Source organism: Bradyrhizobium sp. CB3481 (genome assembly GCF_029714305.1).
GTDB lineage: Bacteria > Pseudomonadota > Alphaproteobacteria > Rhizobiales > Xanthobacteraceae > Bradyrhizobium.
On the sequence record NZ_CP121647.1, the window covers coordinates 6,685,439 to 6,740,893 of the forward strand.

Genomic DNA, 55,455 nt, shown 5'->3' on the forward strand with positions numbered 1-55,455 from the left:
GCCATGAAGAAGACATTGATGGCGCTTGGCGCTGCTGCCGTTTTGACCCTGTCGGCTGTGGCTGTTCCCGCGCCCGCCCAGGCGCAGCGCGGTGTCGCCGCAGGCGTCGCTGCCGGATTGATCGGCGGCGCCATCGTCGGCGGCGCGATTGCGTCCCAGAACGGCTATTATTACGGTCACCCTGGCTACTACGCACCTGGCTATTACGGCGGCGGTCCGGCCTATGTCGTCGATCCCGGCTATGGCGAATCCTGCATCTGGCAGCGGCAGCGGTTCTGGGACGGCTACGGCTGGCGCGTGCGTAACGTCAGGGTTTGCGACTAGCAGACGTCGCTGGAAGCAATTTATCCAGCATTCATCTTCATTAAATTTGCCGTTCAACATCCCGGAAAAGCACTGCTTTTCCGGGATGAATGCTGTTTTGGCCCGAAAAAACCGTTTTCTTCGATCACAGTTTTGGGACGTTTACTTTCGATTGACCCATGTACGCTTTTTTAGCGAAACGGCAGTTCGAAACAGCGTGTGAGTCACCCCTAAACCCGGCGCCTGAAGGCGCCACTCCAGGAGAGCCCAGGACATGAAGAAGACATTTGCTGCCTTCGTCGCGGTCGCAACGATTGCCGGTTCGCTTGCCTCGACACCCGCAAGCGCCCAGCGTGGCGTTGCCGCAGGCGTGGCGGCCGGCCTGCTCGGCGGCGCGATCATAGGCGGTGCGATCGCCTCCAGCCGCCCGGCCTATGGCGGTCCGGTTTATGTGGAAGAAGCGCCCTACCCGGCGTGCCGCATGGTCCGCGAGCGCTATTGGGATGGCTACGACTGGCGCTACCGCCGCGTCGAGGTCTGCAACTGATCTGACCAGCGCGCTTACCGCGCGTTGATCAAGAGCCCGGCCGATATCTCGGCCGGGCTTTTTGTTTGTATCTCCTCATCCCGAGGAAATGCCCGCGGCGGCGCGAATGCGCTCTCACGCAGGCGGCGCGGACAACCGCGAGCCGCCGAGGCGGTTGTACTCGGCGAGAAATTGGTCATTCGGCAGGTGGCCGCGCGCATATTCCTTCTTCAAGCCATTGAGAAAGAACATTTCGTGCGCGCGTTGGTGCTTGGCCTCGACAAGGCCGCGTGGCTCCAATTCGAACAGCGCCTGGACATGCCCGGCGACAGTTCCCGAGATGTTGATCCGCCCCGCGACCCCGAATGCTTCCATGAACCACGCCGTGTTGACCGCATCGCCCCAAATATCGAAGGTCATCCGGCGGTTACCGACGACACCGGAAATGACCGGTCCGGTATGGATGCCGATGCGCAATTGCATGGCGTTCTCACCGATACTTTCGCGTCGTGTCCTGAGGTGGTCGAGGCGCGTTCGCATCTCCAGCGCCGCCAGGCAAACATCGATCGAATGTTGTCGGTCGGACGAAAACACGCCCGCTACCGCCATATAGGCGTCACCCACAGTCTTGACCTTCTCGAGGCCGTACCGGACGCCGATTTCATCGAGCGCCGAGAAATACGCGTCGAGGAGACCAATGAGACTAGCCGGCTCGATCCGCTCGGCCAGCAGCGTAGATTCCTTGACATCCGCGAACAGAATGGTTGCCGATCTCGTGTACCTGGGCTTCACCTTGCCGTTTCGCGTCAGTTCGTCGGCGACCGGCGCCGGCAATACGTTGCGGAGCAATCGCTCCGCGCGCGCTTTCTCGGCAGCCGCCTCAAGCCGCGCTTGATCCAGCTCCCTGATGATTTGGCCGTACTCCATCAGCTTCCGGCGGAGCTCCAGTTGCGCCAGCACCTGATGCGACAACCGTCTGAGCGCTTCGGCCTGCTCGAACGAAAGCTCGCGGGGCACGAAATCTATCACGCACAGCGTTCCGAGCGCATAGCCCTCGTCGGTAATGAGCGGCATGCCGCAATAGAAGCGGCAGGGCGGCTCCATCGTCGCCATCGCGCAATTTTCAAAACGGGGATCTCGCTTCAAGTCAGGAATGACGAGCAGATCAGCACCGCAAATCGTCGTCGCACAAATACTACTTTCACGCGGTGCATCGGTTACTTCAGCGGGCAGCCCATACCTTGCCTTGAGCCATCGTCGGTCGTCATCGATGAAACTGATGTAAGAGACCGGGCAACGACAGATCTGCGCGGCAAGCTCGGTGATTTCATCGTAAGCGCTTTCCGGCGCACTATCGACGATATCGAGCGCGTGCAGGGCAGCTAGCCGTTCAGGTTCGTTTACAGGTGCCGCTGACGGCATCGCTGATCTCCGCTCCCCTCCGCACAAGGCCGAGCCGCCGCTTAGCAGCGCAACTGGTTCACCTTTTGGGAAGCGCCCCGATTGTGACAAGGTGGCACTTCGTAAGGGAACATTGCCGGTTCCAGGACCGAATGGCCTCGCTCCGTTGTGCAAGGAACGTCGCAGCCTCGGGCAAGTTCATTCCGGCTGGGCGACAACGCATCACAAAGCCGATTCGCGCCGAGGGAACTGCCGTGCCAGCGATGGAGGGCGCGATTTGACACTATTGGTCGGCAATTCTCGGTGCGGAATCGATCATCCCGCGTGCCGGTGCACGCGCATAAATGCGAGGACGAGGCCTTTATGCGCCGAGCGGACGCGTCTCAACGCGCTCCGCTCATCGAACGCAAAACCGCTTCGCTCGGCCAGCAATTGACCTTCAGCCCTGCCGACTTCTGATACGCACCCAATGCCGCGCGGGTCTGCATGCCGGCCTTGCCGTCGAGCTTGTCCTTGTAGAGACCGATCCGCGTCAGATGGCGCTGCATGGCCTCGACATCGGCCGTGCGCAACTGCGTCGACGCCGACCATGGCGTGGCGAATGGCTGCGGGCTCACCATGCGGTCGGCGAGATGGCCGACGAACAGCACGTACAGATCAGAAAAATTGTATTCCTTGATGACGAAGTAGTTCTTCGTCGTCAGAAATGCCGGCCCGTAGATCCCCTCCACCTGCAGCAGCGAGGCCGGCTGCGCCTGCTCGGCGGCGCTGAGCCGCTGTCCGCGCACCGGCACGAAGCCGGCGCGCAGCCATTCGGCGATCGGCTTCGTCACCTCGGGCACGCCCATGGTGCAGTCGACATTGGCGGGCGCCTTCACCTCATAGGCCCAGCGCACGCCGCGCTGCCAGCCCTTGTTGAGGAGCTGCTGCGCGGCAGATGCCAGCGCATCCGGCACCGAGTGCCAGATGTCGACGCGGCCATCGCCATCGAGGTCGATGCCGTGCTTGTAATACTCCGACGGCAGGAACTGGGTAAGACCGGTGGCGCCCGCCCAGGACGAGCGAAATTCGTTGCGTGCCACCACACCCTCGCCGAGCAGCTTCAGCGCTAGAATGAATTCGCCGCGGTACTGCTCCTTGCGGCGGCCGACATAGGCCTGCGTCGCGACGACGCGCAGTGTGTCATACGGCAGGCGGTAGCGGCCGTAATCGGTCTCGCGGCCCCAGATTGCCAGCACGATGCTGGCGGGCACGCCGAAGCGGCTTTCGATTTCGTTCAGCGCCGCGCGATGCTTCGCCATCAGCTTCTGCCCTTCGGCCGCCAGCCGTGCGATGGAAGCTTCCTTCACATAGTCGGCAGGGACCTGCACGAACTCTGCTTGCGCCGGCGCGCCGGTCGGGGGGCGACCGGGCAGCAGGAGATCGGGCAATTTGTAATCCGGCTCGAGGCCGTTCGTCTCCCGATCGAACGTCGTGCGCGACACGCCGGCCGCCTGTGCCTCCGGCCACAGCGAGGCGATGAACTGGGTAAAGGCGGCGTCGGCGGACAATGCCGGCGACGACATTCCAAGCGCCGTCGCGGTCGTTATCAGAATTGCGGCGATCGCTCTCCTTCGCAAAACTGTAACTCCAGTTGACCATACCGCCCATCAATGCGAGGCAGCGTGTTTGGTTTGTTCGGTGGAAGCATTCGACAATTTATCGACATAGGCAATGCCGATCGCCGACATAATGAAGACTGTATGGATGATGGTCTGCCACATCACGCCGACCTCGGTATAGGCGCTCTTGCCGGACGCCAGGCCCCCGGCCTCGATGAAGGTGCGCAGCAGGTGGATCGACGAGATGCCGATGATGGCCATCGCCAGCTTGATCTTGAGCACGCTGGCGTTGACGTGGCTGAGCCATTCCGGCTGATCGGGATGTCCTTCCAGATTGAGGCGGGAGACGAATGTCTCGTAGCCGCCGACGATCACCATCACCAGAAGGTTGGAGATCATCACTACGTCGATCAGGCCCAGCACCAGCAGCATGATCTGCTGCTCGCTGAAATCGAAGGCGTGCGCGAACAGATGCCACAGCTCCTTCAGGAACAGCACCACGTAGACACCCTGCGCAACGATCAGGCCGATATAGAGCGGCAATTGCAGCCAGCGCGAGCTGAAGATCAAAAGCGGAATCGGACGCAATTCCTTGCGCTGAGCTTCCGGCGGCATGGGTGTTTCAGGCGTAAGAGACATCAGAGATCGCTCGCTGGGGGATTCGAATTGCGGAAGGAGGCCTATATCTACGCAATCTGACCGCGCTGTGAAGCGACAACTGGCCGCAGCGCAGGTTACGGGATCGTCACGTTAAGCGGACCTCTAAGGCAAAACAGCGATCTTGTACGATCGAGCGTGCAAATTTCCCAAGCTTGATCGTACGGCCGCGGGCCGCGCGGCCATCGCACGATGAACACAAGGGAACGCCTGCCCTCCAGCCTCCGAAATGCGATAGTCTCGCCAAATTACCGACTCAGCAACGTGGCGCGATGTTCTTTCCGAAGATCAACGTCAAAACCGACCCGGTGCGGCGATGGCACCGGCCCGATCGCCATTTCTTCGCGAATGGTGCCTGCCAGGTGCTCGCCTTCGCATTTCTCGAAAGATATTCCGACCTCGGCTTCCATGCCCGCTGGATCAAACCGGCTACCGGCTACATCGGCAACCACATCTTTGTCACCGACGGCAGAAACGCGTTCGACTACCACGGCTTGACGACGGAAGCCTACTTGCTGTCGTTTGCTTTTCGGCGTGCCCGGAGGTTCTTTCCGGGTTGGGACGCGACGCTCGTCGATCTGCCGACAGAGGTCCTGATCTCAGAACAACGCTCGCGGCAGATCGAAGGGCTATGGTTACGTGAGCCGAAGCAATTCCTTCATGACGCGCTGCCACGCGCGCGCAGCTTTCTCGACCGGTTCGACGATATCAGGCTGAGGCTCACCGCGTCAGCTTCTTGTACTTGACGCGGTGCGGAATGATGCTGTCCTGGCCGAGCCGGCGCATCTTGTCCTTCTCGTAATCCTGGAAATTGCCTTCGAACCATTCGACATGGCTGTCGCCTTCGAAGGACAAGATGTGGGTGGCGATGCGGTCGAGGAACCAGCGATCGTGGCTGATGATGACGGCGCAGCCGGCAAAATCCTCCAGCGCCTCTTCCAGCGCGCGCAGCGTATCGACGTCGAGGTCGTTGGTCGGTTCGTCGAGCAACAGCACGTTGGCGCCGGATTTCAGCATCTTGGCCAGATGCACGCGGTTGCGCTCACCGCCGGACAGCGCGCCGACCTTCTTCTGCTGGTCGGCGCCCTTGAAGTTGAACGACGAGCAATAGCCGCGTGAATTGACTTCCTTCTTGCCGAGCAGGATCAGTTCGTTGCCGCCGGAAATCTCTTCCCAAACCGTCTTCTTGCCGTCGAGATCGTCGCGCGACTGGTCGACGTAACCGAGGTGCACGCTTTCACCGACGGTGATCGTGCCCTTGTCCGGCTTTTCCTGCCCGGTGATCATCCGGAACAGCGTGGTCTTGCCGGCGCCGTTCGGGCCGATCACGCCGACGATGCCGCCCGGCGGCAGCTTGAAGGTCAGATCCTCGATCAGCATGCGGTCGCCGAAGCTCTTGTGGAGCCCTTCGAAGTCGACGACGTTCTGGCCGAGCCGTTCGGCCACCGGAATCGTGATCTGCGCGGTCGTGGTCTGCTTCTCGCTCGCCTGCTTGAGCAGCTCTTCATAGCGCTGGTAACGCGCCTTGGACTTGGCCTGGCGCGCCTTCGGCGAGGATGCGATCCATTCCTGCTCGCGGGCCAGAGTCTTCTGGTGCGCGGCCTCCTCGCGGCCTTCCTGCTCCAGCCGCTTCTGCTTCTGCACCAGCCAGGACGAGTAATTGCCCTCATAGGGAATGCCGCGGCCGCGGTCGAGCTCGAGGATCCAGCCCGTGACGTTGTCGAGGAAGTAGCGGTCGTGGGTCACGATCAGGATCGCGCCGGGATATTGCCGCAGGTGACCTTCGAGCCACGACACCGATTCGGCGTCGAGATGGTTGGTCGGCTCGTCCAGCAGCAGCAGTTCCGGCTGGTCCAGCAAGAGGCGGCACAGCGCGACGCGGCGGCGCTCACCGCCGGAAAGCTTGGTGACGTCGGCATCATCGGGCGGGCAGCGCAGCGCATCCATCGCCTGGTCGACCTTGCTGTCGAGATCCCAAAGCCCAGCGGCCTCAATCTCGTCCTGCAGCTTGGTCATCTCCTCGGCGGTCTCGTCCGAATAGTTCATCGCCAGCTCGTTGTAGCGATCAAGGATCGCCTTCTGCTTGGCGACGCCCTGCATGACGTTTTCGCGGACGGTGAGCGCGGGGTCGAGATGCGGTTCCTGCTCGAGGTAGCCGACCCGGGCGCCCTCGGCGACCCAGGCCTCGCCGGTATATTCCTTGTCGAGGCCGGCCATGATCTTGAGCAGGGTCGACTTGCCCGAGCCGTTGACGCCGAGCACGCCGATCTTGGCGTCCGGGTAGAAGCTGAGGTGGATGTTGTCGAGCACCTTTCGGGTCGGGTAGCTCTTGGTCAGACCCTGCATGAAATAGACGAACTGGCGAGCCATCGCGCTTCCTTGAAACCGGAGGATTTAGGGAAATTTGCTGCCGCTGATGTAGCGGCGTGGCCCCCAAAGGGCAACCGCACCTGGGGGTGTTTTCCATCCGTTCACCACGGGTGAATACGGGATGGTCACCATGTCGGGCAAGATCCAGACAATTGAAACTATCTTTTAATAAATCGGGCGAAAACTCGTTTTCAGCGCCGGAAAAGGCGTCTGAAAACAAGGGCCCGCGTCATGGCTACGATCAGTTCGGCATCCCTGTCCACCCCGGCCCACACCGACGCCGGATTGGCAAACCCCCTGGCAGAGCTCCGCGCCTTCTGGCGGAAGTTCATCGCCATGGCGTTCAACCCGTACCGCCCGGAACTGCACTATATGCGCGGCCCGGGCCCGGCCTGGCGCGCCAAGCATCCCGGCGATCAGAACTGAGCTTTTCCGGTTATTTGAGCCTGCCCTGCGTTTAGTCCGGCTTGCGCGCCCTGCGATTGCGCGCAACCATGGCGACCTCCCCGACGGCTTTTCCCGCCGTCACCCTCGCCACCAACGGACCTTCTCAATGACGCGGCTGCGCTGTGCAATCCTCGACGACTATCTCAATGTGGCGCTCAAGGTCGCCGACTGGTCCAAGGTCGGGGATCGCGTCGACATCACCGTGTTCAACCAGCCGTTTGCGACCGCGGAAGCCGCGGCGAGCGCGCTGAAAGATTTTGAGATCATCTGCGCGATGCGCGAACGCACCCCGTTCCCGCGCACCATGTTTGCGGCGCTGCCCAATCTGAAGCTCCTGATTACTTCCGGCCTGCGCAATGCGGCGATCGATATGGAAGCGGCCAAGGACCACAAGGTCACGCTATGCGGCACGCAATGGGGCCGCGATCCGACCGCGCCGCTGACCATGGGCCTGATCCTGGAGCTGACGCGCAATATCGGCCGCGAGAACGCCCGCATGCACGCCGGCGAGCCGCTACAGGCGCATGTAGGCATGGAGATCGAGGGCCGCACGCTCGGCGTCATAGGCCTCGGCAAGCTCGGCACCAAGGTGTCGAAGCTGGCGCAGGCTTTTGGCATGAACGTGATCGCCTGGAGCCAGAACCTGACGCCGGAGAAGTGCAAGGAGGTCGGCGTCACCTATGTCAGCAAGGAAGAGCTGTTCTCGACCGCCGACATCATCACCATCCATGTCGTGCTGAGCCAGCGCACGCGCGGGCTGGTCGGCGCCGCCGACCTCGCGCGGATGAAGCCGACCGCCTACCTTGTCAACACCGCGCGCGGGCCGATCGTCGACGAAGGCGCGCTGCTGGAAGCGCTAACCCAGAAGAAGATCGCCGGCGCCGGCGTCGACGTGTTCTCGGTCGAGCCGCTGCCGGTCGACCATCCCTTCCGCAAGCTCGACAACATGGTGATCACGCCGCATCTCGGCTACGTCACCGAGGACAGCTTTCGCAACCACTATCGGCAGATGGTCGAGGGCATCGACGCCTGGTTCAAGGGCGAGCCGAAGCAGCGGCTGGCGTAGCGCCGATCTCGCTCCCAACCAAAACATCGAAAACAACCCCATGCACAGTAGCCGGCAGCTGCCGGCGCTCGCCGTCTTAAGCCGCGCGCTGCGCGGTGGCGCCGCTGGCGACTTCGGCAAATCCCTGGCGCCATGACGGATGCGTGGGCTGCCAGCCGAGCTCACGCTTCGCCTTGGCGTTCGATCCTGCCCGCACCTCGGTCATCATCGAAACCAGGTGCTCGCCGGCGAAGAGCCGGCCAAGCCAGGCCGGCACGCGTATCGGCGGCCTCGCTCCGACCAGCGTGGCAAGCGCAGGCAGCCACTCGCTGACCTCAGCCGGTTCATCGTCGACGATGTTGTAGATCTCGCCGGGCTTGCCGCGTTCGATGGCCGCGAGGGTCGCGGACGCCGCATCCTCGACATGGATAAACGACCACCGTCCGCCACCGCCGCCGATCAGCGGCACGCGGCGGCGCCGTACCTGATCGATCATCGGGCGCGACAGCATGCCGGTGCCGGGGCCGTAGAACGAGCCATAGCGCAGCACGATTCCTTCGACACTCGTCGAACCCGCGACGGCGCTCTCCAGATATTGGATCGCTTCCAGCGTGGGGCGCAGTTCTTCCGGCGGATCGACATCGAGCGCATCGGTCTCGGTTTTGACCGCCGCGCCGCTGCGGCCATAGGTCCAGCCGCAGAAGCTCTGGGCAATGAAGCGCTTCACGCCGGCCTCGCGCGCCGCGGCCAGCAGGAAATCGGTTCCCTGGGTGCGGAGCTGGTTGGTCGTTGAAAAGGCGCGGTCGAAATGGCGAAGATCGGTGACGGCGGCGAGATCGGTCATCTGGTCGACGATGACATCCGGCCCGGCTGCAAGCACCGTGCTGCGAATCGCCGCCGCGTCGAGCCCATCGACAACAGCGGGTTCCGCGCCCATTCGTCGGATCAGCTCCGTCTTCGCCGCCGTCCGCGTCGTGCCGACGACGGAGTGACCGGCCGCGATCAGCTGCGGAACGAGGTTGAGGCCGATGGCGCCGGTGGCGCCCGCAACAAGAATTCTCATGGCGTGATCCTCACATGCGTTGCGACCTGCGGCAGGTAGTCGGAGCGAATGTGAAATCAAGCGGCGAATGTGGCGGCGGCGGAAATCTGGCGGGCGGAACCGGATCACGCCGTGTCCGCCAATAAACCAGGACGTCGTCGCAATGAATGAAAAAGGCGCGCCACATGGCGCGCCTTTCCAAACGTCGTTCGAAAATTGGGCTTAGCGGACCGTGACCGGCGCCGGCAGCGGAGGCACGACGGTCGGCTGGGTGCCACCCGGCGCGGGCGACAGTTGCGCCTGTGCGGGTCCGGGCGCCGGTGCGGCGGCGGGAGCCGGGCCACCGGGCGCCGGCGCCGCGTTTGCGGTGTTGGCGGGCGGCGGGCTGCCGGGCATCACCACGACGCGGGTGCCGACCTTGGCGCGCTCGAACAGGTCGGAGACATCCTCGTTCAGCATGCCGATGCAGCCCGAGGAGACGAACTTGCCGATCGTCGATGGCTGGTTGGTGCCATGGATGCGGTAAACGGTCGAGCCCAGATACATCGCGCGGGCGCCGAGCGGATTGCCCGGACCGCCGGCCATGAAGCGCGGCAGATAGGGCTGGCGCTCGATCATCTCGGTCGGCGGGTGCCAATCCGGCCATTCGGCCTTGCGAGAGATCTTCTGCACGCCGTTCCAGGTAAAACCGTCGCGGCCGACACGGACGCCGTAGCGGATCGCACGGCCGCCGCCGAGCACGTAGTAGAGATGGGTGTTGGCAGTATCGACGACGATGGTGCCGGCGGGCTCCTTGGTCGCGAAGGACACTTCCTGGCGGCGCAGGTGCGGCGGAAGCTGCGCGGGGCCGACTTCCGGCTGCTCTTCCGGCGGTAGCGCGGCGACCTGCATCGGCTTGCCGTCGGCACCGACGGCGGGTTGTTGCGACTGCGGCGGCATAGCAGCGGCGCCGGGCACAGCGCCGATCGCTCCGGGCGGCCGCAGGCCGGCGCGGTCGTCGTTCGGATAGACGATGCCGGCGCCGGGAACGCGGCTGTCGCCGCGATCCGAATAGACCTGCGGCTGCGATCCAGGCGGACGGTCGGCATAGATGACCGGGGGCGGACCGGCCGGGCGGCCGTAACGCGGATCGTCCGGCGACATGACCGGACCGGTTGGCGCTGCGGCGGTGGCCGGGCGGCCATAGCGCGGGTCATCGGGCGAAAGAATCGGGCCCGTCGGCGCCGGGGCGCCGCGGTCCGAATAAGCCGGTGCGGGCGCGGGGCGGCCATAGCGGGGATCGTTGGGGGACAGCACCGGGCCGGGTGGCGGCAACGCAGCCGTAGCAGGCGCGTTCGGCGTGTCGTCATCATCAAGGGCGTCGAAATCGGGTTCACCGGGGCGGCGATCCTCGGCCGCGGCATAACCACCCTGGACATACGTCCCCGGTGCTGTCGAGTAGGCCGGGCCGGCAGGATAGCCCTGTTGCGCATGGGCCAGCGAAGTTCCTGCCATGGCAGCGGCAATGGCGGCACAAATCGTCAGAATGCGGTTGTTCATCATCGCCTTATATTAGACCCCAAGCCCCACCGGACGGTTAACGGCAGATGACGGAAGATCGCGGCGCATTCAAGACAAATCCTCGAAATTCGGTCCACGCCGGCCATTTGTGATCACGCCAGGGCTGCGGCAAAGATGCCTCAGCACGCCGAAAATCGCCATTTGCGGACGATACGCGACTTCGAGCCGCAGATTTTGCAACAAAAACGACCAAGCGCTGAGATACTCTCAAAGCGGCCTGATTCGCGCCCGACGAATCCGCCTTCCAGTGGTCACCGCGTTCCCTTGGCATCAATGACCCTCCAGAAATCAACGGAGGGCGGAACTCGAGTCCATGCTTCCCGGCTTTCGTTTCCTGTTCACTGCAATCGTCCTCTCGATGTCGGTCCTGGTGTTTGGGCTTGGCGCTGCCGCCCTGCTGCGCGCCGCGCATGAGGAATTCGCCAACCTCCCCGCGCGGCGGACGGCGCCGGAACCGATGTTTGCCCGCCGCACGGACGACCAGCCGCCGACGCTGGCGCTGTTGCGCATCGAGACGCTTGATGACGACAAGCCGGCCGAGAACGCTCCGGTCGCCGTTCCGGAAACCGTCCCCGCCGCTTCAGCGCCGGTTGCGCCAACCGCTGATATAGCCGCGATCGAGCCAGAGAAGCTGGTAGCGGTGAAGACGCCAGAGCCGATGCAGGCCGAGGCTGCTAACCCCGACACACCCGCCAAGGAAACAACCGTTGAGACGCCGCCCACGCCGTCTGCGCCAACGGTCGTCGAAGCGCCCGCTCCGTCTCAAGCGCCGGCTGCCGACGTGAAGGTCGCCGTCCTCGTTGAAACACCGCAACCTGCCGTCGCGCCAGCCCCGCCTCCACCCGCCCCCGATATCTATTCCTTCGAAGGCAACCCCGCCGCGACGAGGATCGCCACGCTCGGCGGCCCAGCCGTGATCGTCGATGAAGAGGCCGCGGCCAAAGCATCGGGAAAGACCGAGGCCACCCCACCGGAAACCAAGGCGACAGAAGCGAAGGCGACGGAAGCCAAGCCCGACCGCAGCGCCGCCAAGAAGCGGGCCGCGGAGCAGGCCCAGGAACGGCGGCGGATTGCGGCGCGGCGGGCACGCCTGGCGCGGGAAGCGGCGCTGGCACAGCAGCAGGCCAACCCGTTCATCCAAACCCCGTTCGCGCAAGGCCCGGTCGCCCGCGCGACGCGGTAACGGCCTGATCAGGCCGGGCCGGTTGCGACCGGCGGGCCGTCGGCGGCGCCCCACTCAGTCCACGAGCCGTCATAGAGCGCCGGGTTCTCCACGCCGAGGCGATAGAGCGCGAGCGTCAGCACCGCGGCGCTGACGCCGGAGCCGCAACTCGTCACGATCGGCGCGTCGAACTTGACGCCGGCACCGGCGAACGCTGCCCGTAAGTCTTCGAGAGGCTTCATCGTGCCGGTCGCGGCATCGAACAGATTGTTGTAGGGCAAGCTGAGGCTGCCGGGGATATGGCCGGAGCGCAGGCCCGGCCGCGGCTCGGCCACCTTGCCTTGATACCGCTCGTTGGCGCGCGCATCGATCACCTGCTCGGCACGGCTCGAGAGATTGGCAACGAGCTGCTGCATGCTGCGCACGCGCCGCGCATCGAACGCCGCCTTGAACGTCGCGGGCTTTGGCGTCACCTCGCCCTTCTCGACCTTGCGGCCTTCCGCGACCCACTTCTTCAGACCGCCATTGAGGATGCGCACCTCCTTGCCGAACGACAGGAACATCCACCACACCCGCGGCGCGGCAACCCAGCCGCCGGAATCATACAGCACCACGGTGTCGTCATTGCCGATCCCGAGCGCGCCGACATCGCGGCCGAACTGCTCGGCGTTGGGAAACATGTGCGGCAGCGGGTTGGAATGATCGGACACCGCATCGACGTCGAAGAACACCGCCCCCGGAATGTGCGCGGCGAGATAGTCGTCCTTCGGCAGCGGCAGCACGCCCGGCATCTTGAACGAGGCGTCGATGATGCGGACGTTGGGATCGCTTAGGTGGGCGGCGAGCCATTCGGTGGAGACGAGCGGGTCGGTGGTGGGCATAGGACAATCCTTTCACGCGGTCGTCATGGCCGGGCTTGTCCCGGCCATCCACGTCTCACTTTCGGCCGTGTCGCCAAGACGTGGATGCCCGGGACAAGCCCGGGCATGACGGAGATAATGGATAGAGCTTAACCCTACGCTTTCTTCTTCGGCTCCCACTTCTCGATCGGGCCGCCGGCGTCGCGCCAGGCAGCGAAGCCGCCGCCCATATGCGCGACCGGCTTCAGGCCCATATCCTGCGCGGTCTTGGCGGCAAGCGCCGAGCGCATGCCGCCGGCGCAGTGGAAGATGAACTTCTTATCTTCCTGGAAGATCGGCTTGGCGTAGGGGCTTTGCGGGTCGATCCAGAATTCCAGCATGCCGCGCGTGCAGGAGAACGCGCCGGGGATCTTGCCCTCGCGCTCGATCTCGCGGGGATCTCTGATGTCGACGATCACGATATCAGGGTCCTGCGCAGCCTTGATGGCGTCGGCGGCGCTGACGGTCTCGATCTCGGCATTGGCCTCGTCGATCAGAGCCTTGATGCCGCGGTGGATGGTCTGGGGCATTTGTTACCTCTTGTGTTTGCACGCGTGTCCCGGACGCGGTGCAGCACCTCTTCGGTAATGCACCGCAGAGCCGGGACCCACATCCCTGCCGATCGATGGGCCCCGGCTCTGCGGCGCACCGCTGCGCGCTGCGCCGCGTCCGGGGCACGAAATCCCCTACCGCACCAACTCCTTCATCGCGGCCTCCAGGCCCTCGATCGTGATCGGATACATGCGATCCGACAACAGCCGCCGGATGATGGTGGTGGATTCCGAATAGTCCCAGTGCTTCTGCGCCACCGGATTGAGCCACACCGTGTGCGGATAGGTGCGCGTGACGCGCTCCAGCCAGACCGCGCCGGCCTCCTCGTTGACGTGCTCGACCGAGCCGCCGGGCACCATGATCTCGTAAGGCGACATCGAGGCGTCGCCGACGAACACCACCTTGTAGTCGTGCGGGTATTTATGCAGCACGTCCCAGGTCGGCGTGCGGTCGGTGAAGCGGCGCTTGTTCTGCTTCCAGACGCCTTCATAGAGGCAGTTGTGAAAGTAGAAATACTCCATGTGCTTGAATTCGGACTTCGCCGCCGAGAACAATTCCTCGACCTGCTCGATGTGCGAATCCATCGAGCCGCCGATATCGAAGAACACCAGAACCTTCACCGCGTTGCGCCGCTCCGGGCGCATGACGACGTCGAGATAGCCGTGGTTGGCGGTCTCGCGGATGGTGGTGTCGAGATCGAGTTCGTCAGGTGCGCCGGTGCGGGCGAACTTGCGCAACCTTCGCAGCGCGACCTTGATGTTGCGGATGCCGAGCTCGACATTGCCGTCGAGATCTTTGAACTCGCGCTTGTCCCACACCTTCACGGCGCGGTTGTTGCGGTTCTTCTCCTGCCCGATTCTTACGCCTTCCGGATTGTAGCCATGGGCGCCGAACGGCGAGGTGCCGGCGGTGCCGATCCACTTGTTGCCGCCCTGATGCCGGCCCTTCTGTTCTTCGAGGCGCTTGCGCAGCGTCTCCATGAGCTTGTCCCAGCCCATCGCCTCGATCTGTTTCTTCTCTTCCTCGGTGAGGTATTTTTCGGCGAGCTTCTTCAGCCACTCTTCCGGGATCTCGGCCTTGTCCATCGCGTCCAAAAGGCTTTCCAGCCCCTTGAACACGCTGCCGAACACGCGGTCGAACTTGTCGAGGTTACGCTCATCCTTCACCAGCGCGGCGCGGGACAGGTAATAGAAATTCTCGACCGTCTGATCGGCGAGGTCGGCGTCGAGCGCCTCCATCAGCGTCAGATATTCGCGCAAGGTCACCGGGACCTGGGCATCGCGGAGCGATGTGAAGAATTGCAGGAACATGGATGACAGATTGCCCGCTGGACAGCGCGCGTCAAGGGCTGGCGCATGCCAAAGGCCGGCGCATAGCTGTCAGGCCTAGACCGGGAGGCTTTTTCAATTACAATTAAGCCGTAAAGGGTTTATTCCGGCAGGGGAAATTCGATGGGCATCATTGCGGCGCTGATCATCGGCGGTATTGCGGGCTGGCTTGCCGGGCTGATCGTACGCGGTGCAGGCTTCGGAATTGTCGGCAATATCGTGATCGGCATCATCGGCGCGCTATTGGCGAGCTGGCTGCTGCCGCAGCTCGGCGTCAGCCTCGGCTATGGCTGGATCCGCGACATCATCAACGCCACGATCGGCGCGGTGATCATCCTGGTGATCCTGTCGCTGATCAGACGCTGAGGAAAGCATACTAACTCAATCGCGACCGCCGGACCGGCGGTCGTTTACTGTTCAGGCCAAATCGGCTGACGGACCAAGAGAACAACAAGGCAAACGGATAGATGAAATTTACCGGCACCAAGGACTATGTCGCCACCGACGACCTCAAGGTCGCCGTCAACGCCTCGATCGTGCTCGAGCGCCCGCTGCTGGTGAAGGGCGAACCCGGCACCGGCAAGACCGTGCTGGCGGAGGAAGTCGCGAAAGCGCTCGGCGCGCCGCTTCTGACCTGGCACATCAAATCGACCACCAAGGCGCAGCAGGGCCTCTACGAATATGACGCGGTGTCGCGCCTGCGCGACAGCCAGCTCGGCGATCCCCGCGTCTCCGACATCTCGAACTACATCAAGCGTGGCAAATTGTGGGATGCCTTTACCCATGAGAAGCGCCCGGTGCTCTTGATCGACGAGATCGACAAGGCCGACATCGAGTTTCCGAACGACCTGCTGCTCGAACTCGATCGCATGGAGTTCTTCGTCTACGAGACCGGTGAGAACATCAAGGCGAGCCTGCGCCCGATCGTGATGATCACCTCCAACAACGAGAAGGAACTGCCGGACGCGTTCCTGCGCCGCTGCTTCTTTCACTACATCAAGTTCCCCGACGCCGACACCATGGGACGGATCGTCGACGTGCACTTCCCCGGCATCAAGAAGCGCCTGGTGGAAGAAGCGCTGCGCATCTTCTTCGAGGTGCGCGAGGTGCCCGGCTTGAAGAAGAAGCCCTCGACCTCCGAGTTGCTCGACTGGCTCAAGCTGCTGCTCAACGAGGACATCACGCCGGAAATGCTCAGGGAGCGCGACCCGCGCAAGCTGATCCCGCCGCTGCATGGCGCGTTGCTCAAGAACGAACAGGACGTGCACCTGTTCGAGCGGCTGGCGTTCCTCAGCCGCCGCGAAGTGTAAGCAGTGACGGCTACGGCGCCAGAACCCAACGGTTCTGGCGTTTCGTTTTTCAGAACAACAAACCAAAAAAGAACAGGGAAGATGAACGTTCAGGCACAGATCGATGCGACTTCGCCCCGCACCACCGAACATTTCGACGTCCTGATCGCCGGCGCGGGCATCTCGGGCGTCGGCGCCGCCTATCATCTCACCACGCAATGTCCGGGTACGACCTTCGTGGCGCTGGAAGCGCAAAAGACGTTCGGCGGCACCTGGACCACGCACCGTTATCCCGGCATCCGTTCCGATAGCGACCTGCACACCTTCGGCTACCGCTTCAAGCCGTGGACCTCAGCGCCGATCGCGAGCGCCGAAGAAATCCTCAAATACATGGGCGAGGTGATCGAGGAGAACGATCTGGCGCCTCACATCCGCTATCAGCACACCATCACCTCGGCCTCATGGTCGAGCGAGGAGAACCTCTGGACCATCGAGGCGACGCGTACCGATACCGGCGAGCAGCTTCGCTTCACCACCAATTTCTTCTGGATGTGCCAGGGCTACTACCGCCACACCGAGGGCTACACGCCGGAGTGGAAGGACATGGCCAAATTCAATGGCCGGATCGTGCACCCGCAGAAATGGCCCGAGGATCTCGACTACAGGAACAAGCGCATCATCGTGATCGGCTCGGGCGCGACCGCGGCGACGCTGATCCCGGCGCTGGCGCCCGATTGCGCCCATGTCACCATGCTGCAGCGCTCGCCGACCTATTTCCGCACAGGGCGCAATGCGATCGAGATCGCCGAGGAGCTGCGGAAACTGCAGGTCGACGAGACCTGGATCCACGAAATCACCCGACGCAAAATCCTGTTCGACCAGGACGCTTTTACGCGCAAGACGTTCAATGAGCCGGAAGCGGCCAAGAAGGACTTGCTGTCGGCCGTCGAAGCCTATCTCGGCAAGGATTACGACATCGCGACCCACTTCACGCCGAGGTATCGGCCGTGGCGGCAGCGCATCGCCTTCATTCCCGACGGAGACCTGTTCCAGGGCATCAAGTCCGGCAAGGCCTCCGTCGTCACCGACGAGATCGAGAGCTTCACCGAAAAGGGCATCCTGCTGAAGTCCGGCAAGGAGCTGGAGGCCGACATCATCGTCACCGCGACCGGCTTCAACCTCTGCGCCAATGGCGACATCGAATTCGCAATCGACGGCAAGCCGCTCGACTTCGCCGATACCGTGACCTATCGCGGCATGATGTTCACCGGCGTGCCGAACCTCGTCTGGGTGTTCGGCTATTTCCGTGCGAGCTGGACGCTGCGCGTCGACCTCGTCGCCGACTTCGTCTGCCGGCTGCTCACGCACATGAAGGAAACGGGTGCGAAAAAGGTGACGCCGCAGCTTCGCCCCGAAGACCATAACATGCCGCTATTGCCGTGGATCGATCCGGAAAACTTCAATCCCGGCTACATGATGCGCGGCATGCATCTCTTGCCCAAGCGCGGCGAAAAGCCGGAATGGCAGCACAACCAGGATTACTGGGCGGAAAAGGACGAATTCCCGGCGATCGACCTGAAGGATAAGGCGTTCGTTTACGGTTGAGGTTGGAAGGGGCTGTCGCCTTGTCGCAGGTGCGCCGTCATGGCCGGGCTTGTCCCGGCCATCCACGTCTTTGGCTCCCACGAAGAGGAAGACGTGGATGCCCGGGACGAGCCCGGGCATGACGGAGAGAAAGTTGAGCGCCCTCGCCCAGCAGTCTTCACGCAGGCCGCGCCTCGATCACGTTGAAGCGGCCGGCGGGATGAACACCGGTCAGCGCGAAGCCGCTTTGTTCGAGCAGTTCGCGGTACTGCCGCTCGGTGCGCTCGGCCCCGCCGGGCCCGCGCATCATGTTCAGATCGCTCATCGCGTGCGCCTTGTCCTCGTCTGTAGCAGACGGCTTTTCCGGCATCAGTCGTTCGACGAGTAGCAGCTTGCCGCCATCCGGCAGCGCCTTGCGGCAATTTTGCAGGATCGAGATGCTGCGCGTGTCATTCCAATCGTGGATGATGCTCTTGAGAATGATCGCGTCCGCAACCGCCGGCACCGAGGAGAAGAAATCGCCGGCGACGAATTCGACGCGATCGCTGACGCCGATCTGCCGAAGATGCTTTCCGGCGGCCTCCGCACATCTTGGGAGATCGAAAACGGTGCCGCGCAGTGTCGGGTACTGCTGCGCGACGGCGCCGAGCAATTCGCCGGAGCCGCCGCCGACGTCCATCAAATGGGATATGCCGCTGAAATTGTAGGAGCGCAGGATTGCCGGCGTGACCAGCCGCGTGAGCTCGGTCATCGCAGCGTTGAACTTCTCGACCTCGTCAGGGGCCCGCCCCATCAGTTCGAAGCTGCTGGAGAAGCCCTGCAGTTCTGCCGCCGTCTTGCCGGTCATCACGGTTTCGAGCAATCCACTCCAACGCTTCGCAAGCATTTCGGCCTCAAGGATTGCCCACGCCTTGAACGATTGCTCAGCTGCGCCGTCCAGGCCGGCACCCATTTCCGTCAACGCGTAAACGTCCTTGCCAGACCTTTCGCATATGCCGATGGTTGAAAGCGCGGTGAACAGACGTCCAAGCGCGGGCTCATCCGCGCCGGTCGCCTTGGCGAGTTCAGCCAGCGGTCGCGGACCGTCGCGCAACAATTCGGCAATGCCGAGCTTGACCGCCACATGGATGACTGCGGTTACGCGGTGCGACTGGATCAGGTCGAAAAGCCTGAGCGCCGATACTTGCGATGCCATCGTGCCTCCTAATGCTGCGTCATTGGGGATTTCGGATATCGATTATCTTCGCCAGTTCGTTCATGGCTGACCGCTGCTTCCCGATCCCAGTCGTCAGTTCCTCGGTCGTGCCGCTCAATACGATGTGGCCGCCGGCCTCGAGTTTGCGGCGAATGTCTATATCGCTGCAAATAGCCGCGAGGTCGGCGGCGACTTTGTTGAGCACCGCCTGCGGCATGATCCTGCTGCCGAAGATTCCTGCCAACCCCTCGATTTCGAGCTCGGGATATCCGAGTTCGCGCACGGTCTTGACGTCAGGCAGTGTGGCAGCGCGGCCCGGATTGAGGACAGCGAGGAAGCGCGCCTTTCCGGCCTGGACGGGCGAGGAGGACGCCGCCCATGAAGTCACGAGCGCCTGGATGCGGCCCTCCCCGAGATCGGCCTGCGGCTGGGATGCGTCGCGATAGCTGACGAAACTCATCTTGAGATCGTGTCGCTTCAGGAATGCCGAGAATACAAAACGTGGCAGGGTCGGCCCCGACGTCCAGGCATATTTGCCCGGATTGGCCCGCAACGCCTCGATCAAGTCGGGGATGCTGCTCACGGAAAGCTGGTTGCTGACGGTGAGCGTCAAGGCGATGGCGGTGGTCGCGGAAATCGGCACCAGGTCGCGGTTGACGTCGTATGCCAGCTTCTCGACCAGGATCGGCGCGACGGTGATCGAACCGCCCACGGTGTACAGCAGCGTATGATCATCCTGGCTTGCGATGAACGACCCGACGCCGATCGTGCCCTCGCCGCCGGGGCGATCCTCCACGATCACCGGCTTGCCCCATTTTCTGCCAAGCGCGTCGGCAAAAATGCGGGCCGCCGCGTCGTTGGCGCTGCCGGGCGGAAACGTCACGATCAGCTTGACCTGCCGTTCGGGCCAATCGGCGCGCGCGGAAATCGGCGCAACAAGCGCCATTACGGAAGTCGCAAAAGCCACGAACGATCGCAGCCGCCGCGCACTGCGCCGGGCAGATTTTCCGGACGCTGAGAGACGGGTGATCCATGTTGAACCGCGGGACCTCTGCGAGAACATCGTCACGGCTGCCTCCCACTGAGCGCTGGTTCGGATTGCCTTGCGATTTTCGTCGACCATTCAGGCGAGTAGCATTTGCTTCGATACTGCTCGTAGGCGCTCCGCGCCGCCTCCCGATCATGGTGACGGGTAATCGGATCAAACAAAATGATCGAGTTCACAGTGTATATGTATACCTTATAGGTATTATATAGCCGTTATTTTGCGTAATTTGCTTAATTATCGCGAGTTCTGTATACATACTGCACTCAACACGGAGTGCAGAGCCATGCCGTCCTCATTCCCGCTCAACGCCTGGTATGCCGCCGCCTGGGACGTCGACATCAAGCACGCGCTGTTTCCGCGCACGATCTGCGGCAAGCATGTCGTGATGTACCGCCAGTCCAACGGGCAGGTCTGTGCGCTGGAGGACGCCTGCTGGCATCGGCTGGTGCCGCTTTCGAAGGGACGGCTCGACGGCGACACCGTCGTCTGCGGCTATCACGGGCTAAAATTCAACGCGCAGGGCCGCTGCACCTACATGCCCTCGCAGGACACCATCAACCCTTCCGCCTGCGTGCGCTCCTACCCCGTCGTCGAGCGTCATCGCTTCATCTGGCTGTGGATGGGCGATCCGGCCCTCGCCGATCCCGCGCTGGTGCCCGACATGCACTGGAACGACGATCCGGCCTGGGCCGGCGACGGCAAGACCATTCACGTCAAATGCGATTACCGCCTCGTGGTCGACAATCTGATGGATCTCACCCACGAGACCTTCGTGCACGGCTCCAGCATCGGCAACGACCACGTCGCCGAAGCGCCGTTCGACGTCACCCATGGCGACAAGACCGTGACGGTGACGCGCTGGATGAAGGGCATCGACGCGCCGCCGTTCTGGGCCGCGCAGTTGCAGAAGGCGGGCCCGGTCGACCGCTGGCAAATCATCCATTTTCAGGCGCCCGGCACCGTCAATATCGATGTCGGCGTCGCACCCGCCGGCACCGGCGCGCCGGAGGGCGACCGCTCGCAGGGCGTCAACGGCTTTGTGCTCAACACCATGACGCCGGAGACCGCGACCACCTGTCACTATTTCTGGGCCTTCGTCCGCAATTACCGGACGACTGAGCAAAAGCTGACCACCGATATCCGCGAAGGCGTTGCCGGCATCTTCCATGAGGATGAAATCATCCTCGAAGCGCAGCAGCGCGCGATGGACGAGAATCCGGACCGTACCTTCTACAACCTCAATATCGACGCTGGCGCGATGTGGGCACGGCGCGTGATCGACCGTATGGTCGCGCGCGAGGCCGCGCCGCAGGCCATGCAGGCCGCGGAGTAAGGCCATGAGCGGAGCGGAGTAAGAACATGAGCGAGCGTGACGCCGAACGCTCCGTCTCGCAGACTGTGCGGGCGCAACTCGCGCTGCGCGACATGATCCTCTCGGGTCGGCTGCGCCCGGGCGAGCGCATATCGGAATTGCAGGCGGTCGATATCACCGGCGTGTCGCGGACGCCTGTGCGGCTCGCGCTGGTGCGGCTGGAGGACGAGGGCCTGCTGCAGGCGATCCCCTCCGGCGGCTTCATGGTAAAGGCGTTCACTGAGCGCGACATTCTGGATTCGATCGAGCTGCGCGGCACGCTGGAGGGCCTCGCCGCCCGCTTCGCCGCCGAGCGCGGCGTCAGCGCGCGCAGCCTCGAGCCGCTGAAGGAATGCCTTGCCGATCTCGACCATCTCGTTCGCCAGGACCCGATCTCGGTCGAGGCTTTTTCAGCCTATGTGACGATGAACGCGCGCTTCCACGCGCTGCTCAATGAACTCTCCGCCAGCGCGCCTGTTATCCGCGAGATCGACCGCGTCTCCGCACTGCCGTTCGCTTCCCCGAGCGCGTTCGTGATGGCGCAGTCGGCGCTGCCGGAGGCGCATCAGATCCTGCTCCTCGGACAGGACCATCACCGCATCGTGCTCGACGCCATCGAGAACCGCGAGGGCGCGCGGGCCGAAGCCGTGATGCGCGAACATTCGCGGCTGGCCGCGCGCAATCTGCGCCTCGCGGTCCGCAACCGCACGCATCTCGAACTGATGCCGGCGCTCGCTCTGCTCAAATCGTCAGCCGAATAGGTTTTGCCATGCGCTTTGCCGAGCAATGGAGCTGGTGCACCGTCGAATCGATCCGCGATCTGACACCGACCATCCGCGAATTCCACCTGCGCCCGGAAAGCGGCCGCGTCGCACCCTGCCCGCCCGGCGGCCATGTCACGGTCTCCCTCTTAATCGACGGCCAGCCGGCGCGGCGCTCCTATTCGCTGGTGGAGAATGGCGATGCCGGCACCTATCGCATCGCGGTGCGGCTGGCACCGGATAGCCGCGGCGGCTCGCGCGGCATGTGGAATTTGCAAGTGGGCGCGCGGATCGAGGCAACCAATCCGACCTCGTTGCTCGACATCGATTGGACCCGCAAGAATTACTGCCTGGTCGCGGGCGGCATCGGCATCACGCCGATCACGAGTATCGCCGCCGCGCTGCGCCGCCGCAACATCGATGCGCCCCTGCACTACGCCGTGAAGTCACGTGGCGACGGAGCGTTCCTGGACGAACTCGCAGCGCTGCTCGGCGAGCGGCTGACCGTTCATGCCTCTGACGAAGGCGCGCGGCTCGATCTCGACGCCGCCTTCCGCGCGCTGCCGGATGACACGATCGCGATCATCTGCGGACCACTGCGAATGCTGGAGGCGGCGCGACGCGCCTGGAATGATTTGGGCCGCGCGCCCGCCGATCTGCGCTTTGAAACCTTCGGCTCCAGCGGCTTGATGCCGACGGCGGAATTCCGTGTCCGGCTGAAGGATACCGATACCGAGCTGGTCGTACCGCCGAACAGCTCGATGCTGGATGCGCTGAACGGCGCCGGCTTTGAGGTGATATCGGATTGCCAGCGCGGCGAATGCGGCGTCTGCGCGGTCGATGTCGTCGCCGTCGAAGGCGAGATCGACCATCGCGACGTGTTCTTCAGCGATCAGCAGAAGCACGAGAACCGCAAGATCTGTCCGTGCGTGTCGCGGGCAATCGGCGTCGTGACGATCGACACGCTGTACCGGCCTGAGGCTTTCTAGCGCCTGAGACGGGTTTTCGCGTGCGATGTTTAGCCAACCGGTCCCGGGATCCAATAGTCTCCCAAGAGCGGCATTACCTTTACGCCGTTAATTACTCCGCGCTGCAGGCTTGGATCGAAATAGCGCATCGTCCGCTCATTGAGGTCAATGATGCGGCCCGGCGTTAGTGGCCCCACGTCGTTTATCTTCACGATGACCTTCTTGCCTACAGCCTCAACGAGGGCGTACTTCGCTCTCGCGCCATACAGGACCCCACCAAATTTCTGGCGCAAGCTCGTCTTGATGGCAGCCGCCCAGACAGAGGGATCATAGCGCTCGCCCGAGGCTGTGTTCGGGCCGCCCTCGCGCCATCCGGGCTTGAACGGATTGTACGTGGATGCTGCACCAACGATCGCATCCCCCGAAGCGGCCATAACGACAGCGATTGAATGAACTGCAACGATTTCACTTCGAGCAGTGGAAACAGAAATGACAAGCGCAACCAGGGCGCCGCAAAGTGCGGCGCTCGAGCGGAACAGCATCATAGCTCCTTTGATTTTCTTCGATCGGCCGGTTCCCGATGCCGCAAAACATGGTCAAGCGAACGCGGAAGCGTTCTCTAACTTGTGCCAATTTCTTTGCGGATTCGCGCCAACCCGGGCGCCGGGAACCGTTGTGGGAACCGACGATGGTCCCTGCACAGCGTTCTTAGTTCTCACCGACTAAGACAGAGAATGCGTCAGCAACATGACTGACGGCGCCTCGCGTAGGAGCAACCGTGTAGGCGATTCCGGGGGATTCAGGGGGCGCCATCGTGAGCGCCCCAGAAGAATGCGCCGAGGAACACCGCCGCTTCGTCCGAGATGCCGACGATCTTGTTCGTTGCCTGACGATAGAACTTGAAATTGAGCTCGGTCTCGGGCTGGCCGTCATTCCAGTCGGTGAAATGCTTGAGCTCGCGCCGTCCCAGCGGCCGCTTCGCCAGCGCGGTGCGTCTGATGGTGACGCTCACGCGGGGTGTTTGCCTGACGATGCCGCGCTTCCTGGCGACCGCTTCGGCCGAGATAACGACGCCACGCGCGACGAGGCCCTGCCCGCCCTCGTTCTCACTTGCGAACAGAAAAACCGTGTCGCCCTTGGCAATATGCTTGCCGCCGTACATGGTCTTTTGCGCTGACAACGCGAACGTCTTCCGCCGCGGATCGGAAATCTCGGCCTTGATCGCGAACGCCATACGCCGCGAGCCGATGCTAGGCCGACACCGGGAACCGTACCGCCTCCAGCGCGGTCTTGCCGCGGATCATGTCGGAGGCCTTGTCGGCGATCATCAGCGTCGAGGCGTTGAGGTTAGCGGAGATCATGCGCGGCATGATCGAGGCGTCGACGACGCGCAGGCCCTGCAAGCCGTGCACGCGCAACTCATCGTCGACCACAGCCCATTTGGCGTCGGCCGGCCCCATCCGGCAGGTGCAGCCGGGATGGAAAGTGGTGGTGCCGCGCTCGGTGGCGGCGGCGAGGAATTCGTCGTCGCTCTGCACCTTCGGCCCAGGGAAATCCTCATAGGCGTAATAGGGCGCCAGCGGTTTTGAGGCGAGCAGCCGGCGCGCCAGCTTCATGCCGGCGACGACGACGCGGCGATCGAGCTCCTCGACGAGGTAGTTGGTCTGGATGATCGGCGGCGCGAACGGGTCGGCCGAGCGGATCCGGACATAGCCGCGGCTTTCGGGCCGCTGCTGCCAGGAGGCGACCGTCATGCCGGGCTCGTCCTCGAGCTGGCCCTGCACACCTTCCTTGTAGCTTGCCGGCGTGAAGGTGAGCTGCAGGTCCGAGCTTTCCGTGGTCTCGCCGGAATGCCAGAAGCAATAGACCATGGTCGGCGACAGCGACAGCAGGCCGCGCCGTGTGGTCGCCCATTTCAGCGCCTCGACCCAGAGGCTGAGGCCGCGCCTGAGTTCGTTGATGGTCTTGATGTTCTTGACACGCGCGACCGAGCGCGGCGCGTAGTGGTCCTGCAGGCCTTCGCCAACGCCCGGCAGCGCGTGACGGACCTCGATGCCGTGCGATTGCAAGAGGTCCGGCGAGCCGACGCCGGACAGTTGCAGCACCTGCGGCGAGTTATAGGCGCCGCCGGAAAGAATGACTTCCTTGCTGGCGCGCACCTCGACAGGCGTGCCGCCCTTGCCGCCCCGGAGATAGCGCACGCCGACCGCGCGCTTGCCTTCGAAGATGATGTTGGTGACATGCGCATGGGTGCGCACGTCGACATTGCCGCGCTTGCGCGCCGGATGCAGGAACGCCTTTGCGGCGCTCATGCGCAGGCCGTTCTGGATGGTGCGCTGGCAGTAGGACACGCCCTCCTGGGTCGAGCCATTGTAGTCAGGATTGCGCGGAATCCCGAGGCTGACGGCGCCCTCCATGAAGGCTTCGCACAGCGGATCCTGCCAGTCCATGGTGGTGACGGTCAGGCTGCCGTCACGGCCGCGATAGGTTTCGTCGCACTCACCGACACGGCGTTCCAGCCGCTTGAAATAGGGCAATATGTCCGGATAGCCCCAGCCGCGATTGCCGAGCTGCGCCCAGGTGTCGAAGTCCTGGCGCTGGCCGCGATTGTAGATGTGGCCGTTGATCGACGACGATCCGCCCAGCGTCTTGCCGCGCGGCGCATAGATGCTACGCCCGCCGGTCCACGGGCCCACCTCCTGCTGATAGGCCCAGTTCACGCTCTTCATGTGGAACGTCTTGATGAAGCCGGCCGGCAGGTGGATGTAGGGATGCCAGTCCTTGCCGCCCGCTTCGAGCACGCAGATGCGGCTCGTGGTGTCCTCACCCAGCCGGTTGGCGAGCACGCTGCCCGCGGAGCCCGCGCCGATAATCACATAATCGAACGTTTCCATCGTCTCGCTTCTGGCGCGGCTTCGTTACCGCGGCTTGTCGTTGAGTTGGTAGTTCAGATGCGCCTTTACCGTCGGCCATTCGCTGGCGATGATGCTGTAAACCACGGTGTCGCGCAACGTGCCGTTCGGCGCGATCTGGTGGCTTCTCAGGATACCATCCTGCTTGGCACCCAGGCGTTCGATGCCGCGCCGGCTCTGGTGATTGAAGAAATGCGTGCGGAACTCGACCGCAATGCAATCAAGCTCCTCGAAGGCGTGCGTCAGCAAAAGCAGTTTGCACTGCGTATTGAGCGCGCTGCGCTGCACGCGCTTGGCGTACCAGGTCGAGCCAATCTCGACGCGGCGGTTGGCGGCATCGACGTTCATATAGGTCGTCATGCCCGCGATCTTGCCGTCGGCGTCGAACACGGTGAACGGCAGCATCGAGCCCGCCGCGAAAAGGCCGAGGCGGCGGTCGATCTCCTTCTTCATGTTTTCGGCGGTCGGAATCGCGGTGTACCAGAGCTTCCACAGCTCGCCGTCCGACACCGCCTCGACGAGACCATCGACGTGGTCGTGCGACAGCGGCTCGAGGCGGGCGTGTGCGCCTTGCAGGGTTACCGGTTCAAGAAAAGCCATTTAATTCTCCAGTGCCATCCGCGTCATTGCGAGCGCAGCGAAGCAATCCATCTATCCTCACGTGGCGGCATGGATTGCTTCGCTACGCTCGCAATGACGGGGTTAGCATCTGCCGCGTACTATCTGTTCAAAAAATTCAACGCCAGCCCCGGCCGCGGCCAGTCCATCGCGACCAGCTCGCCTTTGCCCGACAGCGTGATGTACGCCGTCTTCAGCTCCGGCCCGCCGAAGGCAATGTTGGTGGTGACGCGGTCGCCGGTCGGCACCTGCTCGACCAGCGTGCCATCGGGCGCGATCACGGAGATGCAGCCCGACACCAGCGTCGCCACGCAGACGTTCCCGTTCGCCTCCACTGCCAGCGAGTCGAACATCTGGTAGCCGCCGAGGCCCGCGATCGGCTTGCCGCGCTCGCCGCGATAGATCACCTCGCGTGGCTTCAGCGTGCCGGGCGCGGATAGATCGTAAGCCCAGAGACGCGCGGTCGGCGTCTCCGCGATGTAGACGGTGTTCTCGTCGGGCGACAGCCCGATGCCGTTGGCGGGCAGCACGCCGTGCACGACCTCGACGATCTCCTTCAGGCCGGGCCTCAGATAGTACATCCCGCCGACATCCATCTCACGGGCGCGTCGCTTGCCGAGCTCCGAGAACCAGAGCCCTCCATGCTTGTCGAACACCAGGTCGTTCGGCCCGCGCAGGCCGTGCTCGCCGCATTTGTCGACGACGGTCTCAACCTGGCCGCTCTGCAGATCGACGCGCTGGATCGAGCCGCCCTGATAATCGTCGGGTTGCGGCCCCGGCATGATCATCTTCCCGGTGGGAATCCAGCTAAAGCCACCATTGTTGCAGATGTACATCTTGCCGTCGGGGCCCAGCGCGGCGCCGTTGGGTCCGCCGGGAATCTGCGCCACCACCTCTTTCCGCCCGTCCGGATAAACCCGTGTCAGCCGCTTCCCGCGGATTTCGACCAGCACCACGGAGCCGTCCGGCATCACCACCGGCCCTTCAGGAAACTCCAGGTCAGTGGCGAGAACGCGGATATCGGCCATGAAATCCTCCCGGCTGGCTTGGCTGCAGGAGGATTTTGGCCCGGTCCCCGCACGCGCAACGTTTCTTGTCGCGCTGGTTATGGCAAAGCTGGTTTCGCTTGCCAAGCAACAGCAGGCACCCGCCGCGCAGGGCAGCATTGCGGAAGCGGTGCAATCGTGGGCCTCGGTGCAATCGCTATTGCACCGGCACCCAGATCTCCAGCCCGCCATTGCCGGTGGCCGGATCGAACTTCTCGTCGTAGCGCTCGAAGTTCGGTGCGTCGGCGACCTTAAGGCCGGACTGCGGCAGCCAATGATTCCAGATCGCGCTGACGGTGCGGCGAATAGTCGAGATGTGCTCGGCGTGGCTGAACACTGCGTACTTCTGCTCGGGTATCCGCACGCGCGAAAACTCGCGCGGCAGGTCGGAGAAATCGGCGACCTCGACGCCGGCGATGTAATCGAAATTGCCGGAATCGTCACCGTTGCAGCAGACGCCATAGGCGATGTTGCCGACGCGGTCGGGAATATTGCCGACCTTCTGGTGGAACTGATGCCACTGGTTGGGAATGTTGGCGCCGCCATTGTCGCAGTGATTGTAGCGCTCGCCGACGCCGGCAACGAGCAGGGCCTTGGCGGTCGCGAAGCGCGGCGGTTGCAGGTTGGTCGCGGGGGTCGAGTCCATCATGATCGGCTCCTGTAGTCTGAGCTTGTCGAGGCACGTTGCGGCGCGCACCGATTCAGGCGTGACGCCGAAATGGTCGCGGAACGCGCGGGTGAATGCCTCGTGGGAGCCGTAGTCCGCATCCAGCGCCAGCGTGAGAATGTCCGGCGCCCCCTTGGCGAGCGCGCGGGCCGCCTTGGTCAGGCGACGGGTGCGCACATAGCGCATGACCGGCATGCCGGTCGCCTCGGCAAACGCCCGCACCAGGTGAAAGCGCGAGACGCCGGCGACGGCTGCGATCTCATCGAGCGTGAGCGCATCCGAGAGATGGCCCTCAACGTACCAGAGCGCCTTCTGGGCTGGATTCATGACTGGCAGCCTTCCTACGAAGCCACGGCATCATGAGCTGACGTCGCGCGCTTCGTTTGACAGTCCTTGCTCTCACCTTGCCGCACACCATGACGCTCATCGAGCCATATCGGGAACCGGCGATTTTGTTATGATGCCGCGGTCCTCCCACCATCCTGGGGAACCCCATGCTGATCACCAACGTCCGGGCGCATCATATCCGCATTCCCTACGATGCGGGGGTCGCGAGCTTCAAGCAGGGAGCCTCTGCCATCTCGGCATTGGAAATCGTCATGGTCGAGATTTCCACCGATGCCGGCATCACCGGCTGGGGCGATGCCTTTGCCTATGTCTGCCCGCGGACAAGCTATGCCGCGATCGAGGAGATGATTGCGCCGCAGGCGCAAGGTCAAGAGGTCCCGGATGCAGCAGGTATCCCCGCCTTCATGGAGCAGATCCAGCGCAACCTGCATCTGTTCGGCCGCTATGGCATCACGATGTTTGCGATATCGGCGCTCGATATCGCCTTGTGGGATCTTGCCGCCAAGGCGAAGGGCGTGCCGTTGCACCGATTGATCGGCGAGATCAAGCGCACGCGGATTCCCGCCTATGCCAGTCTGCTCCGGATCGGCAAGCCCGAGCTGATCGCGCGCGAATGCGAGACGGCGCTGCGGCAGGGCTACAAGGCAATCAAATTGCATGAGACGACGACGCCTGCGGTGTTCGCCGCGCGGCAGGCGATCGGCCCCGATATTCCGCTGATGGTCGACATGAACTGTCCGCTAAGTGGCGATGAGGCGATCGCGTTTGCGCATTCCTGCCGCGATGCCACGCCGCTGTTTCTCGAGGAGCCGGTGTGGCCCCCGGAAGATTTTGCAACGCTGGCCGAAGTGCGGAGCAAGGGCGGGCTCAACGTGGCAGCCGGCGAGAACGCCTGCACGGTCCACCAGTTCAGGCAGATGATGCAGGCCGGTGCCGTAAGCCATGCGCAGCCCTCCGTCATCAAGGTTGGCGGCATCACGGAGTATCTGAAGGTCGCGGATCTCGCCGACCAGCTCGGCGTCAGGCTCGCGCCGCATTCGCCATATTTCGGGCCGGGCTTTTTGGCGACATTGCAGTTGATGTCGCTGCGCGACGATTCAAGCTTCGTCGAGGTGTTCTCGATGAAGCGCGCCGCGTGCCTGTGGCGCGGCCGCATTGACGTCGATGCCAATGGCGATGTCGAAATGCCCCAAGGACCGGGTCTCGGCTACGAGCCGGACATGGCCGTGATGGAGCAGTACCGCGTGTCGTAGCGCCTTCTATCTTCGCTCGTGCCCCTCATGGTGAGGAGGTGGAGCGGCGCGGACGCAGCAGCACTACTTCGCGCTGTCCTTTGCCGGCGCGCCATCCTTTGCGGCTGGCGTTACATCCTTTGCCGCGGGCGCGGCGGCTTTCTTCGCGTCTTCCGCCGCCTTGTTCTGCGCCGCCTGCAATTCGCCGACGACCTTTTGCAGGCTTATGACCGCGGCCTTCAGCGCCTCGATCTGCCGATTGGCGGCATCCAGCTTCTGCTGATGCTCGGTCGTAAGCTTGGTGATCGTCTTCTGCAGGAAATCGACATTGCTCTGCAGGCACGAGGTGCGCCGTTCCATGGTCTTTTCGACGGTGCAGATTTCGATGCCGGGAACGTCCTGCGCATCAGCGGTCGCTGGCATCAGGACGCTCAGCAGCGCGAAAGTTGAGAAGGTGATCCTGGCGGGCGGGGCAATCATCAAAATCCTCGTTGCAAAGCGTCGGATTCCGGGGCGGAACGCCTATCACAGCAATTTGCGCGAAGCAGGTTTCCGACCCCAGAGATACCATACTGATACCTCATTCAGGCGTTGTGCTTCATCCCCTTAACGGTGGATGGATTTAGCCGCGGGCCCAGACACATTTGGGCGTCCGCGGCAGTGGAGATTGATTGTATGGCAACGCGTGAAAAGCGGCTGGCGCAGTTCGATGGCAACGGAGACCCGCCGCCGGACCTGCCGCTCGAGGTACTTTGCGAGGATCACAGCGGAACCTATCAACTGCCCTTTGCCTGCCGCTGGATCGATGGACGGTGGCGCAATGACAGGACCGGCGGGATGGTCGAGGCTACGGTGGTCGGTTGGCGGCTGCCGCGCTCCGGTGCGGCCTGAAGCATCGCAGGCTCAGCCCGATTTGAGCTCGCATTGTGCCAGAATGCGACGGGAATGCGGTCGATTGTTAAGGTTCGGAACGCGGGCGGAACGAACCGCGCCCGAATCAGTGATCGAGCGCCGTACGCTGCTGTTCACGGCTAGATGTCGGCCGCCAGCCGAGCCAACGCACAACATCAAGGATGAGCACGATCGGCCGCAGCCAGCGGCCGAGGACAAGCGTTAACTCCTCGGGGGACGACATGTCGGTCACCTCCACGGCGTCGGCGGCGGCACCTTGTCGACGGCCGGCGGCACGTCGACGGTCTTGAAATCGGCCGGGCTGACGATCTCGAGGTACTCCATGTCCTCCGAGTAGTCGTAGAGGTCATGCGTGATACCGGGCCGCTGGTGCACGACGTCGCCGGCCTGCACCAAAGTCGAATTGTCCTCATACATGAAGCGGGCCCAGCCCTTGGTCATGATGACGATCTGGAATTCGCAATCGTGGCGATGCCAGCCGGTGCCCTCCTCGGGAGGCAGATCGGGGTTTGCCCTGACCAGATGGCAGATCACCTGCCCGCCGGTGGCATCCGCAATGCCGAGATCGCGATACAGGAAGAGGTCGCGCAGACCTCCGCCCTTGAACTCGGTATCGCCGGGTTTGACGTGGGAGAACTTACTGACGACGGCCTGCTTGTTCATTGGAGCCTCCACGGTTCTCGCTTGCGAGAACGCGGACCACGCGCGAAGTGCGTCCAAATTTTCGGCAGCCTCGCATCGTCGCGTTCACGCCTGCATGCTGCCATGCGAAATCCGCGCCAGCCGCGGCCCGTGGTGGCGACGACATCGGCGCCGATGCGCTGAACGGTCTGGCCGGAGACAGGAATCGGGATCTGATGGCATGTGGAAAGCCACCGGCAGACCCGGCCGCACGCCGTTGGCGGCTGGCACCGGTTTGAGCAGGGCCTGCTTGCTGGCTGAGCCTCTCAGACGGGCAAGGCCCGCCAAGCATGCCTAATATTCGACCTCGAGCTCTTCAATCTCGCTCGGCTCGGCCTTGGCGGCCGCAATCCATTCCTGCATCTCGGGCATCGCCATGATGGTAGCGGCGTAGGCGGCAAGGGCAGGTTCGAGCTTCACGTCATAGGTCATGAAGCGGGTAACGACGGGTGCGTACATTGCGTCCGCCATGGTGCGCATGCCGAACAGGAACGGCCCGCCCGACACCTTGAGGCAATCGTGCCAGATGGTGCAGACCCGGTCGATGTCGGCCTGCGCGCGCGACCAGATCTTGAAGCCCGGGAAATGGCCCTTCAGGTTGACCGGGAGTGAGGCGCGCAGCGTGGTGAAGCCGGAATGGATTTCGCCGCAGATCGAGCGGCAATGCGCGCGCCGGATGCGGTCCGCCGGCAACAGCCCAGCCTCCGGCCTGATCTCGTTGAGATATTCCGCGATCGCCAGCGTGTCCCAGATGGTGGCTCCGTCGTGGCGCAGACAGGGCACCAGGATCGACGAGGACAGCAGCAGGATTTCCGCCCGCGCCGACGCATCGTCCGGGGCGGTGACCACCTCCTCGAATTCGAGCCCCGCGAAATTCGCCAGCAGCCAGCCGCGCAGCGACCAGGACGAATAGTTCTTGCTGCTGATGGTCAGTGTGGTCTTCGCCATATGGCCTTCCCTCAAACGCGAAACGTCCCCTGCCCCCCCTGGGCAGCCGGCCGCACCGCGCCGCTGAAGCCCTGTGCACCGGGCCATTTTACCAGCAAGCCACGTGCCAGTTTAGGAGGCAGTGTGCCCCGCTCTGGCGTCGATATTGCATGGCCGAGGGCGACAGGGGCTGATGTGAATGATGTCAATGATGTACCAGGCCTACCAGAACCACATGGACCTCACGGCGCCATGGCGGACCGGAGCGTCGTCGGCGTTGAAATATCTCAATCTGGTGCCGCAGGGCGTCTCCGACCGGCTGTTCGGCCGGCTTTCCGCCGCGCTCGAACTGATCTCGCGCTCCTCCCTCACCTATGACCGGCCAGCCTATGGCATCGACAGCGTACTGGTCGGCAACCGGGAGCTGGAGGTGACCGAGGAGGTCAGCTTCGCCACGCCGTTCGGCTCGTTGCTGCACTTCAAGAAGGAAAATGGGCCCGAGCAACCGCGCCTCTTGCTGGTGGCACCGATGTCCGGCCATTTCGCGACGCTGCTGCGCGGCACCGTGAAGACGCTGCTGCAGGACCATGACGTCTACATCACCGACTGGCACAATCCCCGCGACATTCCGCTTGGCCATGGTCGCTTTGGCCTTGAGGACTACACCGATCACCTCATCACCTTTCTCGACAAGATCGGGCCGCGCGCGCACATGGTGGCGATCTGCCAGCCATCGGTCTCGGCGCTGGCTGCCGCCGCCGTCATGTCCGAGGATAATCACCCCGCCCGCCCGGCCACGCTGACCTTGATGGCCGGGCCGATTGACACCCGGGTCCAGCCGACCAAGGTCAACGAATTCGCCAAGAGCAAGCCGCTCCGATGGTTCGAAAGAAACCTGATCAACTACGTGCCGGTGCAGTGCAAGGGCGCTTTCCGCCGGGTCTATCCCGGGTTCGTGCAGCTCACCGCCTTCGTCTCGATGAACCTGGAGCGTCATATCAAGCAGCACATCGACCTAGCCAATCATCTGGCGAAAGGCGAGCGCGAGAAGGCCGCCATCATCAAGAACTTCTACGATGAATATTTTGCGGTGATGGACCTGCCGGCGGAGTTCTACATCGAGACGGTACGCGACGTGTTTCAGGAGCACCTGCTGCCGCAGGGCAGACTGATGCATCGGGGACGGAAGGTCGACCCGGCCTCGATCCGGCGCATGGGCCTGATGACGGTCGAGGGCGAGAAGGACGATATCTGCTCGATCGGCCAGACGCTGGCGGCGCAGGATCTCTGCACCGGGGTGCGCGCCTATCGCAAGGTGCACCACATGCAGGCTGGCGTCGGCCATTACGGCGTGTTTTCGGGGAAGAAGTGGAATAACGAGATCTACCCGCTGCTGCGGGATTTCGTGCATGTGAATTCGTGAGGGGTGCTTCGCGCGCGACGCCGTAGGGTGGGCAAAGCGTAGCGTGCCCACCACATGCATCAGCAATCGAAGCGATAATGGTGGGCACGTCGCTTCGCTCCTTTGCCCACCCTACGCACGGCCGACGCGCGGCACTAGCCGCCTTCCCCCTCCCGCTGTAAAACCCTCCCAAGGCCGACCGCTCAAGAGTCGTCCCGGGAGGAATCATCATGCGGCTTTCGAAAATTCGTCACACCCTCGCGCTCGCCATTGTCGGCAGCTTGCTGCTATCAGTCACGGCCACTGCCGCCGAGGTGCGGGTGATGATCTCGGGCGGGTTGTCGGCCGCCTATAAGGCGCTGGTGCCGGAATTCGAAAAGGCCACCGGCCACAAGGTGTTGACTGCCTATGGGCCCTCGATGGGCACGACGACCAACGCCATCCCGGTGCGGCTGGAGCGCGGCGAGCCGGCAGATGTGTTGATCATGGTCGGCTATGCGCTCGAAGATCTCGCCAAGAAAGGCAAGGTGACCGCCGGGACCAGCGTCGATCTCGTCAAATCGCCGATCGCCGTTGCCGTGAAGTCGGGTGCGCCGAAGCCGGATATCTCGACGGCGGATGCGGTGAAGCGGGCGCTGCTCGCGGCCAAGACCATCGCCTATTCCGACAGCGCCAGCGGCGTCTACGTTTCGACCGAGATGTTCGATAAGCTCGGCATCAAGCAGGAGATGGAGGGCAAGGCGCGGAAAATTCCGGCAACCCCGGTCGGCGAGATCGTCGCACATGGCGAGGCCGAGATCGGCTTCCAGCAGATGAGCGAGTTGAAGCCGGTGGAAGGCATCGACATCATCGGCCCGCTGCCGGATGAACTGCAGAAGATCACCGTGTTCTCCGCCGGCATCGCCAGCGTCTCCAAGGAGCCTGAAGCGGGCAAGGCGCTGATCAAGTTTCTTGCGTCACCGGCGGCGCGCGGCGAAATCGTCAAGAGCGGGCTTGATCCGATTGCGGCGGGCGCGACGAACTAACCAGCGATGTCATCGCCCGACTTGATCGGGCGATCCAGTACCTCGTAGCCGGTATTGTGAAAGAAAACTGACGACTCGGAGTACTGGATGCCCCGCCTGAAGCGGGGCATGACAGCAACTACCGATGCATGTGCTGCATGGCCAACAGCACGATCAGTGCGAGCGCCAGCACGACGGTCGTGCTTTTCCAGAACAGCAGCGGATTGCGTTCGATCAGCGGGGTCGACGAGGTCGAGACGTAATTCGCGTTGGGATGACGCAGGTCGAACAAGAATTCCGAAAAGCTGTCATAGCGCTTGAGGGGATTAGGGTGCACGGCTTTCTCCAGCGTGCCGTCGATCCATTGCGGGATGTCGCGATCGCCATGCGAGGCCGGGCGGTAGACCAGCTTGTTGAACTGCGAGCGCGTCCGTGCGTTGGCGATCTGCCCGCCATAGGGCAATTTTCCGGTCAGCATCTGATAGGTGATGACGCCCAGCGAAAACAGGTCGGAGCGCGTCGTCGCCCGTTCGCCGACAAAATATTCGGGCGCGGTATATTGCTGGGTGCCGAGAATGTCGCTGTGCATGCCCGACGGCTCGGCCTCGATGACGCCGGTGATCTTCGTCGAGCCGAAATCGATGATCTTCACGGTGCCCGTGCCGTCGATCATGATGTTGTCGGGCCGGATGTCCTGGTGCAGCATCTCCTTGCGGTGAAAGGCGCGCAGGCCCTTGGCGATCTGCTCGACGATGCCGCGCACGGTTTCAAGGCTCGGTTTCGGATTGTCGATCATCCACTGCGTCAGCGTCTGCCCGTCGATATATTCCGTCGTGACATAGAGGAAATTGCGCTTGCGCTGCAACAGGCAAGGCTTGAGCACATGCGGACTGTCGATCCGCCGTGCCACCCACTCCTCCATCATGAAGCGCTTGAGGTAGGCGGGGTCGTCGCGCAGGTCGATCGAGGGAATCTTGATGGTGACGACGGCGCCGGTCTCGATGTCGACGGCAAGATAGATGTGGCTGCGGCTGGAGCCGTGCAGCTCCCGGACGATGCGGTAACCGTCGAAAACCTGCCGCGCTTCCAAGAGCGGCGGCAGCGGCAACTCGGTGGCCTGCGCGAACACTTCGGCTGCGGCGCCGTCGGGCACCTCATCGACGCGGACGATCTGGACGGTGAGATTGTCCGTGCTGCCGGCGTCAAAGGCCTGCTCGACGATCGCCTTCGCGGCGGCGTCGAGATCGGCGCCGCCTTCGTTCACAGCCTTTGCAATGCGCCGGGCGCTGAGATGCTCGTAGATGCCGTCGGTTGCGAGCACAAAGACATCGCCCGGCTCGATCCGCAGCATCTGGTAGTCGATCTCGATCTGCGGATTTACGCCGAGCGCGCGGCCGAGATAGCTCTGCTGTGAGGAAATGACGATGCGGTGGTCGTTGGTCAGCTGCTCCAGCGTGTTGCCGGAGAGACGATAGATGCGGGAATCGCCGATGTGAAACAGATGCGCCGTGGTCGACTTGATGACCAGGGCGGACAGCGTACAGACGTAGCCGCGGTCCTTGTCATAGGCGTACTGGCTGCGTGTCTGCGAATGCAGCCAGGAATTGGTCGCCTCCAGCACGCGCTGCGCCGAGGTGCGCACCGACCAGGATTCCGAGGTGCAGTAGTAGTCGGTCAGAAACCCCTTGACCGCCGATTCCGCGGCGATCCTGGAGACCTTGCTGGTGCTGATGCCGTCGGCCAGCACGACGGAAATGCCCTTGAGACTGAGCAGCGGCTCGTCCGGGATGAGGACGCCATGGAAATCCTGATTGGTTTCCTTGGCTCCCTTATCGGAGAATTGTCCGACCGATATTTTCAGCTCGCGCGGCATTCCCGGCTTTCACGGCAATGGGCCTCTCCCGGTGACGAGAGGAGGCCCATCCGGATCGAAAGATCAAGCCGCCAAGCGCGAAGAATTCGCCTGCTCCGAGGCAGCGCGCTTCGGAGCTGTTTTGACGTGGGTCGTGTACAGCGTCAGTCCGGTGAAGGCGAGGCCGCCGACGAGGTTGCCGACGACGGTCGGGATCTCGTTCCAGAAGATATAGTCGAACCAGGTGAACTTGCCGCCGAGCAGCAGGCCTGCCGGGAACAGAAACATGTTCACGATCGAGTGCTCGAAGGTCATCGCAAAAAACAGCATGATTGGCATCCACATCGCCAGCACCTTGCCGGGGACCGTGGTGGAGATCATCGCGCCGACGACGCCCGCCGACACCATCCAGTTACAGAGCATGCCGCGGACGAACAGCGTCAACATACCGGCTGCGCCGTGCGCGGCATAACCCACCGTGCGACTTTCACCGATATGGCCAAGCGCGATGCCGACCTTGTCGGGCGGCGCCGAGAATCCGAAGGTAGTGACGATCGCCGCCATCGTCGCGACAGTAAAAGCGCCGCCGAAGTTGCCGATGAAGACAAGACCCCAGTTGCGCAGTACGCCGCCGAGGGTGACGCCCGGGCGCTTGTCGATCAGCGCCAGCGGACACAGAACGAATACGCCGGTGAGCAGGTCGAAGCCGAACAGATAGAGCATGCAGAAGCCGACCGGGAATAGCAGCGCGCCGATGATCGGCTGTCCCGTGTTGACGCTCATCGTGACGGCGAACCAGGCTGCCAACGTCAACAGCGCACCGGCCATGTAGGCGCGGATGACCGTATCGCGCGTCGACATGAAGATCTTGGATTCTCCGGCGTCGACCATCTTGGTCACGAATTCCGAAGGCGCGAGATAGGCCATTCCTGTGTTCCCTTGTTCGAGACAACGTTGAAGCGCGCCGGATGCTGCACAGCCGTGCACCGATTGACTGAAAAAATCTTGCCGTCCAAACGCGCGACGAAATTCCGCGCCGGCTTTGCACGGCACAGAATGACGCGAGGTCACGCCCGATCAGGGACTTTGGGATGCGCGAGCTATCGTAGGTGGCCTCGAAGACTGCTCGAAGCGCCTCATCTGAGGCTGCATAATCCCAGCACCATCGGCCAACGCTGGCCGTGGCAGTCCGAACGGACGGCAGTCGTCATTGACTGAGATAGATTAAGCAATCGATGTGCCAACACGACGATGCAGAAATCCTCCATTATTCCCGTGGCTTAGCCATTGGGCCGTAAAACATCGGGGTTTTGTGAGGTGCCCTGAATTTGTGCAGTTGCACAGATGCCGCGCAATGCTCTCCTGTGTGCATGCTTCCCCGTCATTGCAATGATGGCGGCGAGTTCTTGAAATCTGAATCCGCAAACTCGCTGTCGTCCCGGACAAGCGAGCACAGCGAGCGCCGATCCTGGACCCATAGCCACAGGACAAAGTTTTGCGAACGCTGGGACTCCAGCTTCTTCTAACAACATACCCCTGTGGTTATGGGTCCCGGCGTTCGCCGGGACGACAGCGGAGCAAGCTTCTAATTCGTCTGCGTCCGCACCGGCCGGTCCTTCAGGCCGTTATTGTCATAGGCCTTGCGCAGCGTGCCGTTGGCGATCGCCTCGTTGAGGAATTTGACCGCGAAGGCGAGCGACAGCGGACGGTTCGGCGGCACCGCAACCGCCGTCACCGTTTGCTTGAACGTTTCGTCCAGCACGCGGGTGCCCGGGATCTGCTTGGCCATGGCGTTGAGCTGGTCGCGCGACAGCGCGAACGCATCGATCTCGCCGTTCTTGAGAAGACCAAAAATCTCGTCGTAGGTCTGATAGCCCGTCACCTTGGCATTCTTCAGATGCGCGATGGCGCCGCGCATCGTCGTCGTGTTGTTGACGGCAGCGACCTTGACGCCCGCTTGGTCGAGCGTTGCAAAATTAGTAACCGCCGAGCCGGGCTTGACGATGTAGGTCGCGTCGGCGACTTCGTAGATCGGCCCGAACGCCATCCTGCCCTCGCGCTCCGGATCTTTCGGCAGGAAGGTGATGTCCCAGGTGCCCTTGGTTACCGCATCGACGATCTGTCCGGAATTGTTGTGCGGCACATATTCGACCGAGACGCCGAGCTGCTCGGCCATCGCCTTGCCGAGATCGACCGGCACGCCGGCAAAGCCGGTTTCGGTCTTGGTCGACCAGAAGGCGCCGCCGGCCGGGCTGATCGCAATCGCCACCCGCAGCTTGCCGGTCGGCGCGATCTCATCCTTCAACGCATCTGCAGCGGCGGGCGCCGTCATCATCACTGTCCATCCCAGGAAGACGCCGGCCATGCGCGGCGCGAGTTGATTGAACATCAGGTGCTCCTCCCCCAGCCGGTCGCTGGCGTCGCATTCATCCTTGTCGCGGATGATTCAGCGCTTCTTCTTTGCCGCCCCGCTCTTTGGCGCCGCCGCCGGCGTTGCCGGCTTGGGCGGCTCGGTTTCGAACTTGCCGATCGCGATGATCTGGACGCGCGCATTGGCCGGCGACGGCGGACGGTTGACATCCTGCAACTGTTCCTCGCCAAGCCCAAGCGCCAGCAGACGCTTTGGCGAGACCTTGAAGGTGTTGACCAGTACGTCGCGGATCGATTCCGCGCGCCGCTGGCTCAGGATCAGATTGTGGTCGCGCCGGCCGGCCGATTCGACATGATCGACGATCAGGTAGCGGTAGGGCCGCGTTTTCGGATCGGTCAGCGCGTCGGCGATGCTGCCGATGGTCTGGTAGGATGCCGGCCGGATCAGCGAAGAATCCTGGTCGAACACGACATCGAAACGGACCTGCGGCAGCTTCGTGAGTTGCGGCGCGATCGGCGGCCGCTTCTGCGGCTGGGCATCCGCCCTCGCCTTGATGCGATCGGCGGCTTGCTGGCGCAAGGCGGCGATGTCGATATCCGCCTCGCCGTCGACGGCGAGCTTTTCGATGATGTCAGCCGTCGAGGTCGCGGTCTGCGCATCCGCCGCCGCGATCGACAAGACAGACAGGGCCGTGACGCCCAGCAAGAGACCGAGGCCGCGCAACTTCCTTACCCCCTGCATCAGCGATACCCCGCTGCGCTGATCGCCTTGTTGCAGTTCGGGGTCGCCTTCTTGGTGGAATCCAGGAGGCATTGCAGGCCCCTGACGGGATCGGTCCGGACCTCGCCGCACAGCTTGTTTAACTCCCAATTGCAGAGCTTGACGAGCGAGGTGCGCGCGGTGATGCGCGCCTGGATGGCACCGAGCGCCTGCGGATAATCAGCCTTGCACTTCGCCGACACCACGTCCTGGTTGCGGCCGAGGCACTCCCGCAGCCGCGTCGCGTCGAGATTGACGCCACGGCAGTTGTCATCGATGTCCTTGCCGCAGCTCGCGGCCAGCATGGCCGCAGCCTCTTCGAACTTCATGGCCTGCTGCGCGGCGGCCAGCGACGGCATTGAGATCGCAATGATGCAAAGGAAAAGCCGGATTCGGGTCATGGGCGCACCTCACACAAGGAGGGTAGCCATGGTCAAGTGCTCTGTTTGATCTAGTTACGTTCTCTCTGGCTATTGCGCCGCAACAAATCGTCGCGGGCAGCTGCCGATGACAATCTGATGACACCGCCGGCCGGCCATCAGGGCGCCGATCGCACCGCCGGCACCTTGATCTCCTGCGGCAGGATGAGCGCCGCGACGATCACGAGCAGGCACAGCGCCCCGAACGCCTGCAGCATGGTGACGAAGCCGCCCCGTTCGTAAAGCCATGCAACGAGGCCGACGGAAGCGCCAGCCGCGGTGAAGCCGACGAAATAGCGCACCGAATAGGCGCGCGAGCGCCATTCCTCTGTCGTGTATTTGCCGACCATGGCGTCGTTGACGGTGACCTGGCCGAACGCGCCCATCACGATGCCGATGGCGGCGATGATTAGCGGCAGGTTGGACAGCGTCGCCGCAAAATACATGAACGGCGCCAGCAGGAACGACAGCGGCAGCATCACGGTCTTCAGCGAATAACGATCGATCAGTTTGCCGATCGTGTATTGCGTCATCGCGCCGAAGACATAGACGCCGGCCGCAATGATCCCGAGCATTGCCGGGCTGTCGGTCAGGCCGGCCAGCCGCTCGGCGAACAGTTTTGGCATCGCGACCGTGATGGCGTTGAAGGTCGTGGAGATCGCGATCACCACGATCAACAGCGCCAGCAGCACCCGCCACATATCCTGCTTGGCCACGCGCGCCTGCGCCGCGGCCTGTTTGGTGCCGGTGCGGTCCTCATGCACCACCATCAGCGCGAAGGCGATGCCGAGCAGGATCGTGATGATCCCCGGGATGATGAAGGCCGCGCGCCAGCCGAGATATTGCCCGATTACGCCGGTGACCAGCGCGGACGATGCGACGCCGAGATTGCCCCAGACGCCATTCAACCCCATCTCGCGGCCGAGCTTGTCGGCATAGGATACGATCATCGCGGTGCCGACCGGATGATAGATCGAGGCGAACAGGCCGATTGCGAGCAGCGCCGCGCCGAGCTGCAGCGGGCTCGAGACGAAGCCGACCGAGATCATTGAGGCGCCGATGCCGATGAAGAAGATCACCATCATGTGGCGGCGGCTCCAGCGGTCGCCGAGCCAGCCGGTGACGAGCGAGCCGGCGCCGAAAGCGACGAAGCCCGGGGTGGCGTACGGCAGCAGTTCCGAATAGGCCATGCCGAGCGCCGGCCCCATGATGATGACAGCCGCGGCAAAGATCAGCATCGCATAATGGTCGATAAAATGGGCGGCGTTGACAAAGGTGATCACCCTGGAGGGGCTGTTCATGGTCGATTCCCGAATCCCGCTATGTTGCGAATTAGGTTATACGGGGTAGTCCTGACGGGATGTCGCCAATGAATATCGCCGAAAAGCCAATTGCCGCAATTATCGGGCGCCGCACCTCGACCGGCGACGGCATCCACATGATCGCCCACAGCTATCGGAAGGGCTTTCGGATCGAGACCCACATGCACCGCGAGGCGCAGCTGGTCTATGCGGCCAAGGGAACCATGCAGGTGACGACGCCGAAGGGCCGCTGGCTGGTGCCGCCGGACCGCGCCGTGTGGGTCCCCGCTTTATCCGAACATGCGATCGACGTGCTCGCCGATATCGAGATGCGGACGCTCTATTTCGAGCTCGACTGGCTGCGGCGCGAGGCGCGCAGCCACAGCCTCGAAGCGGAATTCGTGGTGCGGGTGTCGCCGCTGCTGCACCAGACGATCCTGGCCCTGTTCGACGACCGCAGCCACGGCGAGCGGACCGCGCTCTTGCTCCGGCTCGCCATGATGGAGCTCGACCGCGCCGAGGACTCCGCAACCTTCATCCCGCTGCCGCGCGAGCCGCGGTGCCGGCGCGCGGCCCATATCGTGCTGGCCGACCCGACCGCAGACCACGAGATCGAGAACTTGGCAAGCGAGGTCGGCACCTCCGTCCGGACGCTGTCGCGGCTGTTCTCGTCGGAGACGCAATTGAGCTTCAAGAGCTGGTGCCAGCGCGCGCGGATTGCCGCGGCCATCGAGAAGCTGTCGACCGAGGCCGGCGTCTCGGTCAAGCAGCTGGCCTCGGATCTCGGCTATGCCAGTGTGCCGGCGTTCTCCCATGCTTTCCGCCAGGTCACCGGCAAGACCCCGACGGAATTCGCCGGCAAGACGTGAGGTAAGGACATTCCGAGGTAAGGACATCCTATTGTCGTCATTGTCAGCGAAAGCGGGTAGTCCAGTATCCTAGAGCCGTTAACGATGAAATCGAGAGGCCGCGGCGTACTGGATACCCCGCATGCGCGGGGTATGACGACCCGGGAATCTTGATTGTGATCGGCACCGCCTTAAATTCCATGTAAGTTTCCGCAAAGCATCAGCTGGATTCGACCCGCCTCATGGCCAATGCCTTCTTCTCCGACCTGTTAGCCACGATATCAGAACGCGGCCGTACCTTACTGCGGCGTGCCGGGCCGTCCGATGACGGCCAGGATGCATCCGAATTGATCGAGTTGTGCGAGGCGCTGCTGTCGGGTCGGGGCGAAGCGTCCGGCACGGCGATGGCGCGCGAGGTGCTCGATCGCTACCACGATCTCGACACCGCCGGACGCGTCACCTTCTTCGAGGCGATCGCCCGCGATTTCGGTCCCGACCGCGAAAAGCTGTCGCAGGCGATCGAGAGCTGGCGCAACCAGCCGAACGACTCCGACGCCAGCGACCTTCACTTCGCTTCCGAGCCGCGGCGGCAGGAATTGATCCGCCGGCTCAACCGCGCGCCGGGCGGCACCAGCGATCTGGTGGCGATGCGCGCCGACCTGCTTTCGCTGATGAAGGCCAACAAGGACGTCGCCGCGCTCGACCGCGACATGGTCCATCTACTGTCTTCTTGGTTCAACAGGGGATTTCTCGTGCTGCGGAGGATCGACTGGTCGACGCCCGCCAATATTCTGGAACAGATCATTCGCTACGAGGCGGTGCATGAAATCCGCGACTGGAACGATCTGCGCCGCCGCATCGATCCGGTCGATCGCCGCTGTTACGCCTTCTTCCACCCGCAGCTCAACGACGAGCCGCTGATCTTCGTCGAGGTCGCGCTGACCGAGGCGATCCCGACCGCGATCGCGCCGCTGCTCGCCGCCGAGCGACAGCCGGTGCCGGTCGAGCGCGCGCGCACCGCCGTGTTCTATTCGATCTCGAACACGCAAAAGGGGCTCGGCGGCATCTCCTTCGGCAGCTTCCTGATCAAGCAGGTGGTCGAAGAATTGCGACGGGAACTGCCGAAGCTCGACACCTTCATTACGCTGTCGCCGGTACCGGGCTTCATGCAATGGCTGAAGAAAGCCGACGATGTGCCGCTCAGCGACGAGGAACGGACGCTGCTGGAAGCACTCGACAAGCCGGACTGGTTCGAGAATGCGGAACTGACCGCGCAACTTCGGGCCGTGCTGGAGCCGCTGGCCGCGCATTATTTCTTGAAAGCTCGCACCTCGAAGGGCCGGCTGGTCGATTCGGTGGCCCGCTTCCATATCGGCAACGGCGCGCGGCTGGAGAAGATCGACTGGCTCGGCGACCTCTCGCCGAAGGGCCTGCGCGAATCCGCCGGCGTCATGGTCAACTATCTCTACCGGCTCGAGGACATCGAAAAGAACCACGAGGCCTATGCCAACCAGGGCGAGATCGCCGCGTCCACCACGGTGAAGAAGCTGCTCAAGACCGAAAGCCGGCGGCTGCTCGACATGCGGCTGTCGTAGAGCGGCGCGTTTCCCACGCGCCGGCTTCAACTGGATTCATCGCGCATGACTTCCGACGACGTCGTGCCTTCCAGCGATCAAGGCATCACGGTGCCGAAGCCGGTCGACCCGGCCCGGCGCATCGACGCCATCGATGCCTTGCGCGGCATCGCTTTGTTCGGCGTCCTTGCCATGAACCTCGTGATGGGATTCCGCGTCTCCATCTTCGAGCAGTTCCTGATCGCCAAAGCCAGCGGGTCATCGATCGATCGCATCGTCGAAACGATCCTCATACTTGGCATCGACCTGAAAGCGTTCGCGCTGTTCTCGCTGCTGTTCGGCGTCGGCCTTGCCATCCAGTTCGAACGGCTGGCCGCGAGCCCCTGGCGCCCGCGACTTATGGTGCGCCGGCTGGCGGTGCTGCTGGCGATCGGCCTTATCCATCTGTGCCTGATCTGGCACGGCGATATCCTCACCGAATATGCGCTGGCTGGATTGATCGTGCTGCCGCTGTTGTGGGGGCCGCGCTGGCTGCTGGCATGCGGCGCGATCGCGTTTCTGACGCTGTATCTCCTAATGCAGACCTATCCGCCATATGGCCTGCTCCCCGACACGTCGACGCTGGCGCGCGCCGTCGCCGACGAACACCGCATCTACGCCACGGGCGGATATGCCGATGTGCTGGCGTTGCGGCTACGCGAAATGCCTTACATCCTTTCCCTGCACGCCTTTATTTTCCCGCGCACCATCGGGCTGTTCCTGCTCGGCGCCTACGCCTGGCGCAGCGGTATCCTGCGTACGCCGCATCAAGGCCTGATGTTCGTTATCGCCGCCGCCGGAATTCTCAGTGGCGCGACCCTGACCATCCTCGGCTTTCTCAAGAACCCCATGTTCGCAGATCCCTCGGGCACCATCCTGCTGGCGCTGGGTTATGCTGCGGCCATCATCGGCATTGCCAATCTCGCAAGCGGCAAGACCTTGCTCGGCTGGGCCGTGCCGCTCGGACGTATGGCCTTCACCAACTACCTGATGCAATCGCTGATTTTCAGCTCGATATTCTACGGCTATGGACTCGGACTGTTCGGCCGTCTCGGCGCCACGAGCACGCTTGCGATCGGCATTGTCGTCTATGTCGCGCAGGTACTGTTCAGCAAATGGTGGCTCGGCCGTTACCGCTACGGCCCCGTTGAATGGCTGTGGCGCACGCTGATGTATGGCGCGGCACAGCCGATGTTGCCTTTGAAAGTTGAGATGGTGCGATGACGATAGACTGGACCGACGACTGGGCGGGCGTGGACTGGCAGGAACTCGAAGCGCTCTATCGGGCCGCGCCGCTCGGCAACAAGAACGCCGATGATCTCAAGCTGGTGTTCGGCAACAGCATGTTCTCATGCTTTGCCCGCGACGACGGCCGCCTCGTCGGCGCCGGCCGCGTCCTGGCCGACGGGCGCGATTGCGCCTATCTCTGCGACGTCGCGGTGCTGCCGAACTATCAGGGAACGGGCGTCGGGAAGCAGATCGTCGAACGGCTGCTCGCGATGGCGCAAGGACACAACAAGATCATTCTCTACTCGGTCGCCGGCCGCGAGCCGTTCTATGCGAAATTCGGCTTCCTGCGGATGAAGACCGCAATGGCGATTTTCAGGAATCGGCAGTCGGCGATCGACAAGGGATTGTTGTCCGAGGACTGATCGTGAGCGAACGATCGCGCCTCACCTCTCTCGTCATGCCCGCCACCGGGCCTCGTCTTCGGCGAGCCCGATGACAGGCTCCGGCGGGCATCCAGTATCCACCGACGTCGGAGATAAGCCGAGAAGCCGCGGCGTACTAGATCGTCCGCCCCAGTGCGCAATTGCGCACAAGGCGGACGATGACACTGTGTGTCAAACCCCAGCCCTTCAGGCCTTGTACTCGTAGAGCAGCCGGGCGCGAATGGTGCCTTCCAGTGCCCTTATGTCCGCGAGCACACGCTGGCCGTCGGCGGCGGAGGCATCTGCGTCGAGCACCACGTAGCCGACGTCATGCGCGGTCTCGTAATATTGCGCGGCGATGTTGACGGCATGACGCGCCAGCACTTCGTTCAAGCGCCCGAGCATGCCCGGCAGGTTACGCTGCACCTGGATGAACCGCGTGCCCATCGGCCGCGCCGGCAATTGCACCTGCGGGAAGTTGACGGCGCCCATGGTCGAACCGGAATCGCTGTAGTCGACCAGCTTGCGCGCGACTTCGGCGCCGATGCGCTCCTGCGCCTCCTCGGTCGAGCCGCCGATATGCGGGGTGAGGATGACGTTGTCCAGCCCCTGCAGCGGCGAGACGAAGCGCTCGGCGTTGGAGCGCGGCTCGACCGGAAAAACGTCGACGGCGGCGCCGCGAAGCCTGTTCTCGCGCAGCGCCTCGGCGAGCGCCTCGAGGTCCACCACGGTGCCGCGGCTGTTGTTGATGAAATATGCCCCGTGCTTGATCGCGCGAATCTCCTCGCGCCCAATCATCCCGTGCGTGGCGGGCGTTTCCGGTACATGCAGGCTCACGACGTCGCTTTGTGCCAAAAGCTCATGCAGGCTCGCGGTCGGCTCGGTGTTGCCGTGACGAAGCCTGTCGGTGTGATCGTAGAAGATCACCCGCATGCCCATCGCTTCCGCGAGGTTGGAGAGCTGCGAGCCGATATTGCCGTAACCGATGATGCCGAGCGTCTTGCCCCTCACCTCATAGCTGTCGTTGGCCGACTTGTCCCAGCGCCCCTCATGGGCGGCATTGGAGCGGGCAACGATCCGGCGCAGCAGGATGACGATCTCGCCGATCACGAGTTCCGCCACGCTCCGCGTGTTGGAGAACGGCGCGTTGAACACCGGAATTCCGCTGCGGCGCGTGGCGTCAAGGTCCACCTGGTTGGTGCCGACGCTGAAACATCCGACCGCGATCAGGCGGTCCGCGGCATCGAGAACATCCGTGGTGATCTGCGTGCGCGAGCGGATGCCGAGCAGATGCACACCCTTGATCGCCTCTTTCAGCGCATCGCCCTCGAGCGCCTTGGACAGGCGCGTCATGTTGGAATAGCCGGCAGCCTCGATCATCTGCGCGGCGCTGTCGTTGACACCTTCCAGGAGCAAGACCCGGATCTTGTCCTTTGCGAGCGAGAGTTGGGGAAGCGTGGTGGCCAAGTGAGCAGCGTCCTTCAGCGATGGGAACGGTAAGCGGCGGCCCGGATATCCACGTTGGGCGGGGCGAATGCCGAGTCCAGGCCGCCATTTCCGGCCTTTCCTATGGCATCAGGCCCTACGCCGCCAGTGCCTTCATCTCCTTATAGAGGTCGGATTTCCCCTCGAAACCGATGCCGGGAAGCTCAGGCATGGTGATGTGGCCGTTCTCGACCCGGACGCCATCCGGGAAGCCGCCATAGGGCTGGAACAGGTCGGGATAGCTCTCATTGCCGCCGAGACCGAGGCCGGCCGCGATGTTAAGCGACATCTGGTGGCCGCCATGGGGGATGCACCGGCTCGGCGACCAGCCGTGCGTCTTCAGCACCGCCAGCGTGCGCTGGTATTCGCATAGGCCGTAGGACAACGCGCAGTCGAACTGCAGCCAGTCGCGGTCGGGGCGCATGCCGCCATAGCGGATCAGGTTCCGCGCGTCCTGATGGCTGAACAGATTCTCGCCGGTCGCCATCGGCGCCGGATAGAACTCGGCGAGCGCGGCCTGCAGCGAAAAGTCGAGCGGATCGCCGGCCTCCTCGTACCAGAACAGCGGATATTCGCGCAGCATTTTTGCGTAGGCGATCGCTGTCTCCAGATCGAAGCGACCGTTGGCGTCGACGGCGAGCTGCGCGTCCTTGCCGATCTCCTTCAGCACGGCCTCGATGCGCTCGCGGTCTTCCGCGATTCCCGCACCGCCGATCTTCATCTTCACGACGTTGTAGCCGCGGTCGAGATAACCACGCATCTCGCCGCGCAGCGCCGACAGATCCTTGCCGGGATAATAATAGCCGCCGGCGGCATAGACGAACACGCGCGGATTGGCTTGCAAGCCATGACGCTCGGCAAGCAGGCGGAACAGCGGCTTGCCCGCGATTTTCGCCACCGCGTCCCATACCGCCATATCGATGGTGCCGACCGCAACCGAACGCTCGCCATGACCGCCGGGCTTTTCGTTCGCCATCATCGCGGCCCAGACCTTGTCCGGGTCGAGATTGCCGCCGGAGGCATCGAGCAGGCTGTTCGGATCGGCCTCCTTCAGCCGCGGCGCAAAGCGTTCGCGGATCAAACCGCCCTGCCCGTAACGGCCGTTGGAATTGAAGCCGTAGCCGACCACGCGCTTGCCGTCGCGCACGGCGTCGGTGACGACGGCGACGAGGCTCGTCGTCATCTTGGTGAAGTCGATATAGGCGTTGCGGATCGGCGAGGAGATCGGCTTTGTGATTTCGCAGACGTCGACGATGCGGACGGACATTGGGGTTTGGCTTTCGTTTGCTGCCGTCATTGCGAGGAGCGAAGCGACGAAGCAATCCATCTGTCCCCCAGCGGAGATATGGATTGCTTCGCTTCGCTCGCAATGACGGTTGATACAGTTTCGCCTTAAGACTTCGGCTTATCCCGGAAATACGGCTCGACCGCGCCGTGGACCTTGATGGTCAGCGGATTGCCGTGGCGGTCCTTGGCGTTGCCGGCGGTGACGCGCACCCAGCCCTCGCTGATGCAATATTCCTCGACATTGGTCTTCTCGACGCCCTTGAAGCGAATGCCGACGTCGCGCGAAAGGACATCGGCGTTGTAGTACGGGCTGTTCGGATCGACCGAGAGGCGGTCGGGAAATTGGTCGCTCATCGCTTTGTCGTTCTCGCTCACAACAGTGCCTCGATTTCTTTTCTCAATCCCTCTGGGGTGGCGGTCGGCGCATAACGCCCAACCGCCGTGCCCGACCGGTCGACCAGGAATTTGGTGAAATTCCATTTGATCGAGGGACCCAATAATCCCGATTTCGCGTTCTTCAGATGGTTGAACAACGGATGCGCATTGCTACCGTTGACGTCGATCTTGGCGAACATCGGGAACGTCACGTCATACTTGCTCGTGCAGAACTCCTCGATCTGCCGCGCATCGCCCGGCTCCTGGCCGCCGAACTGGTTGCAGGGAAAGCCCAGCACCGTAAATCCGCGCGGCGAGAAATCACGATGCAACTGCTCCAGCCCCTTATACTGCGGCGTGAATCCGCAGGCGCTCGCGGTGTTGACGATCACCAGCACCTGCCCCTCGAACCGCTTCAGCGGAACCTCGTCGCCGGCGAGCGACTGCGCCGTGAAATCATAAACGCCTGGCATGATCCTCTCGATTGTTACCGGAGCATGATCTTATCCGAAAACTAGTACCCACTTTTCGGGATCATGCTCTAGCCCGCCGGATCGATTGCCGCCGACGGCGTTCCGCCGGCTTCGATGGCCTCGCCCGCAGCAAGGCATAGATCTTCGCGATAGCGCCCGGAGACCAGTTGCACGCCGACGGGAACGCGCCCGACCAATCCGGTCGACACCGTTAGCCCGGGCAGCCCCATGAAGGGAATGGCGATCTGCGGCAATTGCGCATGCCAGACACGCGCAAACGATGCCTCGTCCTTGCGGTCGAGCTGATCGGGGAACGGCAATTCGCCTGACACCGGCATCAGCAGCACGGCGTAGTTTTCGAAGAATGACAGCCACTCGCGCGTCAAGGTCGCACGGCGCGTCAGCGCCTTCGACAGGTCGAACGGATGCACTTTGGCGCGGTTGCCGCGCAGGCAGGCCAGCGCGCCGGGATCGCCCTCGCGTTCGGCGGCTTCCAGCTGCGCCTCGTAGCCGTCGCCGAGCCAGAGCTTGGTCTGCAGATCGGCGGCCTCGCGCAGCGTCGGCGTGTCGGCGATTTCCTCGACGATCCACCCCGCTCGCTGCAGCCGCTTGCCGGCATCGGCAACGGCGGCCTTCACTTCAGGTACGGGATCGAGGCCGTCCGGATTGAGGCACATCGCGACACGCTTCGGCATCGCCGGGCCTTCCAAGGGCGCCGGCACCCACCAGGGATCGCGATAGTCCTTCGCCGACATCGCGGCCAGTGCGATCCTGATATCGCCGATGGTGCGCGCTAGTGGGCCGGAGACGGCGCTGATCTGCGGGCCGATCGGCCGCTCTGGGAGCGCCGCGTTGAACGCGGCGATGCGGCCCATGGTCGGCCGCAGGCCGTGCACGCCGCAGGCATAGGCGGGATAGCGGATCGATCCCGCAATGTCGGTGCCGTGCGCGATATGCCCGATGCCAGCCGCGACCGCAGCACCGGCGCCACCGGACGAGCCGCCCGGCGTGAGCGCGGGATCGCGCGGGTTCTTGGTGTCGCCATGGATCAGGTTGGAGGTGAACCAGCGATAGGAGAAGGCCGGGCAATTGGTACGCCCCAGAATGACGGCGCCGGCCTTGCGCAGATTGTCGATCACCGGGCTGTTGCTTTTCGCGATGGCGTCGCGCTGCAGGTTCAAGCCGTTGGTGGTGGCATAGCCCTGCTGGTCGATATTGACCTTCACGGTGACGGGCACGCCGCCCAGCGGGCCCGCATCCTCACCGCGCCCGATCGCGGCATCGATGGCGGCAGCCTGCGCCAAGACGTCTTCGGGCCGGTGCTCGACAACGGCATTGATTTTCGGATTGACCGCGTCGAGCCGCGCCAGCGCGGCCGTCGCCGCCTCCTTCGCCGAGACTTTTTTAGCCTTGATCAGCGAGGCCATTTCCGCCGCCGACAGACGCCATAGATCCTGCATGCAAAACTCCATCCGATTGCCGCCCTTTTAGCGCCGGGCGCAGGGCAATGCCAGCGGGGGATCTTGCACCGAGCGCGAGGCTCCCTCGCCCCGTTCTTCACGGGGAGAGGGCTGGGGTGAGGGGCTCTTTCCGCGGGCACGAAAAGCAGTGATGATGCGGAGGCAGCCTCTCACCCCGACCCTCCGCCCGCCAAGAGCGGGGAGAGGGAGAAGGCGTTAGCCCTTCTAACGCATCCGGGCGATGTAATAAGCGAGATCGCCAATCTGCTCCGCCGCGATCGGCGCCATCACGTCGGCCATGCTGGCATCATAGCCGTGGCGGCTGTTGTCCTTGTACTCGGCGAGGGTCTTGGCGAGGTAATCCTCCCGCTGGTTGGCGATGCGCGGGACGTTTTCCTTCCCCGACAGATCGGGATTGTGGCAGGTGTCGCAGCGGTGCTGCTGCACCAGCGCCTGCCCGCGCTGCATCCGCGCCGGATCGCCATTTTCTGCTGGCGGCGCAGGCTTGGGCATTTTGGCGATGAAGTCGGAGAACGTGCGAAGATCATCGTCGGTCAGCGGCTTTGCCATCTCGTTCATCGGCTCGAAGACGCGCAGCCTATCGCGGAACATGAAGAGCTGGATCAGCGCATACGGCGCCTGCTGGCCGCCGAGCGAGGGCGTGTTCTCGGTCTGCGACTGGCCGTTCTCGCCGTGGCAGGCGAGGCATGGCGCGATGCGTTGTTCGATGGTTTGGGTGTTGGCCTGTGACGCGATCAACGCGAACGCCAGCACCATTATTGTCATACGCATCGGCTTACTCCGGGCACTCGCGTCATTGCGAGGAGCGCAAGCGACGAAGCAATCCATCTATTCCCGCGTTGAGGAATGGATTGCTTCGCTGCGCTCGCAATGACGATTGTTGCTGGACTACGACTTCCCCGCCACCTTCTGCTTGCCGTAGGTGATGCGGTAGACGGCGCCGTTGTAGTCGTCGGAGACCAGCAGCGAGCCGTCCTTCATCTGCAGCACGTCGACTGGGCGGCCGATATACTTGTTGTCCTCCAGGAAGCCGGTGAGGAACGGCTCCAGCGACTTCATGGTGCCGTCCTTGTTCAGCTTGGCGATAACGACGTCGCCGCCGACTTTCTTGGAGCGGTTCCAGGAGCCGTGCCGCGCGATGATGGCGACGTTCTTGTAGGCCTTCGGGAACAGGCTGCCGGTATAGAAGCGCATGCCGAGCGACGCCGAATGCGGTCCGAGCAGCCCAACCGGCGCCGTGAACTCGCTGCAGGTCTTGCCCCAGCCGAATTCGGGATCGACGATATTGCCCTGCAGGCAGTAGGGCGCGCCGAAATGCTCGCCCACCTTGGTGATGCGGTTGAGCTCGTCCTCGGGCACGTCTTCCGACATCCAGTCACGGCCGTTATCGGTGAAGTAGAGCTGCTTGGTCTCCGGATGCCAGTCGAAGCCGACGGTATTGCGAACGCCGCGGGCGATCACTTCCGCGCCGGAGCCGTCGAGATTCATCCGCCGGATCAGGCCGTGCTCGTCGTCATGCAGCACGTTGTTGCCGGGCTGGCCGACCGGAACATAGAGCTTGTTGTCGGGACCGATGCCGATGAACTTCCAGCCATGGGCCTCGTCCTTCGGCAGCTTGTCGAAGATCACGGTCGGCTTCGGCGGGTTGTCCAAGACATCCTCGACCTTCTCGATCTTGGAGACCTTGGAGAGTTCGGCGATGTAGAGCGTGCCATCCTTGAAGGCGATGCCGTTCGGACGGTAGAGGCCGGAGGCCAGCACCTTGACCTCGCGTTTGCCGTCCTTGTTGATGATGGCATAGACCTTGTCGACCAGCCGGCTGCCGACGAACACGGTTCCCTTGTCGCCGAGCGCGAGCGAGCGGGCGTTCGCCATGCCGGCGGCATAGACCTCGATATTGAAGCCGGCCGGCACCTTCAGCTTGGCGGTCGGCAGCTTGTCCGGCGCGGCGGGGATCGGCGGCGGCGCGATCGGCGCGAGCTTGGCCGCGGCCTCATTGCCGGCAGGACGGCCGATCAACGGCGAGCCGGGGGGAAGCGGCGCAGCCGCAGCAGGCGTGGCGGCAGCGGGTGGCGCGGCAGCAGCGGGCGGCGCCGCGGCAGGCTGTTGCGCCGCGGGCGGCGTGGCGGCAGCCGGTGGATCGGCCGCCTGCTGCGCAGCAGCGCTGAGCGTAAAGGCAGTCAAGAAGGCACCGGACAGCACCAAGCTGCGCGGCACCGGCAAGTAGTTCACCATGGGCGTTCTCCCTGACGGAAGCCTTTCTCGCCGCGCAGGTTCACATGATGCCCACGCCGGAGGCTTTCCCGGCGGGCACTCTCCATATTTGTATACCGGTGCGCAATCGGAAAACGTCGCGCCTGCAAATTGCACCCACAACGGACACAGCAGGCGCTCGGCTCCTACGGGCCGTCAGTGTCTTGTAATGGGACCGCCGGGCGCGTCGAGGATCGCTTCGGAAAACGGAAACTCCAGCACGATCTCGCCGTCGTCGTCAGTCACCTCGATGGTCGCGCTCAGCAGGGCGCCCTCGACGCCGTCGGTCTTGAGCAACTCGCGGATCATGGCACGCGCCATCTCCCAGGCGCGATCGGGATCAACCAGCACTTCGCCATCAGGGTCTGAGATCAGCTCGTCGCCGATACGGGTGTTGAAATAATATCGTGGCATCGGCTCGAACCTGGCTCCGGTTAGGGCCTCCGATAGAGGGAGGCCGAATGATCACATTGCTACTTTATCCGGAGCCCATAGCGCTCCGTCCCAGCCCAGAATCGTCATTCGCGGCGGTCCCAACAACCGTGAAGGGCTTGATCCCACGTTGTTTTGACCGGCGCTCTCCGCACAACTCCGTGACACCCCTGTGCAGCGCAACATAAACAATGCAGGTTCCGGGCAAAAGATTTAACTGGCGAACTTTTCGATCCACGCTACCTTAACTGCAAGGGCGGAGTTCGTCCGGTAGCAAAAAGGGAGAGCATAATGGCCTGGAAAGCACCGAAAATCGTCGAAGTGTCAGTGGGCATGGAAATCAACATGTATATGTGCGCCGCCCGCAGGTAAGCGGTAGCGCAATTTCACTTTTCGCGCAGGTGGACCACCGGGCTGACATCTTCTTCCCGAACGGGGAGATATGTCGCCAGGCTGGAGTCCACCGCGCGCCGTTTCTCTCGCCGGGCTTAGCAACCCGGATTTGTTTCTAAGGTCTGAAGTCTCCAGGAGACGGGATCATGCTTCGCGTCGTCGTCCTGGGCGCCGCGGCGGGCGGCGGTATTCCGCAGTGGAACTGCGGTTGTCCGGTATGCCGGAAAGCCCGAAGCGAAAACCGGGAATTGCAGAGCACGCAGGCGTCGATCGCGGTCAGCGCCGACGGCGAGCACTGGTATCTCGTCAACGCCTCTCCGGACCTCCGTCAGCAGCTTATTGCGACGCCTCAGCTTTATCCAAAGGCTGGCCAGCTACGTCACAGCCCGATCGCCGGCGTGATCCTGACCAACGGCGAAGTCGATGCGGTCGCCGGGCTGTTGTCGATGCGCGAGGGTTCGCCGTTTACGCTCTACGCGCATGAACGAGTGCTTGCGATTTTGCGTTCCAACAGCATCTTTAACGTGCTGGGCGAAAACAACGTGAAGCGCCGGCCGATCGCGGCGGACGTCGCCTTCGAGCCGGCCCTGCCCGACGGCTCGCCGTCCGGCATGGAAGTCCTCCCCTTCGCGGTTCCCGGCAAGGGCGCGTGGTACCTCGAAGGCAAGGCGCATCCGGAAGGCGGCGACGCCGCCGGCGACACGCTCGGGCTTCGCATTCTGGACAAGACAAGCGGTAAGTATTTCTATTTCCTGGCCGCCTGCGCCAGGTTGACCGACGATCTGAAGTCGCGCCTTGCGGGCGCAGCGCTGGTCTTCTTCGACGGCACGGTATGGCGCGATGATGAGTTGATCGTACAGGGCCTCGGCACCAAGACAGGACAGAGCATGGGCCATATTTCGATGTCAGGCGAACACGGGGCGCTCAAGGGCCTTGCCGGTCTCGATATCGGCCGCAAAATGTTCCTGCATATCAACAACTCCAACCCTGCCTTGCTCTCCGGCTCGGACGAGCGAAAGGCGTTGGAACAGGCGGGCTGGCAGATCCCAGCCGATGGAACGGAGATCACGCTGTGAATGTCGTCCCCACCAGCGGAATGACCGCATTGTCGATCGGCAAGGGCGTCACGCTAAACAACGCCGAGGAACTCGAAGCGATGCTCCGCCATATCGGCGCGACGCGCTATCACAATTTGCATCCCTTCCACCGCCTGCTGCATGGCGGCAAGCTCAACAAGGGACAGGTGCAGGCCTGGGCGCTGAACCGCTATTTCTACCAGAGCACGATCCCGCTGAAGGATGCCATGGTGATCTCGCGGTTCCGCGACCGCGCCACCAGGGTCGAATGGCGGCACCGCATCGAGGACCACGACGGCGATATCGGCAGTGAAGGCGGCATCGAACGCTGGCTGAAGCTCACCGAGGGCCTCGGGCTCGACACGGCTTACGTGGAATCGACCCAAGGCATTTTGCCCGCGACGCGATTTGCGGTGGAAGCCTATGTGCATTTCTGCCGCGACCGGACGCCGCTGGAGGCGATCGCCTCCTCGCTCACCGAATTGTTCGCGCCGAGCCTGCACGAGGAGCGTATCTCCGGCATGCTGGCGCATTACGAGTTCGTCAA

At 63.2% G+C, this 55,455-nt stretch carries 58 protein-coding genes (1 of these 58 running past the window's edge); 23 read left to right on the top strand and 35 right to left on the bottom strand.

The features are described from left to right. Positions 1-3: 3 nt before the first annotated feature. Together QA643_RS32455 and QA643_RS32460 are read left to right on the top strand one after the other, a co-directional pair. Positions 4-324 (top strand): hypothetical protein, encoded by a 321-nt coding sequence (locus tag QA643_RS32455; RefSeq protein WP_283029736.1) that lies wholly within the window; start codon positions 4-6, stop codon positions 322-324. Between the two features lie 253 nt (positions 325-577). After that, the gene (locus QA643_RS32460; protein ID WP_283029737.1) at positions 578-850 is read left to right on the top strand and encodes a hypothetical protein; all 273 of its coding nucleotides are present in this window, start codon (positions 578-580) and stop codon (positions 848-850) included. A 114-nt stretch (positions 851-964) separates the two neighbouring features. On the opposite strand, the gene QA643_RS32465 is transcribed toward QA643_RS32460, so the two are convergent. From QA643_RS32465 to QA643_RS32475, 3 genes are all read right to left on the bottom strand, one after another. After that, the gene (locus QA643_RS32465; RefSeq protein ID WP_283029738.1) at positions 965-2,251 is read right to left on the bottom strand and encodes an adenylate/guanylate cyclase domain-containing protein; all 1,287 of its coding nucleotides are present in this window, start codon (positions 2,249-2,251) and stop codon (positions 965-967) included. Positions 2,252-2,613: 362 nt separating this feature from the next. Then, on the bottom strand, positions 2,614-3,795 hold the full coding sequence (locus tag QA643_RS32470) for a lytic murein transglycosylase (RefSeq protein ID WP_283029739.1): 1,182 nt from the start codon (positions 3,793-3,795) through the stop codon (positions 2,614-2,616). 84 nt (positions 3,796-3,879) lie between these two features. Beyond that, complete coding sequence (locus tag QA643_RS32475) at positions 3,880-4,470, bottom strand: TIGR00645 family protein (RefSeq protein WP_283029740.1); 591 nt, start codon at positions 4,468-4,470, stop codon at positions 3,880-3,882. A 173-nt stretch (positions 4,471-4,643) separates the two neighbouring features. Between QA643_RS32475 and QA643_RS32480 the strand changes: the two genes are divergently transcribed. Beyond that, the gene (locus QA643_RS32480; RefSeq protein WP_283029741.1) at positions 4,644-5,234 is read left to right on the top strand and encodes a hypothetical protein; all 591 of its coding nucleotides are present in this window, start codon (positions 4,644-4,646) and stop codon (positions 5,232-5,234) included. On the opposite strand, the gene ettA is transcribed toward QA643_RS32480, so the two are convergent. Further along, a complete protein-coding gene (gene ettA, locus QA643_RS32485) occupies positions 5,209-6,858 on the bottom strand; it encodes an energy-dependent translational throttle protein EttA (RefSeq protein ID WP_283029742.1) in 1,650 nt (549 codons plus the stop codon). The genes QA643_RS32480 and ettA overlap by 26 nt on opposite strands. A gap of 231 nt (positions 6,859-7,089) precedes the next feature. On the opposite strand from ettA, the gene QA643_RS32490 reads away from it, so the two are divergent. Both QA643_RS32490 and QA643_RS32495 read left to right on the top strand, forming a co-directional pair. Next, positions 7,090-7,284, top strand: a complete 195-nt coding sequence (locus QA643_RS32490; RefSeq protein ID WP_283029743.1) for a hypothetical protein — start codon at positions 7,090-7,092, stop codon at positions 7,282-7,284. Between the two features lie 127 nt (positions 7,285-7,411). Continuing rightward, positions 7,412-8,371 carry a D-2-hydroxyacid dehydrogenase family protein gene (locus tag QA643_RS32495; RefSeq protein ID WP_283029744.1) on the top strand — a complete coding sequence of 320 codons (960 nt, stop codon included), beginning with the start codon at positions 7,412-7,414 and terminating at the stop codon, positions 8,369-8,371. Positions 8,372-8,447: 76 nt separating this feature from the next. On the opposite strand, the gene QA643_RS32500 is transcribed toward QA643_RS32495, so the two are convergent. After that, positions 8,448-9,413: an NAD(P)-dependent oxidoreductase gene (locus tag QA643_RS32500; protein ID WP_283029745.1), complete on the bottom strand. Its 966-nt coding sequence runs from the start codon at positions 9,411-9,413 to the stop codon at positions 8,448-8,450. A gap of 201 nt (positions 9,414-9,614) precedes the next feature. Continuing rightward, a complete protein-coding gene (locus tag QA643_RS32505) occupies positions 9,615-10,934 on the bottom strand; it encodes a L,D-transpeptidase (RefSeq protein ID WP_283029746.1) in 1,320 nt (439 codons plus the stop codon). A 331-nt stretch (positions 10,935-11,265) separates the two neighbouring features. Here QA643_RS32505 and QA643_RS32510 point away from each other — a divergent pair, with 331 nt between their 5' ends. Then, positions 11,266-12,135 (top strand): hypothetical protein, encoded by an 870-nt coding sequence (locus tag QA643_RS32510; protein WP_283029747.1) that lies wholly within the window; start codon positions 11,266-11,268, stop codon positions 12,133-12,135. A gap of 8 nt (positions 12,136-12,143) precedes the next feature. Here the strand turns inward: QA643_RS32510 and sseA are convergent, their stop codons facing one another. The 3 genes from sseA to QA643_RS32525 all read right to left on the bottom strand — a co-directional run bounded on the left by sseA (position 12,144) and on the right by QA643_RS32525 (position 14,875). Beyond that, complete coding sequence (sseA, locus tag QA643_RS32515; RefSeq protein WP_283029748.1) at positions 12,144-12,995, bottom strand: 3-mercaptopyruvate sulfurtransferase; 852 nt, start codon at positions 12,993-12,995, stop codon at positions 12,144-12,146. Between the two features lie 134 nt (positions 12,996-13,129). Then, complete coding sequence (locus tag QA643_RS32520) at positions 13,130-13,543, bottom strand: rhodanese-like domain-containing protein (RefSeq protein ID WP_283029749.1); 414 nt, start codon at positions 13,541-13,543, stop codon at positions 13,130-13,132. Between the two features lie 156 nt (positions 13,544-13,699). After that, positions 13,700-14,875 (bottom strand): VWA domain-containing protein, encoded by a 1,176-nt coding sequence (locus QA643_RS32525; protein WP_283029750.1) that lies wholly within the window; start codon positions 14,873-14,875, stop codon positions 13,700-13,702. 141 nt (positions 14,876-15,016) lie between these two features. On the opposite strand from QA643_RS32525, the gene QA643_RS32530 reads away from it, so the two are divergent. The 3 genes from QA643_RS32530 to QA643_RS32540 all read left to right on the top strand — a co-directional run bounded on the left by QA643_RS32530 (position 15,017) and on the right by QA643_RS32540 (position 17,787). Further along, the gene (locus tag QA643_RS32530; protein WP_283029751.1) at positions 15,017-15,259 is read left to right on the top strand and encodes a GlsB/YeaQ/YmgE family stress response membrane protein; all 243 of its coding nucleotides are present in this window, start codon (positions 15,017-15,019) and stop codon (positions 15,257-15,259) included. 101 nt (positions 15,260-15,360) lie between these two features. Continuing rightward, the gene (locus tag QA643_RS32535) at positions 15,361-16,203 is read left to right on the top strand and encodes a MoxR family ATPase (protein WP_283029752.1); all 843 of its coding nucleotides are present in this window, start codon (positions 15,361-15,363) and stop codon (positions 16,201-16,203) included. A gap of 81 nt (positions 16,204-16,284) precedes the next feature. Continuing rightward, positions 16,285-17,787 (top strand): NAD(P)/FAD-dependent oxidoreductase, encoded by a 1,503-nt coding sequence (locus QA643_RS32540; RefSeq protein WP_283029753.1) that lies wholly within the window; start codon positions 16,285-16,287, stop codon positions 17,785-17,787. A 157-nt stretch (positions 17,788-17,944) separates the two neighbouring features. On the opposite strand, the gene QA643_RS32545 is transcribed toward QA643_RS32540, so the two are convergent. Both QA643_RS32545 and QA643_RS32550 read right to left on the bottom strand, forming a co-directional pair. Then, positions 17,945-18,961 (bottom strand): methyltransferase, encoded by a 1,017-nt coding sequence (locus tag QA643_RS32545; protein WP_283029754.1) that lies wholly within the window; start codon positions 18,959-18,961, stop codon positions 17,945-17,947. Positions 18,962-18,980: 19 nt separating this feature from the next. After that, complete coding sequence (locus QA643_RS32550; protein WP_283029755.1) at positions 18,981-19,907, bottom strand: tripartite tricarboxylate transporter substrate binding protein; 927 nt, start codon at positions 19,905-19,907, stop codon at positions 18,981-18,983. Positions 19,908-20,292: 385 nt separating this feature from the next. On the opposite strand from QA643_RS32550, the gene QA643_RS32555 reads away from it, so the two are divergent. The 3 genes from QA643_RS32555 to QA643_RS32565 are packed head-to-tail and all read left to right on the top strand — an operon-like array spanning position 20,293 to position 23,110. Beyond that, the gene (locus QA643_RS32555) at positions 20,293-21,342 is read left to right on the top strand and encodes an aromatic ring-hydroxylating dioxygenase subunit alpha (protein WP_283029756.1); all 1,050 of its coding nucleotides are present in this window, start codon (positions 20,293-20,295) and stop codon (positions 21,340-21,342) included. 26 nt (positions 21,343-21,368) lie between these two features. Continuing rightward, complete coding sequence (locus tag QA643_RS32560; protein WP_283029757.1) at positions 21,369-22,121, top strand: GntR family transcriptional regulator; 753 nt, start codon at positions 21,369-21,371, stop codon at positions 22,119-22,121. 8 nt (positions 22,122-22,129) lie between these two features. After that, entirely contained in the window at positions 22,130-23,110 is a 981-nt protein-coding gene (locus QA643_RS32565; RefSeq protein WP_283029758.1) for a PDR/VanB family oxidoreductase, read from the top strand. A gap of 29 nt (positions 23,111-23,139) precedes the next feature. On the opposite strand, the gene QA643_RS32570 is transcribed toward QA643_RS32565, so the two are convergent. The 6 genes from QA643_RS32570 to QA643_RS32595 all read right to left on the bottom strand — a co-directional run bounded on the left by QA643_RS32570 (position 23,140) and on the right by QA643_RS32595 (position 28,659). After that, positions 23,140-23,634: a septal ring lytic transglycosylase RlpA family protein gene (locus QA643_RS32570; RefSeq protein WP_349253247.1), complete on the bottom strand. Its 495-nt coding sequence runs from the start codon at positions 23,632-23,634 to the stop codon at positions 23,140-23,142. 254 nt (positions 23,635-23,888) lie between these two features. Then, positions 23,889-24,323, bottom strand: coding sequence for a hypothetical protein (locus QA643_RS32575; protein WP_283029760.1), 435 nt, complete (start codon positions 24,321-24,323; stop codon positions 23,889-23,891). Between the two features lie 16 nt (positions 24,324-24,339). Then, entirely contained in the window at positions 24,340-25,983 is a 1,644-nt protein-coding gene (locus QA643_RS32580; protein ID WP_283029761.1) for a GMC family oxidoreductase N-terminal domain-containing protein, read from the bottom strand. A 24-nt stretch (positions 25,984-26,007) separates the two neighbouring features. After that, positions 26,008-26,601 (bottom strand): GNAT family protein, encoded by a 594-nt coding sequence (locus QA643_RS32585; protein WP_283029762.1) that lies wholly within the window; start codon positions 26,599-26,601, stop codon positions 26,008-26,010. 119 nt (positions 26,602-26,720) lie between these two features. Then, on the bottom strand, positions 26,721-27,647 hold the full coding sequence (locus QA643_RS32590) for an SMP-30/gluconolactonase/LRE family protein (RefSeq protein WP_283029763.1): 927 nt from the start codon (positions 27,645-27,647) through the stop codon (positions 26,721-26,723). Positions 27,648-27,822: 175 nt separating this feature from the next. Then, positions 27,823-28,659, bottom strand: coding sequence for an AraC family transcriptional regulator (locus QA643_RS32595; RefSeq protein ID WP_283029764.1), 837 nt, complete (start codon positions 28,657-28,659; stop codon positions 27,823-27,825). Positions 28,660-28,826: 167 nt separating this feature from the next. On the opposite strand from QA643_RS32595, the gene QA643_RS32600 reads away from it, so the two are divergent. Beyond that, positions 28,827-29,933, top strand: a complete 1,107-nt coding sequence (locus QA643_RS32600; RefSeq protein WP_283029765.1) for a mandelate racemase/muconate lactonizing enzyme family protein — start codon at positions 28,827-28,829, stop codon at positions 29,931-29,933. Between the two features lie 63 nt (positions 29,934-29,996). Here QA643_RS32600 and QA643_RS32605 read toward each other — a convergent pair whose 3' ends face one another. Beyond that, entirely contained in the window at positions 29,997-30,335 is a 339-nt protein-coding gene (locus tag QA643_RS32605; protein WP_283034995.1) for a hypothetical protein, read from the bottom strand. Between the two features lie 252 nt (positions 30,336-30,587). Here QA643_RS32605 and QA643_RS32610 point away from each other — a divergent pair, with 252 nt between their 5' ends. Further along, positions 30,588-30,803, top strand: coding sequence for a hypothetical protein (locus QA643_RS32610; RefSeq protein WP_283029766.1), 216 nt, complete (start codon positions 30,588-30,590; stop codon positions 30,801-30,803). A gap of 106 nt (positions 30,804-30,909) precedes the next feature. Here QA643_RS32610 and QA643_RS32615 read toward each other — a convergent pair whose 3' ends face one another. The 3 genes from QA643_RS32615 to QA643_RS32625 all read right to left on the bottom strand — a co-directional run bounded on the left by QA643_RS32615 (position 30,910) and on the right by QA643_RS32625 (position 32,453). Continuing rightward, complete coding sequence (locus tag QA643_RS32615) at positions 30,910-31,047, bottom strand: hypothetical protein (RefSeq protein ID WP_283029767.1); 138 nt, start codon at positions 31,045-31,047, stop codon at positions 30,910-30,912. A gap of 5 nt (positions 31,048-31,052) precedes the next feature. After that, complete coding sequence (locus tag QA643_RS32620; protein ID WP_283029768.1) at positions 31,053-31,487, bottom strand: cupin domain-containing protein; 435 nt, start codon at positions 31,485-31,487, stop codon at positions 31,053-31,055. Positions 31,488-31,799: 312 nt separating this feature from the next. Next, complete coding sequence (locus QA643_RS32625; protein ID WP_283029769.1) at positions 31,800-32,453, bottom strand: glutathione S-transferase family protein; 654 nt, start codon at positions 32,451-32,453, stop codon at positions 31,800-31,802. A 178-nt stretch (positions 32,454-32,631) separates the two neighbouring features. Here QA643_RS32625 and phaZ point away from each other — a divergent pair, with 178 nt between their 5' ends. Further along, the gene (gene phaZ, locus QA643_RS32630) at positions 32,632-33,855 is read left to right on the top strand and encodes a polyhydroxyalkanoate depolymerase (RefSeq protein ID WP_283029770.1); all 1,224 of its coding nucleotides are present in this window, start codon (positions 32,632-32,634) and stop codon (positions 33,853-33,855) included. A 209-nt stretch (positions 33,856-34,064) separates the two neighbouring features. Then, positions 34,065-34,859, top strand: coding sequence for a substrate-binding domain-containing protein (locus tag QA643_RS32635; RefSeq protein WP_283029771.1), 795 nt, complete (start codon positions 34,065-34,067; stop codon positions 34,857-34,859). 118 nt (positions 34,860-34,977) lie between these two features. Here the strand turns inward: QA643_RS32635 and QA643_RS32640 are convergent, their stop codons facing one another. The 6 genes from QA643_RS32640 to QA643_RS32665 form a co-directional block, all read right to left on the bottom strand. Further along, on the bottom strand, positions 34,978-36,711 hold the full coding sequence (locus QA643_RS32640; RefSeq protein WP_283029772.1) for a bifunctional protein-serine/threonine kinase/phosphatase: 1,734 nt from the start codon (positions 36,709-36,711) through the stop codon (positions 34,978-34,980). Positions 36,712-36,774: 63 nt separating this feature from the next. After that, entirely contained in the window at positions 36,775-37,617 is an 843-nt protein-coding gene (locus QA643_RS32645) for a formate/nitrite transporter family protein (protein WP_283029773.1), read from the bottom strand. A gap of 658 nt (positions 37,618-38,275) precedes the next feature. Beyond that, positions 38,276-39,055, bottom strand: coding sequence for a transporter substrate-binding domain-containing protein (locus QA643_RS32650; protein ID WP_283034996.1), 780 nt, complete (start codon positions 39,053-39,055; stop codon positions 38,276-38,278). An 81-nt stretch (positions 39,056-39,136) separates the two neighbouring features. Further along, positions 39,137-39,802, bottom strand: coding sequence for an OmpA family protein (locus QA643_RS32655; RefSeq protein WP_283029774.1), 666 nt, complete (start codon positions 39,800-39,802; stop codon positions 39,137-39,139). Beyond that, the gene (locus QA643_RS32660) at positions 39,802-40,221 is read right to left on the bottom strand and encodes a hypothetical protein (RefSeq protein WP_283029775.1); all 420 of its coding nucleotides are present in this window, start codon (positions 40,219-40,221) and stop codon (positions 39,802-39,804) included. Before QA643_RS32660 ends, QA643_RS32655 begins: the two co-directional genes overlap by 1 nt. A gap of 137 nt (positions 40,222-40,358) precedes the next feature. Continuing rightward, a complete protein-coding gene (locus QA643_RS32665; RefSeq protein ID WP_283029776.1) occupies positions 40,359-41,540 on the bottom strand; it encodes an MFS transporter in 1,182 nt (393 codons plus the stop codon). A 68-nt stretch (positions 41,541-41,608) separates the two neighbouring features. On the opposite strand from QA643_RS32665, the gene QA643_RS32670 reads away from it, so the two are divergent. The 4 genes from QA643_RS32670 to QA643_RS32685 all read left to right on the top strand — a co-directional run bounded on the left by QA643_RS32670 (position 41,609) and on the right by QA643_RS32685 (position 45,653). After that, on the top strand, positions 41,609-42,409 hold the full coding sequence (locus QA643_RS32670) for a helix-turn-helix transcriptional regulator (RefSeq protein ID WP_283029777.1): 801 nt from the start codon (positions 41,609-41,611) through the stop codon (positions 42,407-42,409). 221 nt (positions 42,410-42,630) lie between these two features. Continuing rightward, entirely contained in the window at positions 42,631-43,983 is a 1,353-nt protein-coding gene (locus QA643_RS32675; RefSeq protein WP_283029778.1) for a malonyl-CoA decarboxylase, read from the top strand. A gap of 45 nt (positions 43,984-44,028) precedes the next feature. Next, complete coding sequence (locus QA643_RS32680; RefSeq protein ID WP_283029779.1) at positions 44,029-45,225, top strand: DUF418 domain-containing protein; 1,197 nt, start codon at positions 44,029-44,031, stop codon at positions 45,223-45,225. After that, positions 45,222-45,653, top strand: a complete 432-nt coding sequence (locus tag QA643_RS32685; RefSeq protein ID WP_283029780.1) for a GNAT family N-acetyltransferase — start codon at positions 45,222-45,224, stop codon at positions 45,651-45,653. The genes QA643_RS32680 and QA643_RS32685 overlap by 4 nt, the downstream gene beginning before the upstream one ends. Before the next feature lie 207 nt (positions 45,654-45,860). Here the strand turns inward: QA643_RS32685 and serA are convergent, their stop codons facing one another. From serA to QA643_RS32725, 8 genes are all read right to left on the bottom strand, one after another. After that, on the bottom strand, positions 45,861-47,120 hold the full coding sequence (serA, locus tag QA643_RS32690) for a phosphoglycerate dehydrogenase (protein ID WP_283029781.1): 1,260 nt from the start codon (positions 47,118-47,120) through the stop codon (positions 45,861-45,863). 115 nt (positions 47,121-47,235) lie between these two features. Then, on the bottom strand, positions 47,236-48,405 hold the full coding sequence (locus QA643_RS32695; protein ID WP_283029782.1) for a mandelate racemase/muconate lactonizing enzyme family protein: 1,170 nt from the start codon (positions 48,403-48,405) through the stop codon (positions 47,236-47,238). A 125-nt stretch (positions 48,406-48,530) separates the two neighbouring features. Next, positions 48,531-48,779 carry a DUF3297 family protein gene (locus tag QA643_RS32700; RefSeq protein WP_283029783.1) on the bottom strand — a complete coding sequence of 83 codons (249 nt, stop codon included), beginning with the start codon at positions 48,777-48,779 and terminating at the stop codon, positions 48,531-48,533. 17 nt (positions 48,780-48,796) lie between these two features. Continuing rightward, positions 48,797-49,273, bottom strand: coding sequence for a glutathione peroxidase (locus QA643_RS32705; protein ID WP_283029784.1), 477 nt, complete (start codon positions 49,271-49,273; stop codon positions 48,797-48,799). Between the two features lie 68 nt (positions 49,274-49,341). Beyond that, entirely contained in the window at positions 49,342-50,733 is a 1,392-nt protein-coding gene (locus QA643_RS32710; RefSeq protein ID WP_283029785.1) for an amidase family protein, read from the bottom strand. A 225-nt stretch (positions 50,734-50,958) separates the two neighbouring features. Beyond that, a complete protein-coding gene (locus tag QA643_RS32715; RefSeq protein WP_283029786.1) occupies positions 50,959-51,525 on the bottom strand; it encodes a c-type cytochrome in 567 nt (188 codons plus the stop codon). 117 nt (positions 51,526-51,642) lie between these two features. After that, positions 51,643-52,989 carry a PQQ-dependent sugar dehydrogenase gene (locus tag QA643_RS32720; RefSeq protein WP_283029787.1) on the bottom strand — a complete coding sequence of 449 codons (1,347 nt, stop codon included), beginning with the start codon at positions 52,987-52,989 and terminating at the stop codon, positions 51,643-51,645. A 174-nt stretch (positions 52,990-53,163) separates the two neighbouring features. Next, entirely contained in the window at positions 53,164-53,421 is a 258-nt protein-coding gene (locus QA643_RS32725) for a hypothetical protein (protein WP_283029788.1), read from the bottom strand. A gap of 309 nt (positions 53,422-53,730) precedes the next feature. Here QA643_RS32725 and pqqA point away from each other — a divergent pair, with 309 nt between their 5' ends. The 3 genes from pqqA to pqqC all read left to right on the top strand — a co-directional run. Beyond that, positions 53,731-53,811: a pyrroloquinoline quinone precursor peptide PqqA gene (gene pqqA / locus QA643_RS32730; RefSeq protein WP_283034997.1), complete on the top strand. Its 81-nt coding sequence runs from the start codon at positions 53,731-53,733 to the stop codon at positions 53,809-53,811. 167 nt (positions 53,812-53,978) lie between these two features. Beyond that, the gene (gene pqqB, locus QA643_RS32735) at positions 53,979-54,908 is read left to right on the top strand and encodes a pyrroloquinoline quinone biosynthesis protein PqqB (protein ID WP_283029789.1); all 930 of its coding nucleotides are present in this window, start codon (positions 53,979-53,981) and stop codon (positions 54,906-54,908) included. A gap of 20 nt (positions 54,909-54,928) precedes the next feature. Then, positions 54,929-55,455 carry the 5' portion of a pyrroloquinoline-quinone synthase PqqC gene (gene pqqC / locus QA643_RS32740; RefSeq protein ID WP_283034998.1) on the top strand. The gene runs 229 nt beyond the window's last position, so the window shows 527 of its 756 coding nt (coding positions 1-527); the start codon lies at positions 54,929-54,931; its stop codon lies off the right edge, out of view.

Bases quoted from the DNA above. Each gene is read 5' to 3' on its own strand.
- QA643_RS32565 (WP_283029758.1), top strand. From the start codon at position 22,130: ATGCGCTTTGCCGAGCAATGGAGCTGGTGCACCGTCGAATCGATCCGC.
- QA643_RS32615 (WP_283029767.1), bottom strand. From the start codon at position 31,047: ATGTCGTCCCCCGAGGAGTTAACGCTTGTCCTCGGCCGCTGGCTGCGG.
- QA643_RS32685 (WP_283029780.1), top strand. From the start codon at position 45,222: ATGACGATAGACTGGACCGACGACTGGGCGGGCGTGGACTGGCAGGAA.
- QA643_RS32665 (WP_283029776.1), bottom strand. From the start codon at position 41,540: ATGAACAGCCCCTCCAGGGTGATCACCTTTGTCAACGCCGCCCATTTT.
- QA643_RS32650 (WP_283034996.1), bottom strand. From the start codon at position 39,055: ATGGCCGGCGTCTTCCTGGGATGGACAGTGATGATGACGGCGCCCGCC.
- pqqB (WP_283029789.1), top strand. From the start codon at position 53,979: ATGCTTCGCGTCGTCGTCCTGGGCGCCGCGGCGGGCGGCGGTATTCCG.
- QA643_RS32570 (WP_349253247.1), bottom strand. From the start codon at position 23,634: ATGATGCTGTTCCGCTCGAGCGCCGCACTTTGCGGCGCCCTGGTTGCG.
- ettA (WP_283029742.1), bottom strand. From the start codon at position 6,858: ATGGCTCGCCAGTTCGTCTATTTCATGCAGGGTCTGACCAAGAGCTAC.
- QA643_RS32550 (WP_283029755.1), bottom strand. From the start codon at position 19,907: ATGGCGCTTGTTGCGCCGATTTCCGCGCGCGCCGATTGGCCCGAACGG.
- QA643_RS32475 (WP_283029740.1), bottom strand. From the start codon at position 4,470: ATGTCTCTTACGCCTGAAACACCCATGCCGCCGGAAGCTCAGCGCAAG.
- QA643_RS32530 (WP_283029751.1), top strand. From the start codon at position 15,017: ATGGGCATCATTGCGGCGCTGATCATCGGCGGTATTGCGGGCTGGCTT.
- QA643_RS32600 (WP_283029765.1), top strand. From the start codon at position 28,827: ATGCTGATCACCAACGTCCGGGCGCATCATATCCGCATTCCCTACGAT.
- QA643_RS32465 (WP_283029738.1), bottom strand. From the start codon at position 2,251: ATGCCGTCAGCGGCACCTGTAAACGAACCTGAACGGCTAGCTGCCCTG.
- QA643_RS32635 (WP_283029771.1), top strand. From the start codon at position 34,065: ATGCGGCTTTCGAAAATTCGTCACACCCTCGCGCTCGCCATTGTCGGC.
- QA643_RS32645 (WP_283029773.1), bottom strand. From the start codon at position 37,617: ATGGCCTATCTCGCGCCTTCGGAATTCGTGACCAAGATGGTCGACGCC.
- QA643_RS32595 (WP_283029764.1), bottom strand. From the start codon at position 28,659: ATGAATCCAGCCCAGAAGGCGCTCTGGTACGTTGAGGGCCATCTCTCG.
- pqqA (WP_283034997.1), top strand. From the start codon at position 53,731: ATGGCCTGGAAAGCACCGAAAATCGTCGAAGTGTCAGTGGGCATGGAA.
- QA643_RS32520 (WP_283029749.1), bottom strand. From the start codon at position 13,543: ATGCCCCAGACCATCCACCGCGGCATCAAGGCTCTGATCGACGAGGCC.
- QA643_RS32640 (WP_283029772.1), bottom strand. From the start codon at position 36,711: ATGCCGCGCGAGCTGAAAATATCGGTCGGACAATTCTCCGATAAGGGA.
- QA643_RS32695 (WP_283029782.1), bottom strand. From the start codon at position 48,405: ATGTCCGTCCGCATCGTCGACGTCTGCGAAATCACAAAGCCGATCTCC.
- QA643_RS32605 (WP_283034995.1), bottom strand. From the start codon at position 30,335: ATGCCAGCGACCGCTGATGCGCAGGACGTTCCCGGCATCGAAATCTGC.
- QA643_RS32610 (WP_283029766.1), top strand. From the start codon at position 30,588: ATGGCAACGCGTGAAAAGCGGCTGGCGCAGTTCGATGGCAACGGAGAC.
- QA643_RS32505 (WP_283029746.1), bottom strand. From the start codon at position 10,934: ATGATGAACAACCGCATTCTGACGATTTGTGCCGCCATTGCCGCTGCC.
- QA643_RS32670 (WP_283029777.1), top strand. From the start codon at position 41,609: ATGAATATCGCCGAAAAGCCAATTGCCGCAATTATCGGGCGCCGCACC.
- QA643_RS32625 (WP_283029769.1), bottom strand. From the start codon at position 32,453: ATGGCGAAGACCACACTGACCATCAGCAGCAAGAACTATTCGTCCTGG.
- QA643_RS32710 (WP_283029785.1), bottom strand. From the start codon at position 50,733: ATGCAGGATCTATGGCGTCTGTCGGCGGCGGAAATGGCCTCGCTGATC.
- QA643_RS32495 (WP_283029744.1), top strand. From the start codon at position 7,412: ATGACGCGGCTGCGCTGTGCAATCCTCGACGACTATCTCAATGTGGCG.
- QA643_RS32620 (WP_283029768.1), bottom strand. From the start codon at position 31,487: ATGAACAAGCAGGCCGTCGTCAGTAAGTTCTCCCACGTCAAACCCGGC.
- QA643_RS32580 (WP_283029761.1), bottom strand. From the start codon at position 25,983: ATGGAAACGTTCGATTATGTGATTATCGGCGCGGGCTCCGCGGGCAGC.
- QA643_RS32490 (WP_283029743.1), top strand. From the start codon at position 7,090: ATGGCTACGATCAGTTCGGCATCCCTGTCCACCCCGGCCCACACCGAC.
- QA643_RS32575 (WP_283029760.1), bottom strand. From the start codon at position 24,323: ATGGCGTTCGCGATCAAGGCCGAGATTTCCGATCCGCGGCGGAAGACG.
- phaZ (WP_283029770.1), top strand. From the start codon at position 32,632: ATGATGTCAATGATGTACCAGGCCTACCAGAACCACATGGACCTCACG.
- QA643_RS32675 (WP_283029778.1), top strand. From the start codon at position 42,631: ATGGCCAATGCCTTCTTCTCCGACCTGTTAGCCACGATATCAGAACGC.
- QA643_RS32700 (WP_283029783.1), bottom strand. From the start codon at position 48,779: ATGAGCGACCAATTTCCCGACCGCCTCTCGGTCGATCCGAACAGCCCG.
- QA643_RS32525 (WP_283029750.1), bottom strand. From the start codon at position 14,875: ATGTTCCTGCAATTCTTCACATCGCTCCGCGATGCCCAGGTCCCGGTG.
- QA643_RS32500 (WP_283029745.1), bottom strand. From the start codon at position 9,413: ATGAGAATTCTTGTTGCGGGCGCCACCGGCGCCATCGGCCTCAACCTC.
- QA643_RS32560 (WP_283029757.1), top strand. From the start codon at position 21,369: ATGAGCGAGCGTGACGCCGAACGCTCCGTCTCGCAGACTGTGCGGGCG.
- QA643_RS32660 (WP_283029775.1), bottom strand. From the start codon at position 40,221: ATGACCCGAATCCGGCTTTTCCTTTGCATCATTGCGATCTCAATGCCG.
- QA643_RS32555 (WP_283029756.1), top strand. From the start codon at position 20,293: ATGCCGTCCTCATTCCCGCTCAACGCCTGGTATGCCGCCGCCTGGGAC.
- QA643_RS32455 (WP_283029736.1), top strand. From the start codon at position 4: ATGAAGAAGACATTGATGGCGCTTGGCGCTGCTGCCGTTTTGACCCTG.
- QA643_RS32540 (WP_283029753.1), top strand. From the start codon at position 16,285: ATGAACGTTCAGGCACAGATCGATGCGACTTCGCCCCGCACCACCGAA.
- QA643_RS32655 (WP_283029774.1), bottom strand. From the start codon at position 39,802: ATGCAGGGGGTAAGGAAGTTGCGCGGCCTCGGTCTCTTGCTGGGCGTC.
- QA643_RS32590 (WP_283029763.1), bottom strand. From the start codon at position 27,647: ATGGCCGATATCCGCGTTCTCGCCACTGACCTGGAGTTTCCTGAAGGG.
- QA643_RS32470 (WP_283029739.1), bottom strand. From the start codon at position 3,795: ATGTCGTCGCCGGCATTGTCCGCCGACGCCGCCTTTACCCAGTTCATC.
- QA643_RS32535 (WP_283029752.1), top strand. From the start codon at position 15,361: ATGAAATTTACCGGCACCAAGGACTATGTCGCCACCGACGACCTCAAG.
- QA643_RS32510 (WP_283029747.1), top strand. From the start codon at position 11,266: ATGCTTCCCGGCTTTCGTTTCCTGTTCACTGCAATCGTCCTCTCGATG.
- QA643_RS32460 (WP_283029737.1), top strand. From the start codon at position 578: ATGAAGAAGACATTTGCTGCCTTCGTCGCGGTCGCAACGATTGCCGGT.
- QA643_RS32720 (WP_283029787.1), bottom strand. From the start codon at position 52,989: ATGGTGAACTACTTGCCGGTGCCGCGCAGCTTGGTGCTGTCCGGTGCC.
- QA643_RS32715 (WP_283029786.1), bottom strand. From the start codon at position 51,525: ATGCGTATGACAATAATGGTGCTGGCGTTCGCGTTGATCGCGTCACAG.
- QA643_RS32725 (WP_283029788.1), bottom strand. From the start codon at position 53,421: ATGCCACGATATTATTTCAACACCCGTATCGGCGACGAGCTGATCTCA.
- sseA (WP_283029748.1), bottom strand. From the start codon at position 12,995: ATGCCCACCACCGACCCGCTCGTCTCCACCGAATGGCTCGCCGCCCAC.
- QA643_RS32680 (WP_283029779.1), top strand. From the start codon at position 44,029: ATGACTTCCGACGACGTCGTGCCTTCCAGCGATCAAGGCATCACGGTG.
- QA643_RS32705 (WP_283029784.1), bottom strand. From the start codon at position 49,273: ATGCCAGGCGTTTATGATTTCACGGCGCAGTCGCTCGCCGGCGACGAG.
- QA643_RS32585 (WP_283029762.1), bottom strand. From the start codon at position 26,601: ATGGCTTTTCTTGAACCGGTAACCCTGCAAGGCGCACACGCCCGCCTC.
- QA643_RS32545 (WP_283029754.1), bottom strand. From the start codon at position 18,961: ATGGCATCGCAAGTATCGGCGCTCAGGCTTTTCGACCTGATCCAGTCG.